The following is a 47,196-nucleotide window of genomic DNA, read 5'->3' on the forward strand; positions in this document are numbered from 1 at the left end:
TGTGCTGCTACGCAACGACCAAGTCTACACGCCGCGGAGGAAGGTGACTAACGCCTAAAGCTTCTCACCTACTTTCTGCGAAGCCCATTGGGAATTCCCAGTAAAATCGAGGTATATCCTGGAAAAATCGCTCGATTTTACTCAGGGTTTATTTCGTGATGCCATTTTTCCTGACTCAAAGCGATTTTCCATCAAAAGAATTTCCAATTACCGCGAATCAGGGACTTGACATCTTACCGCTGGACTTTTTTAAATGATCCAAATTCAATCGGAACCGGGGCCGCTGGCGGCGCGCAGCACAATGAAAAATCCCTGGCTTCGCCGGCTGATTCAAATTCGGAATCTTCTTTGGTGTAGAAAATCTCCCACGCGTTGCCGTCCGGGTCATACACCCAAACTTTATCCTGCACCGCATAGCAGCATGTAGTATTCATCTCGTCAATCAGCAGCAGCCCGCTTTGACGAAGCCGCTCCCCCATCGCCAGCACTTCCTCGGTGTCATTCACTTGGAATCCCAAGTGATTCAGCACGCCTTTTTGCTCGAACGGCCGGACATTGAGCGAAAAATGCAGCGCCGGATCTTCTAATTCAAATTTGGCGTAATTATCTTTGATCTTACTGGGCTCTGCTCCAAAAAAAGCACGATAAAAGTCAAGGGACTTGTTTAGATCCGTACAGTTTAATGCGACATGCATTCGTTTGATCATGGAATCCACCTCATTTCCCTTCTTTGACGAACTGCTCAATCCGGCTCTTAATCGAGTCACGAACGGTGCGGAACTGATTCATGATTTCGTCTTCCGTTCCGGTAGACTTTGCCGGATCATCAAACCCCCAATGCCATTTGGTGACGTTCTTGTTGGAAATCACAGGGCAATGCTCGTCGGCGTGGCCGCACAAGGTAATGACATAATCGGCACGATTCAAAATATCCGGATCGATTACATCGGAAGTGTTTTTGCTAATGTCCACGCCAGCTTCATTCATTACTTGAACCGCACGCGGATTTAGTCCATGCGCTTCAAGACCTGCGCTTTTCACTTCATATTTGTCGCCTCCCAAAGCCTTTAAAAAGCCCTCCGCGATTTGACTTCTGCAAGAATTTCCGGTGCACAAAAAGTAAACTAAAGGTTTTTTCTCCATGGTGAACAATCTCCTTTATGAGTTCGAATGGTGAAACAGTTAAGCGCCTTGATGCCCTCGTTTAGCTTGTTTACTTCCCAAAAAAGTCTTAATAATCATCGCAACCACCACAAGCACACCAACAATCGCTGCGATACATAGCCATACATTCACCTGTAGCGTTTGGAGAACATAAAGCCATGCATAAAGACCGGTGAGGGTAATGAACAACGTGGGAATGGTTAACAGAATGCCGACTTTAAAATAATAGGCCCAGCTGATTTTGACATTTTTGGTGGATAACACATGCAGCCAAAGCAGGGTTGCAAGGGACCCGATTGGCGTAATTTTCGGACCTAAATCCGAACCAATCACATTGGCATAGATGAGCGCCTCTCGAATGAATCCCTCGGTTTGTGTACCTTGAATGGCCAGTGCATCAATCATGACCGTTGGCATGTTATTCATAATGGACGACAGGATCGCTGCGATAAAGCCCATGCCTAGGGTAGCAGCAAACAGTCCTTTGTCTGCGACTGCTTGAATCACGCTGCCTAGTGCATCCGTAAGCCCGGCATTACGCAAACCATAAACGACCACATACATGCCGATGGAGAAAATCACGACTGCCCAGGGCGCGCCTTTTACGAGTTTCCAGGTATGAATCGCAGGACTTTTTCTCGCGGCGAAAAGAAACGCTATTGCGGCTATACCGGCAATAATGGACACGGGAATGGTGAAAAATTCACTAACGAAATAGGCGACGAGCAAAGCCCCTAAAATGACCCAAGATAATTTAAACAGCCTCATATCCTTAATGGCTTCCTTCGGCTTTTTTAACTGAGTGAGATCGTAGCTGTTCGGGATGTTTTTCCGAAAATACAAATACAACACAATCAGGCTCGCAATGATGGAAAAGAAATTCGGCACAATCATACGGCTCGCGTATTCCGCAAAACCGATGTTGAAATAATCGGCAGATACGATGTTGACCAAGTTGCTGACGACAAGCGGCAATGAAGCCGTATCGGCGATAAACCCACTCGCCATAATAAACGGCAGGATCATCTTGTCATCAAATTTAAGCGCCCGAACCATGGCGAGCACAATCGGCGTAATGATCAAGGCCGCTCCATCGTTGGCAAACAGGGCCGCGACCGCAGAACCAAGCAGGATGATAAATACAAACATGAGTAGACCGTTACCACGTGCCAGCCGTGCCATATGTAAGGCTGCCCACTCAAAAAATCCGATTTCATCGAGCACCAGGGAGATTAAAATAATGGCTACAAACGCCAAGGTTGCGTTCCACACGATGCCGGTTACCGTTCCGACATCCGCGAAGCTCACTACGCCGAAAATTAATGCAAGAATCGCCCCGGTACTTGCGGACCAGCCGATATTTAATCCCTTTGGCTGCCAAATGACAAACGTTAGGGTCACTAAAAAAATAAGAAATGCAGTAATAGCCATGTAATCCTCCGCACTAATCGCAATCATTTTTGATTTGATCGATTTTTTCTTTTAACGATGGAAGGTAGCCCATAATCGCCTGAATATAGGGCTTATCTTCAATATTTAACGAATAATAAATCCATTGGCCTTTACGTGTTTCGTTCACAAGCCCCGCGGCTTTTAATTTACGCAAATGCTGGCTGGCGTTGGGCTGTGATGTTTCCAGCAGCTCCACGATATCACATACGCAAAGGGCGCGTTCTTTCAATAAGGCCATCATCGTGAGTCGAGTTTTATCTCCGAGCAGTTTCAAGTTCTCTGCCACTTCATTGATTTGTTCCATGTCATACCTCCCCTCAAGCGGTGTATCCATACTATTGTATTTCACACCAATAAATATATACGAATTCGCTTATATAATCAATGAATTATATTGTAAACAGTTTGTAAATCGAAAATAACGCCTTTAGGAAACGACAAAAAAAGCTCCTGCAGATGCAGGGGCCTTTGTTGTTTGAACGTGACAGGTGTTTTCACTCTCTCTTGGTTCGTAGTAGCCGCAAGCTATTTAACGTTACGATCAGCGTTGCTCCCATATCCGCAAAGATGGCAAGCCATAACGTTAGCCAACCCGGAACAATCAGCAGCAAGGCGATCAGCTTAATGATCAGCGCAAAAGCAATGTTTTGTTTAATGATGTTCAGCGTATTCCGGCTTAATCGGATCGTAAAGGGCAACTTCGTTAGATCATCGGCCATGAGCGCAATATCGGCCGTTTCTAATGCGGTGTCGGTACCGGCTCCCCCCATGGCAATGCCAACCGTTGCACTAGCTAAAGCCGGAGCGTCATTCACACCATCACCAAGCATCGCGACTTTGCCGGTTTCTTTTAGTTGCTTAATCGCTTCAAACTTATGCTGCGGCCTGTCATTGTAACGATATGGTCACCGCCGGAATACCCTTCGTTAACGTCCCGGTTTTATCAAAAGCAATGACCGATAGATGGCCCGTTTCCTCTAGGTGAATCCCGCCTTTAATCAGCACGCCGTTTCTCGCGGCGTTACCTATGGCCGTTACAATCGAAACCGGCCCATTTTTTTCTCGTTTTCAAAGGTTCCACGTTTTATTTTACAGACCCGAATAAAACAAACGGGGGGAGATTTACCCAGCACAACAAGACAATTTAGAAACGTCTTTATCGAACGTCAGAGCTGCCAGTTTTAATCCTTCTGCAATCGTTAAGTACGGCGCAAAGCTTTCACGTAAATCCTCAACGGTTAGACCGAATTTTACTGCTAATGTCGCGGCGTAAATGACTTCCCCAGCGTTTTCAGAGACAATATGGGCACCTAATACTTTCAACGACTTTGAATCAGCGACTAACTTAAAGACACCAGTTGTTTGTCGATTCACAAGCGCTCTCGGAACGGCATCCAAAGGTAGAACGGACGTCTTCACTTCATAACCCTTTGCCTTTGCCTGTGCTTCCGTTAATCCAACAGAAGCAATCGACGGGGAAGTAAATGTAACGCCTGGAACGGATTCAAGGTTGACCTTACGTTCTAATCCCCTGATAGCATTATCTGCCGCGATCCCCCCCTCATAAGCAGCAACATATACAAATTGTGGACCCATGGTGACATCACCAGCCGCATAAATGTTGGGGTTTGCGGTCCTTAAGTATTCATCAACAATGATTTCTCCCCGTGAACCTGTTTTTACTCCAGCCACACTAAGATGGAGTGCTTCCGTATTCGGTTTTCGTCCTGTAGCGATAAGAAGTTTCTCGGCCTCCACTACTTTGTATTCGCCATTTACCAAAAGATAAACCTGTTTCAGGTCGCCAATGGCTTCAACGCGTTCATAGGTTACACCGGTAATAACCTGAATGCCTTGTTCTGTTAATGCTTTGGTCACTGCGTCGGATATTTCCGGGTCATACTCTTTCAAGAGCCGTGGACTTCTTTGCAGTAACGTGACTTGTGAGCCTAATTGGTGAAACAGCTGACCTAATTCCATGGCGATATACCCCGAACCAATAACAGCAAGGGTTTTGGGTAATTGCTTCAGCTCCAACAAGGACGTGCTAGTCAGATAATCCACTTCTTGTAAACCTGGAATGTCCGGAATGGAAGGGGAAGCGCCTGTGGCGATTAAAAATCGTTTAGCCCTAAACTTTTGATCATTAACCTCTATCGTTTTTTCATCAATAAATTTGGCTTCGCCGCGAATGAGTTCAAATCCATATTCTTCAATTAAATCGACATACTTGTGCTGGCGAAGTTCGCCAACAAGTTCATCTTTTTGCTCAACCAATTGTGCCAAATCAACTGACCCAGCCGATGTGGTTAGCCCCAAGAAAGGGTTGCTTTTAGCGAGATGATGGATTTCACCGGCACGAAGCAGTGTCTTGGATGGAACGCAGCCAATATTTACACAAGTTCCGCCTACGGTACTACGTTCAATGATAGCGACTTTTGCGGCATGTTCGACCGCCTTAATTGCGGCCGAAAAAGCGGCTCCACCTGATCCAATAATCAATAAATCATAATCACCCTTACCGTCGAGAACCGGTTTGTCATAAGACTCCATGACTTCCGCATCTCCCGATTGATATTTCGCTTCGTTGATGGCTTGCTTTGCGGTTTCAATATTTACGTCGTCTGGTAATTCAAGTGTGGCTTCTCCCCGCCGAAAACTGGCCTTAATATTTCTGGCCCCAATACCTTCAAGTGCTGTTGCAACGTGTTCTTCGCAGCCCGTACAGGTCATGCCTTTCACTTGGATTCGATATTTTTTCATAATAAACAAACACCTACCTTAACGATAGTTTTTCACAACTTATTGAATACCATATCCTAAATCAATCACCGTTTTTTGAATTGTTTTTAGATCCGTTTTGCTTTTATCAAATTCAACTTGCGCCGTTCCAGAACCGATCTTACTTTTAATTTGTACATTCTGGACACCATCTACACTCTTTATGGCACTTTCTACAACAAAATCACAACTCGCACAGGTTAACCCTGTGACTTCAAACGACGCCTTTTCAATATTTTCTGCGTTTGCGACTGTAACAGCGCTTTTGCTTTCGTTTGGTGTTCCGCAAGCTGAAACGATAAGCGCAAAAGATAACATCAATCCAGTGAACAAGGCGATTTTACTTATTTTCATAAGATTCACCTTCCTTAAACGTATCCCTTAGCCAAAAGGGTATAAGTAAACATGCCCAACACCAAAACAGTCGAAATCCATAACGTGATAATCGTACTTTTCTTTTTGCATTGCCGTCCATAAACATAATAAAAAGAGATCGCTAGAAGAACGACAGTAATAATCATAAGCACCGATTGGAACTTTGTAGCGAAAATCGCGAGTGTTCCTGCAAACCCTGTTAATCCAAGGGGGATTAAAATTAAGGGACCCAGGCAACAACCCGACATCACAAAAGCGCTAAAAACAGTGGCCAAACTCGACATTTTTTCCTTCATCAATACACCTCATTTTTGCTTTGGAATACTGCAACAATCTATCGCTGCGCTAGTTTTCCCGGTTTTCTCTTGTTTCCCTATTCGTTTAAACATCATGAACAAAGAAAAGGAAAAGAGGCTTCCGAAAATTATCCCAGCGGTTGTTTGATGAACGCGCTATAAGTCCCAAATGTTGTACCAGCAAGCAAAGGAATAATCTAACGAATTAATGTTTCGATAATGGGGCATTCATGAATCGCTTTTTCATCAGGACAACGCTTTTTTAAATTAGATAACATCGTTTCGATTCGTTGAAGGTCTTTAATTTTTTGCTGAACGTCCTGCAGTTTTTCGACAACAAAGTCATACATGTCTGCGCATCTAACATCGTCTTTATCCACAATGCCAAGCAATTTATCAATTTCGGAGAGTGTGAAACCAAGCTCCTGCATTCGCTTAATGAACATTAATCTGTCCCTCGTGTTTTCGGGATACAGTCGATAACCTACATCACTTCTTACAGGTTCGGGAATCAATCCTTTTCGTTCATAATAACGCAGTGTTTCCTTATTGACGTTGCATAGTTTGGAAATGTCTCCTGTACGATATTTCATCTTTTCTCACCCCGTAATAAAGTATAAACCCTGTACCATAGTACAGGGTCAAGAACTTTTATTCACTCAAAATGGTGTTAGTTATAAGAACGTAACCAATGGCAACCAATACAATCTGTATGATCGCGTCCATACAAAATTAAATCCGAAAAGATCGCGCACAATGACCTCAGAATACTGCAATTTATACAACATGAACTCGAGTAATAGAGCAGCTGCGTCATACCCTATTAAACGGGTGCAAGAGCTTTTGGTAGCGTGTCGGTTAGGCACTTCTTAATGATGAATCGGAACTTCTTTCAAAGTATAGATCGCTTTGGCTGGGCGCGTGTTCCAAAAGGGCATCCGTTTCAGGAGTCCTTTTTTCAATCGGAGAATGGGCATGAATAAGCGAAAAGGAGACGTTTGATCACAAATAACAACTCCAAACTAACATAGTATGGCCCTAATGTTACTGAAAATCTTTTATGTGGTCATATGATCGATCCACTATTCATACATCCGCATTTCGCCGGGTACGACAACGCGGAAGGGAAAAACGACTTTGCTGCCATCCGCTTTCCAGGCTTCCACTTCCATATTAATCGTGCCTGCAGCGTGCAGATAGTTTCCAGTCAATTTATACATGCCGTCGCCGAGATCAAACGCCGTATTTTCCTTTGTCCAATCCGGAGGCATAAATAATTTCACTTTCACTTGCTTTAAAGCAGGTTTGTCATCAAAACGCAGAAAAATATCATTCGTTGCCAGGCTGAGCGGAGAGATATCGACACTCACTTTCAAATCTTGCTGTACGCTACTGCTTGGGAAAATTCCCTGACTTGCCGCGCTTGGCGAGGATTCAATGAGTACGGTAGCTGCGAAAATAATAAGCATTGCATATAGGAGTTCGATTACTCCCCTGCGCACCAAAGCCTTCATTGCTTTTTCGGACATTCGTTGCAACCCGCGGCGCTGCCAATACGCGAGTGCGACAATGGCTAACACCAGTAGGACCTTGATTAATATGGCTTTGCCCCAATCGCTAACCATCAGGCTGCTCACCGTAAAAGATGGGACGTATTGAAGCGTCATGCCAATGCCCGTCAAAATGAGTAAAATAATAGCCCAAAACGCCCATTTGGCATATTTGCTGCCGGCCTGCTGCAGCCAGGAAAATGAATTATCTTTTGGAATCATCACTAAAAGGGCCAATAATCCACCCATCCAGACCGAGATGGCAAGCAAGTGGACCATATCCATACCCACAGCGAAGTATCCCCCATAACGCGGGTAGGTGGAATGGCCGGTTGAAAATGGCCAGAGTAAAACCGCGGCCACCAAGCCTACAAGCTGTAGTTTATTGCGCAGCAGGAAGGTGCTGATCGACAAGAGGATGATTTGCACAATAGGTATCCAGACAAACTGTAACGACATAAACTCGGACAGCGGTATTTTGCCAAGTTCCAAGCGCCTTACGATAATCAGTAAGAGCAGCCCCAACACACTGGAGCCGTATAACAACCAGGAAACCTTTGTCCATGGCCTGTAATCCCCCATTTTTCCTGCAATGATCGCCTGAAACCAAGTGCCGCCAACGAGTGTCAATAATCCAAGAAATGCGAGTGCATGCGCTACATGCTTAACACCTAATGGATTTTTGAAGGTTGGAGGTAACGTGATGTCCTGGTTCGACACGAGGGAAGTCACTTCACCTACGGAAAAATAAAATACCCCCAAGAATTCACGTTGGTTCGTTGTGCCATCGGGATTGAGCGGAGCTGCATACCAGGTCACTTGATATGTACCCGGAGACGGTGACGTCTCCAAAGGAATAATGATATGCCGGGGGTCTGCGGAATCCGCGCACGGTTCCTTGGTGACAACATTCGTATCCTTACCAAAAATCCCAAACGCACTGACCTTGGCCGGGTGCGAAAACCAAAGATCCATTTGTGCAGGCGCGACAGTAGCTATTTCCCCGTCCATCGGGTTCGATTTAACTAAACGAAACTCATCTTCGGTTTGGGTGGTCGCCTCTGACTCTGTGACCAAAAATTTGAACTGATCGCTAATGACGAAACCATCCAAAGCAATCAGATTGTATTGTACCGTATAAGCGCCCGCTGGAAGATTCTCCTGGACAAATAAGATAATATGCCGCGGATCTTCAGTATCGGTAAATGGTTTCCCCCGTTGCAGTTCATTTCCCTTTTCATCAACCACTTGGATGGATTCGGAGTGGACGATGACGGGATCTTCAAACCAAAGTTCTACCTTTGCAGGAGACTTATCTACGATGGCGCCAGCCGCAGGAAATGTTTTCTCCAAAGTGGAATGTGCTTGCGTCGTCGCAGGAAAGAAATAAGCAAAACAAAAAACGACAACGGATACGATTACTAGCCATTTCCATTGCCATGGCATCGAGTTTAGAATCATGTTTGACACCCCTCTATTTATATGAAGCCCACCTGCAATGTTCCAAAAGAGCTCAAAGATCATTCCCGATTTTAGCGCAAAGATGTGATGAAACTGTGTGGAAAATAAGACTCCTTTGCGTCCATTTGAAGTGAGCAGCCTTACAAACAGCGAACGGAGTAAATACGGAGACGTGGCAACCCTTGAAAATTCAGTAAAGCTGAATAGTAGTACTGAACAATAATAGATGGGGTCCGGCCCAATACATGCTGAAAGCGCCCCGAATCGGGACGCTTATAGCGGTCGTTTCAATTACAGCCATCAATTTCTCGAGTGAATTGATTTATTTTTGCATATCCATGTTCATGTCCATCTGTTGATCCATCTTCATATCCATTTTCATATCCATTTTCATATCCATCTGCGTGTTCATCTTATCGCTCCCCGTTGAGTTACTGAACATACTTGGCTTAAGCGCTCCGAAAGGCATTGCGATCAGACAGAAGACAACGATAGCCGCGCTAATAAGCCCAAAACGAATTTTTATCCGTTTTTCCTCTGTTTTCTGTTTAAAAATGAGTCCTAGTTCCATAAGTGCAAGAGGGAGAAGGAATACCGGAGTAATGATATAAAACCCTACCGCGACGACATCCACCCACGTCAACCATCCACCTGTTTGGCTAAGTGGAATGACTAACGTATTCAAGAGATAAATCGAAATGCCCGTAAAATAGAAACCAATAAAGATAGAAGAAAGTTTATTGATCCGCACTAAGGTACCGCTGGTTTGACGCTTAAAAACAATAAAAAATTCCATAATGGTAATGGCTTCAATCATCAGGATGGGAATGGCGAGAAAGATAATGAGATTCCATGGCTGGTTTGCCATGATCAGTGACATATAATTCGTCATATGAACAGTTTCTCCTTTGTTGAAATTTCACATTTACTTTTAGCGTAACATTGATGATTGAACCTGTAGCTTACATTTCCATGTCCATTTTCATATCCATGTTATCGTTCATCGGCATCGGATTCATGACACCAGGATCAACCATTCCTAGAACCATAGCGACATGGCCGATAATAAGGAAACCGCTGACCAGCATAAAATGAACTTTCAGCTTTTGATCCGCTGATTTCTTCTTATAAATCAATCCTAATTCCAACAAGGCCAGCGGAAGCGTGAACAACATTCCTGTCACATTGATAATGACCGCAGCTGCATCCACCCAACCTAGCCAACCGCCGGTAAGGGTAACCGGAATGACTGCATTGAACATGAGATAAATTGAAATGCCAGTGAAATAAAATCCGAAGAAGATACTGCAAAACTTATTAATTAACTTTACAGTACCGCTAGTTTTACGATTAAAAATAAGGTGAAACTCGGTAACAGCGATCGTTTCAATCATGAGCATCGGAATGGCCATAAAAATAATGAGATTCCAAGGATGATTTGCACCAAGTAGTTGCATAAAATGACTCATTTGCATAAAAGTTACCTCTTCTGTTTTGAATGATTAGTTTTACATATACGTGGTACGATTTCTGTGAATCGAAACATATGAAGTAGCATTCCCCCTGACTATCCCCTCCCTAATGTTGATTGCTGTCTCCATAACCTTGCGACCACCGCTTGATGATCAATAACAATGACTATAAAAAAAGGTTTTGTTCAAAACGTGGGGAATCTGTGTTGAAATGATGAAGTTCCACCAATTGAATCGAAATCCCGTAGCCCCTGCAACAAAAAAGCGACGAGGCTAGACCCCATCGCTGTTATTAAGCATCCTAAAAAATGATTAGGATATTTCCCATTTTGACAATCTTTCATCGGCGAGCTGGACCACGTTGTTTGACTGCTTGGCCTTCAAATCCTCAATTTCCTTCATCTGTTTATGGTTTTGTTCCATGAGATCCGCCATCTTAATTTGCAGTTGCTGAGACTCTTGTTGAGAAACAGAGGTGTTTACCGCACCCGTTTTCTTATTTTTATTTCCACCGAACATGCCCTTCATACAAAAGAGCATCATCAAAGGGCATGCTAAAAAAGCAAGCAACTGTAACCAATTCATCGATCTTCCTCCCTCGCTTTTCAGATAATCCCAATATAACTGAAACGCCAGTATCCGGAAATGCCGGGATCTACTGGCGTTATATATTTTCATTCTTGCAGTAACGCGGCTTTTGTTACCGCATATTCCTCGACGCTTATTCTGCCCTCAATGTGCACTTTGTGTTCAATCTCTCTTCTTATCATCGTAAGAATCCATAAACGTGCTGCATGCGCTTATCATTTCCTGTCCTTCGGGGGAGTTCATGGCACTCATCATCTTCCGCATGTTTTCGTTCCCCATCATCTGCGTCATGCCCGACATGCTGTTTTCGTTCATCATGTTGCTCATATTGCCGTTGGCGATGTTATTGTCATTTGCGGCAAACACCCCTTGCCCCACAACCAAAACCGCTGCAAGAGCAAACGAAACCATCAACAACGTTTTTTTGTTCTTCATGCTAATTCTCCTCCTCCATATTTTGTTCTTACAAGGATAGTCTAATTCATAGATGTGTTGAAAACGTGATGATTCTATGAGGGGGCAATGAAGTTTTATTTGCCGGTTAATGCCGCCTTTTTCCGTTCAAATTCGTCTTGGTCCATTTCTCCCCGGGCAAACCGTTCTTTCAAAATGTTCAGTGCCGGATCTTCTTTTTTCTGAAACGTTTTAGACACCAGCAGCAATACGGTATAAATGACCATTCCAATGATCAGAATCCAGAACACCATCATAAAGAGGCTCCAACCCGGTCCCATCATCCCCATCATGTGCACCACTCCCTTTCCTCATTTTTGTGTGGATGTGCCCTTTCCCTGATCGACAATTTTCGTCCAACTCTCGCCACCGTCTGATGAGGTATATCCATCTTTATTGAACGTCATGACGGCGAGCTCTTGTTCATTAACCGGATTTTGCGCGATGAAGGCGATGGCATCTTCCGTTATAGCTGGGATATGGATATTCCCGGTTTGTTTCGCATCGATGTCCATACGGATTAATGTTGCCGATTTATTTTCTATCCCACCTGCAAACAAGCTGCCCTGTGCATTAAAGAACAAAGCAGTAATTTGCCCGACAGGTCCGATTTGTTCAAATTGCTGTCCGTAATCTCTCGACACAAATACACCTTTTTCCGTGCCCACGGCCACCACCGCCTCATTGGTCGGGTGTACCGCAAGCGCCGCGGGCTGTCCTTCCACGCCCTTCATTGCCGATTTCGTCCAGCTATTTGCTTCATCGGTTGAATAATGGAGCCCGGTCGTTTTCATTTTGGCGTTCGGTTCAGGATTGAAAACATAGATGGTGTGAGATTTGTAGCCGACACTCATGCCATGAAAGTCAATGTCGCCATAAAGGGCAAGCGCTTCAAAACTCTTTCCTTCATCTGTGCTTTTAACAATGCCGAAAGGATTTTTTTTGTTCGAACCTGGTGCTGGATGCCCACTGCTGTAGAACCCGTCATCCACCATGGAAAAACCCATGTAATCATGCTTTTCACCGGCTGGAAGTAGCCATTGATCCTTTTCGTAAACACGAAGACCGTCATGAACGGCAAAGAAAAGCTTGTTCCCGTCAGGAGAGTAGCTCATCCCATGCGCATGCTCCATCGTGACCTCTTTCAACTGCTGGGCTTCTGTTTCTGCAGTGGTTTTGGACCCTCCGCTTAGAACGGCGAACCCGCTGATGAGTACAGCCACGAATGCACCAATCGCCGTCCATTTGAATACCTTAGCCGCTTTGGCGAGCTGCTTCCGTTTTGCCCGGTCTGCTTCATTTTTTGCATTGTTTAGCTGCTTCACCTTTTTGCTGATAAGAATAAAGCTGAGTAGAAGGATGAGGAATAAAATTACGATGCCAAAGAAAACATAATTCCCAAGCAGGCTTTCCCTTTGATGTTCCTCTTCCGTTCCATGTGCAAAAATTTGAGCCGGAAAGACAGTCATTGCCGCGAACATGAGCGGATAAATTTTGCTCATTACTTTTTTCATTTCGGATCCCCTTTTTTTCTCTTGAATATGAGATACAATAATCCCGCGATTAGAGCCGGAATGCCGATCCACATACATATACGCAATAAGTTGTATAGATACGGATTCACTGTAGCAGGATTCATCATGGACGTCGCCGACATTGTTAAACAAGATACACCGATCACCACAAGGGATATGGCAATGACCCACTCGATCCATTTCACTGGCTATCCCCTCCAATCGGAAGTGTAATTTCGAAACGAGTGCCTTTTCCTAACACGCTGGATACTTGAATCGTTCCGCCCTGCATGTCCACCAGCTGCTTGACGATAGCAAGTCCTAACCCGGTACCTCCATGTTCTCGGGAACGCGATTTTTCCACCCGATAAAAGCGCTCAAAAATAGAAGGCAATTCCTCTGGGGGAATGCCGATCCCGCTGTCTTCCACGATCGTAACCACATGGCTAGGCTCTTGCCTGAGCTGCACCTGAATCGTGCCCGTTTCCGTATAACGGATCGCATTGTCTAGCAAATTCATAAACACCTGCCCCATTCGTAGGCCATCGGCGTACACCAGCGGTAGCCGATCCGGTTGTTCCACGCGAATATCCAGTCCCTTACTTTTTGCTTTTGGCTTCACTTTTTGAATGACATGATCCATGACTTCGGTCAAATCGATCCATTCCATGTGAAGGATGATCTTGCCTTCCTCCATCTTCGATAATTCAAATAAATCATGAATCATATGCGTTAACCGAATCGACTCTTGATGGATAATGTCCAAATATTTCTGTTTCTCTTCCTCCGTCTCGTACAACCCGTCTCGTAACACCTTTGCATAGCCTTCCAAATACGTCATGGGGGTCCGAAGTTCGTGGGAAATATTCGCAAAAAATTCCCTTCGCGTATCACGGTACCGCTGCAGATCAACCGCCAAATCATTGATGGCTTTGGCCAAAGAGCCGATTTCATCGTTCGAAGGGATCTGAACCCGGGTGTTCAGGTCCCCTTGGGCAATCCGACGCGTCGCCGTCTCCATGCGAACCAACGGGTCCGAAAGTTTACGGGAAAGGACGAAGGTAAAGCCGAGCGCGAGGAAAAAAGCCCCTATACCTGATAGAATCAGTGATTGCCTTACTTTTTGCAGGGATTGATCAATTCCATTAACAGAGGACAGCACATAGACTGCGCCGTAAAAGTGTTGTCCAACAATGATCGGTTGGCCGGAGGCAAGGAAACGTTCGCCTGATCCAGGGTCGACCATTTCCATTTCAAGTGCCCTTCCTCTTATCAATTCCTGCATTTCTTCTTCCGGAATGGGTGAGCTCTGCGGTTTCCAAGCAACGCCGGAATTTGCCATAACTTTTCCTTCCGCATCGACGACCATCATTTTCACATCCGAAAATGACGACATCATTTCGATCATATTAACGGTCATGGTGCTCCGACTGGTGGCGACCTCATTCGCATACCGCGCAGCCAATCGCTCGATATGCTGCTGCACCTGATTGTAATAAAAACCTGAAAAAATTTGATTAATCACATAGCCCAATGGAAGGAGGACGACCAGAAACAGCAAAATCATCGTGGAGCCCAGTTTGATGACGATCCGGTTCACATTCATTTGGAATCCTCGACCGGATGGAATTTATACCCCACGCCCCATACGGTTTGAATCGGCACATAAGACAGTCCTGTAGCGCGTAACTTTTCCCGTATATTTTTCACGTGAGTATCCACAGTGCGCGTATCCCCGAAATAATCGCTGCCCCAAACCTGGTCTAAACAGATTTCCCGCGTGAACGCCCGGTTCGGATTCTGTGCCAGAAAACGCAGCAGGTCAAATTCTTTGGGGGTAAGCTCAATCATCTGATCCTTGACCATCACTTGTCTAGCATCGGGATCGATTTGCAAGTCCTGATAAACGATGGCTGCAGGACGAATTTCGGTGGCATCGGCCATACTGCTACGCCGCAGCAAGGCAAATGCGCGCGCGATCAATTCTTCCGGTTCAAACGGCTTCACCAAATAATCGTCGGCCCCCATATTAAGTCCCTGTACCTTGTCTTTCGTTTCAGTACGGGCCGTCAGCATTAAAATAGGGGTTTGGCTCGTTTTACGAATTCGTTTGCACACTTCCCACCCGTCCATACCGGACATCATGATGTCCAGCAAAATTAAATCGAATGGTTGTTGTTCAATTAACGCAAGTGCTTCATGGCCGTTACTGGCTTCTGAAACTTGAAAACCACTCTTGGTTAGGTAAATGCGTAAAAGGTTTCGCATATTCCATTCATCATCAACGACTAGCGCATGTATTTTTGGCATTGGCATTCCCTCGATCCCTAATTTACTTCAAAATATGTTGAAAATATGAAGGTCTTATCAAATCTTGATTAGAGCCCCCAATACGTAATCGTATCACTGATACCCAGTAGAATTAAAAATGCCCCGGATACTTTATAAACAATACGTCCCCATTGTCTGGCTTTTTTTAAGATCGTCCGATCCAAACCAAACCCGATCACAATCGCGAAAAATAATAGCAGCGGAAACGCTGTGCCCAAGGCAAAAACGGAAGGTAAGAGGATACCATAAGTCGACTGCACAGCCAGCGGCATCACCATGCCGAAAAACAGCAGAACCATCGTCGGACAGAATCCTAGTGAAAATGCCACCCCAAGCAAAAACGCACCGCTTTTCCTTCCAGCTCGTTCGCCCATATTTTTCACAGCGTCAGAAATTTTAAACCCGAAACCGCCGCGCAACTTTATGATTCCCAGAAAAAACAACCCCATAAAAATTAGCAAAGGGCCGACCAACTTGCGGGCATAAACAAAAACGGGAATCGAATCAATGGAGATGCTATTGCCAAATAGCCAAAACATCATCCCAAAAAGGGAAAAAACCATGATCTTCCCTAGCAAATAAAGAAGAAATTCGAGACCGGCCAACTTTTCTTGCATGTATTTATTGCCGAAATAAGTAATACTGCCTAGGTTTGCGGTCAATTGACAAGGCGCAACGGAGCCGGCAAATCCGAAAAATAATGCTGCCAAGAAGGCAATATTAGAAGTACGGGCAGTATGGGCAAAAGGAGCACTTAACCAAGAACTGATTTCGCTAAAAAAACTGTACATAGGACCTCATGATCTTCGAGTGTTTTGATCTAAATAAAATTATATAAGAAAAATGTGATCGTTTTGTGTGTATGAGTAAAACTGACGCGAATATAGATTAACTCGTGTAATCGATTTAAAAGCTAACTTGTGCATATAGGGAGTGTAAATTATTTTGTGTAAATGGGTTTTACCAAAACCACAGTAGCACAGGAAGGCTTTACATGGAGGGGCGGGCATGATAGGCTAAATTGCCATGGCGATACGAGTTTACGAGGTATCGCAAACCCATCTTGCGATCGGGCTGGGCGTTGAAGCCCTAAAGAAAGGACATAAGGTTAGTTTTATCACAATGGACGGTCTGATCCATCTGCTGAAGACAGAGGCGATCTCAAGAGCCTCCCAGTACAAAATGAGACATATCTACCGCTCAGATCTTGTAATCATAGACGAACTCATGTTTTTGGCGATGGATCGGCACGAAGCCAACCTGTTCTTCCAATCAACAAACTATATAATTAAACACCCATCATTCTGACCTCGAACAAAGGACCCGAAGACTGGGGAGACCTTCTCGGCGACCCGGCAATTACGACAGCTATTCTGGATCGCATACTACATAAAAGTGAGATCATTCATTTGCAAGGGGTTAGTTATCGGCTTAATCATCGGTAAACTATCTTCAGCTAAAAAGTGTTCAATCTGATTTATCGAAAAGTGTTCAAAGGGATTTGACGGTTACAATTTGTATCCAAGGTCATTATGAGGCCGTTGGTAAGAGACTAGAGGGGCTTTGGATTAGGATTGTTTGGCTGCGTCTTGGCAGATATGGACCAGCAGCAAGGGACAATATGTTAACCCTTGTCTCTTGCTTACTACTTTGAGTGTCGTTCCAATAAAAGTGTATATTATGGTTTACCATTTCGCATGACTATTCACTGAATGTAGAAATCGCAACACTTTGCACAACCGTTTGAAATGAACAAACCGCTAGACATGCACAGAAAGCGATACGCAAAAAATATTCTGAATGCGTAACTTATTTTATACTGCTTTCTCTAATACGATCAAATGTTTCCATTGTTTCTTTAGTTATTTTTAGTACCCAATTGATTTCCTCCTCACTCCTACTGGCTAGGTATGATTGTATTTGTTTAATTGTCTGAAACTTATCTCCACTAACAGGCTCAATATTCTGGTACTGAAACAGTTGTGTTGGATGAATCTCCAAAGCATTTGTAAGCCGATTCAAAGTGGCTAGGGAAGTGTTCCTTTTCCCGTTTTCTATCCCTGTTATGTAAGACGTTTTTATACCAGCTTTTTCAGCTAATTGTTCTTGAGTTAAGTTATTCATTTTTCGAATATAACGTATTTGTTGACCAACAGCAAATAATAAATCATTATCATCTTTGTTATAAGCTTTTGTCATTTAATAAACACCTCATAAACAAAGATAGAAGAGAGTTTGCAACATTTTAATCCCCATATATATATATTTTATTTACATTTATAATGTTTATGGGTTATTATTACTGTATTAATAACTCTCAATTAACTATATTTCCCAAACTTTACATTACAAATAAATGAGGTGTGTTAATTGATCCATTCTAAGATTATCAGGATTGCCAAAGTTGTCTTGGAAGATACACAGGGTGAAATGTTTTGGTTTAATTACGAAGGGCTCTACATGCTGACTGATAAACAATACGTAAAACTACGCGATAAAGAAGTAACCTACCTATTTCTTATTATCAATAATCAAGATCATCAATTATTGCGTGCTGTCTATGAGGAAGATGTTATAGTTGAATTAAAGGAACGGCATCCTCTACATTTGAATAAAATCTCCTTGTTTCCAAAAGAAGATTCCGTTTATAAGATGACAGCATATTACTATGATCTGATTAAATCGGATGAACGTTTTCAAACAAGCTTTCGTATTGCAGCAGATGACAAGCCACTAGATGTAATGTTTCATTTTTTAAAAACTGGGTACGACAACGTGCACTTCTTAGAAGAGAATTAACATGGTTGCAGAATATAATCACATGCTTCGAATTCCCAGTGTAATATTCATACCCTCTTATTTCATAGTGCATCCTTTACCGAAAGAATCTCGAAAGCTCTGTTCAATGATTTATTTACAGCAAATGCTGAAGTGGCAGCAGTTTGACTTAAATAGCAAACTTATTGAGGAAAAGGCACCTGCTTTCCTGAAATATGGCACCTTTTTATTTCCTGGAAGGTTAGTTCTCGAAGTTTTTGCCCAAAGACTTAATTGGGAGCAATTCCTTATGCTTCTCGGAATATACTGGATGGCGGATCAGCAAAATGAGCATATGTTCTCCATTGATTATCCCATAATCATTTCTTTGATGGAGAAGGAATTGGGACCCTGTAAGAAATTGATTAAAGAATTAAATCATTTAGGTTACTTTCAGCTAGAATGTAAACAAAAGGAGCATTTAATACGACTTCCACACTTGGTAGAGGAGTTTTTGGATTATGAACCAACAATTTAATATATTGCACCAGATGTTGATCAATCATGAAAATTCCATACAAATTATTTTGACTGTCCTCTTTTTCGGTTTTTCTGTTGGATTCATGATGGCCTTTGAATGGCTGAAAGCATTGGAAAGCGGGGTTCTAGGTATGTTGGTATTCGGTACGTTTCAATTGGGTTTAAAATTAGAAAAATAAACTAACCTAATCTTAGAACTATGGGAACAAAAGTGGATAATATCAATCGGTTAGATAAGTTTTCGCCAACTGCAAAAAGCATATACCTTTTCGGCGGAGAGGTTACAGATGAAACATCTTGGAGGGAAGGTACACGTTTTGAGTGTAAGCGTCTAATAAGTTAGTGTATAGAAACCTCCCTCAGTCTTTGAGACAATTCCCTTAATTGGAGTTTGTAGAGTTTTTCGACTTCGTTCGAAAAACTCCAAAGGGAGGTTTAGAGTTGAATACCAGGGAAGTTACTAACCAGTATCGATTAAACAAATGGACTGAGATTGTCCGAGAATGTCGCAGTAGTGGACAAACGATCTCTGCGTGGTGTGCTGATCATGACATTAATCCTAAAACTTATTATTATTGGTTGAGGCGCGTGCGCGCTGCCGCATGCGAAGCCCTCCCGTCACTTTATTCTCAAAACAACCCCATTGCCAATCCAATCGTACCCGTAAACATTCCAGTCTCTACAGTTGGTACTGATTTCGGTGATCAAGAAGTATTGTCAGATATCGTAATACGTTTTGGCGCTGTAACACTGGAGATTCGCAACAATGCATCAGCAACCTTGATCGAAAACACCTTGAGGGCATTGCAACATGTTCGGTGATATCTCAAAAGCGGAGAAAATCTATGTCGCCTGTGGGTATACCGACATGCGGAAGTCAATTGATGGACTTGCCGCCATCGTCCAGCAGAACTTTCAATTGAACCCTTTCCAGAACAGTCTGTTTCTCTTTTGTGGCCGGCAACGCAATCGAATGAAAGCCCTCTGTTGGGAAGGAGATGGACTTGTCCTCCTTTACAAGCGACTGGAAAACGGAAGTTTTCAATGGCCGATGAATGCCGAAGCCGTTCGCTCCATCACCTACCAGGAATTTCGTTGGCTTCTGGAAGGCCTGTCCATAGATCAACCTAAGGCCGTAAAAAAACTCCATATTACGGCCTGTCTTTAACAGTAAAAAATCCCGAAAATGCGCATTATTACTGGGTTTTTCGGCATTTTTATGCTATAATGGATACAGTAGAAAACGGTAAAGGAACTGTATTCATGAGCGCTGCGGAGCAGGTAAAAGTACTCGAAAAACGCATAGGCGAACTGGAACTGGAGAACAAACGGCTTCACGATACAGTTGAATATCTAACGCGCAAACTCTTCGGCAGAAGTACTGAGAAGACATCGTCCCTTTCTTTGGGGCAGATGTCTCTTTTTGATGAAGCAGAAATCGAAGCGGATCCGACGGCGCCAGAGCCTGACCTTAAGGAGATACAAGGGTACCGGCGAAAGAAATTTCAAGGTCAGCGGATGGAACTCTTGAAGGATATTCCTCACGACAAACGCCTTTGCACCCTTGATAAACAAGACTGCTTTTGCGAAGCATGCAGCACCGCACTTGTATCGGTTGGCGAAGAGTTCGTCCGAACTGAAATCGAGTTCATTCCTGCCAAAGTCAGAGCCATCGATTATTACCGTGAAATCTTTGAGTGCCGTACCTGTCGTAAGAACGGGAAACCCTACATGGAAAAGTCACCCCTGCCTTATCCGGTGATCCAGCACTCCATGGCTTCTCCTTCCACAGTGGCATGGGTCATGCATCAGAAATTCGTCAACGCCCTTCCCCTGTACCGTCAGGAAAAGGAGTGGCGGACACTGGGCGTAAACCTTAGCCGTGCGACCATGGCCAACTGGATTCAAGCTGCGTCCCGCGACTGGCTAGCTCCATTGGTGGGGCTAATGCATCAAAAACTCCTGCAGGATAAGTATATACATGCGGATGAAACCGTCGTTCAAGTCATGAATGAAGAAGGGCGGAAGAATACCACCGATTCCTATATGTGGGTATACAGCAGCGGCCAGCATGGCAAACACCCCATTCGAATCTTCGAGTACCAACCTGGCCGAAGTGGCAAATACCCTCAGAAATTCCTAAAGGGATTCAATGGGTACCTTCACTCGGATGCATACTCCGGGTACACAAAGATTCCGGGTGTCACAAGATGCCTCTGTTGGACACATCTTCGAAGGAAATTCGTAGATTCCCTTCCGAAAGATATACAGAGCCCGAAAGCCACCCTTCCAAGCCAAGGCATTACATTCTGTAACAAACTTTTCGAGATTGAAAAAAAGCTTGAAGACCTTTCGAGCGAACAACGTAAATCTGAGCGTCTGGAACGAGAAAGACCCGTTTTGGAGGCTTTTTGGGTATGGATCGATTCCACCAAAGGTAAGGTGCTGCCCAAATCCAAACTAGGTGAAGCCTTGACCTATGCCCTAAATCATAAGGGAGAGTTTATGAATTATCTTCAGGATGGCAACTGCTCCATATCCAACAACCTTGCCGAAAACAGTATTCGACCCTTTACAATTGGAAGGAAAAACTGGCTCTTTAGCGGAAGTCCGAAAGGAGCTTCGGCGAGTGCCGCCGTTTACAGCATCATCGAAAGTGCTAAGGCAAATGGTCTTAATCCGTTTAAATATCTTCAATTCATCTTCAGCCAATTGCCGGGGGTTCAGTTTGGACAGCATCCGGAGTTTCTTGAAGATTACCTTCCCTGGAGCCCAGAAGTCCAAGAAGCCTGCCAATAGAGCAAAGCTCTGTTCACTCGAGTTTTGCTCTTTTTTCTATCCACCGAGTTATTTGACGCTTACGTTAAATAAACTTCTGGTAAGAGTCATTAGCCGTTCCTGCGTTGTATAGTTAAACTCCATCGCCTATTTAACAATAGCTTCTTTTCCTTACTACACTAGGTTTATCAGGATCGGCCTAAGCTTTCAAATGAAAGGGGGCCATAATCCCGTGTCATCATCAAAAAAGCTACACTACACGTGAGGGAAACCAGCTTGAACAAAGACGCCGCGGGTAATTTTCCAATCACCACTGTCTCATTCTTTAACAATTAAGTAAAAACACGTATTCTCTTTTAATCAAAAGAAAGGATCATTTTGTACACCAGAGGCAAACCCTTCGGATTAGTTCTCAATTAGGAGAAAATATCTCCATATTGCTCCATTAATTTTTCCAAGTCTTTACCGTTAGTCTCATCTAATTGCTGGATGTTATCTGTTTGAATTGTGCTCATTTCCTCATCATTCTCATTAATGACATAAACTAGCTTCGTACTATGCAACGCTTTAAGCAGCTGCTTTTCATCCTTGAGATTTAATGCCTCAATATATACGTCCGTTTTTTCTTTCAATTGATCGAAAAGCTTGGACAATTCTTTATTTTTATTCCTATATTTTTCTTTTTGTTCTGTAAGCTTGCGAACTTGATCCTGAAGCTTCTTGATTTGGAATTCCGCGTCGATAGTTTGGTCATATAATTTCTTTTGATTTTCTTGAAGCTGGGTCAAATAAAATGTCAGCTGCTGCGCGTTGCCTAAATTGTTTTTTACAAACTCTTTGATATTTAAGGTGGTAAATAAGTTATTATTAGCGGTATACATAATATCGCTGCTTTTTAATGTTTGATTATACTCCTCTACCATCTTATTAATCTCTTCATTTCGGGCAAAGTGGTAATACCTAATGTTAGAGATCCCTAAGTCTTGGCTTGCATATGCAGCCAGGTTACTGAAAGTCAGCCGCATTACTTTATGTTTATTATCTTTAAAAAATTTATGAAGGATCTCTTTTAGTTCATTTGTATCAAAAATGGATGTTCGAGCCATCATTCAACTTCCTTACATGACATATTTACTTAATAATAGCGCATTTTGATTCGCGAGACTTTTAATCTTGTTAATGATTACACCATAATCTTCCGAAAAATTTTTCGATCTTTTGAATTGCTTGACTAATTCTTGTAACGCGTCGATTTCAGTCGCTAATTTCTCTTCATTACTGTTAATACGTTGCAAAATGCCTTGATTGTTAGTAGTAGATGAACGCCGGAAGAATCTACATATTGCACAGTCGTTATTATTTTTCAAACACTCCTCAAATCCTTCAGAAGGATTAATACATCTGCCGCCTGTTACTTCACGATACCTCACTTCTTGTTTTTCAATGGCTGTACGATAAGCATATTCGTGATTAAAGGAATTCATATGTATTATAGAAATCCCCATTTTCTCACGATTTTTTAACGCCATTCTTTTGGCCATGCTGTAGGTAAAACATTTCACAAAGCTGCCCACATGGTTGTAGTAATGGTAACTGCTATCAACGGATCCATGCCGGGCAATCTCCTTTATCATAATCGGTTCAATATCATTCAATACTAAATTAATAAACGCGTAATGCCTTGTGTCCATCGGACTGATGAGTTCTATTTGATAAGGCTGCAACTCGTTACCGTTATTTTTCGGTATCACCTGATAATTAAATTTATTTTGTAGCACATTAACATAAAACTGCTGAATAATCTTTCTGAGATGATATTCATTAAATTGCTCTAATATTTTTGTATTCTTGAAAGTAGATTTTTTATCTTCCAGACATTTAAAATAAGATCGATGAGATAACAGAAACTGCCTTTTTCCAATAATCTGATAATCACGGTCATAGAAATTTTCCATTGAATCATAATGGTCTACAATTGCCTTATAATTTTGTATTAAAAGATAAAGCTCCTCGTCAATTCTTATCTCGTGATCTTCATAGTCATCTTTAATTTTATGAGATACCGCAGGCACGTTTCCCTTCAATAAGGTTCTTTTTAAAGTCAGAAAATACATATCATCATCTTTCCTTGTACAATCATAAGGCGTTAGACAGAATTCAGTAGTTCGTAAAGGAATTTTTGTAGTTATTTCCCACCAAATTTTTAATGGATAATACTTTTCTTTTTCATCCTGGTCGCATATATCCCAATACCAGTCTATTGCTTCACCCAAGCGAAAAATACTTTGGAAATCCTCCAGCTTTCTTTGGCGGTCAAACCTATTTTCTTCAGCTGATATGCAATAAGACTCATAATGATAATTTATGATTTCGATACATGTTTCATCTACGTTTAGATTATAAAAATCCAGGAATTCTAATACATTATAGTAATATCTAACGTAAGGTTGATTCTCGCTATTCATGAGTGATTGAAGTTGTGTTAAATTGATGTAGTGCGTTTTCTCTAATATATTTTTAATCGCTATTTGAATTAAATATATGGTTTCCATTGCTGAAGAACCGAGCTTGTATAGAACAAACGTCTTCAGAGAATTCACTAAATCAATATATAGACCAATATCCCGATTCTTTGATTCCTGGGAGAATACAATTTCATTAAGCCCAAAATCCATTTTTCTAATTCTCTTCTCGTTGCTCACTTCCCAGACTAAATCATCGAAATGTTCATTGAGTATGATATTTTTTGACTTATACTCATTAAAGAGTAAATAGACTTCGTTAAAATCAATTTCTGTGAATTCTTTAACTTGAACACTTGAAATATTTGCTCCGTCAAGCTTTTTCTCGATTATTAGCATGACTTCACCTCTGAAATTGCAATCGATTATTAGTCCCTAATTTTAAAATTTTATTTTTAATTTCAACTAAGTTTATAAAAGCAGATACCCTTTCTCGACCAAAGAGATTCACCGCCTCCTGAAGAATGGGTAAATATGCATTCAGCAATGCATATGAAAATCTCTGTCTATCGAACTCAAACACGGCTGTTTCAATGTTTGTTAGAACTTGAGATATTAGCTCCCTAAACTGTAAAAGAAAGTACATCTCGGGAATCAAATATTCGCATCCAACACAATCCGTCCTAGTTGGATAAATGCATTTCGACCTATCAACAGACTTTAATAAGCATTGTGAATGCTCCATTTTAGAGGGTGCTTCACCTAATGATATTTTCCTTAGCATTTCCATCATTGCTTCTTTTGGAGTCACCAATAGTTCTTTAATCACAGCAGCTACTCTTGATTGATTATCAACAACACCTTTAACCAACCACTCAAGCATATACGGTTTGATCGGCAACAATTCTGAAATTTGCTCATTTTGTTCCAGCATATCTTTTTTTACAAATAGTTCCCCGCCGATTAATTTCAACATGAGATACGGAAGAAAACCAAATGTCCCTCGTTCGCAAAGAGCGAAGGTTATCCGATCAACATCATTGCTTTTATTGATATGTTCCAAGTAGACTTGGGTTGTACTCGCAATACCTCTTTTATCGGGTTTATGGCTTCGAATAATTGAGGCAAGATAGTAACCCATTCCCCATCCCTGATCTTGACTTGTGGTTTGCACAATATTTAGGTAGGTTTTCACTGCTCTGCTGTTCATAAAATGACCTTCACCGAAAATTTCACGATATGGTTCACCAAAAAAATTTATATGTGAGTTTTTCCGTCCGGCTCTTTCCGTAAGCAAAGTCTTCTTTTTTTCAATTCTCCGATGAGCCTCACATAAAGCTATGAGCATTCCTATGACTGGCACATAGCTGTCTTCAACTACCACCTTCAATGGCTGATTACTTTTTCTCTTTGTTTTTTGAGGTTTTCTTTGGAAGGCCTTAACAATCCTCATCATTTCATTAATGATTAATTGAGCCATTTCTTTTGAGAATTTCCCTTCTCTAATGCTCTGTATTAGCTCATATTCATTCATGCTCAGCACAGTTTCTAATGATAAGGACGGCAATGCAAGAAGATCACTGTGCCTCCAACCGACAACATAATGCAACGAGCAATAGAGCCAGGTCATAGCGTAGCCTCTTACGTTTAGCGCTTTTTCCAGATAAATAGGGTAATGCTCATGATGTATATTAAAAACAAGAAATCCAAAATCTAGCCACTGTTCAATCGAGTAAGGCTGGACTTCCTCTTCATTGGTACCTTTATGAATTTTGAACTGATTTGTATATCGCGTACTTAAAGTACGGTTACAAAAATTAAGAAAGCGTGACATTTCATCTTTAGCAGTATTCGTATCCACCGTGTCCAAGAGGTTCATCAATTCATTATTATCATAATCAAATATTTCTTTTTTTAGAGTTCCAAAGGTTTCTGTGTAAATGGATACTAAAGCATTTACCAACACAATTCCGTTAGTTACTGCATTAAATCTTTCGACCACGAAATCTTCGTAAGCCTCAATCGTTCTGGGGACATGACTATGTTTAATATTTTGGATAAGGAATTTATATTTTTTGTATGGGCTGCTTGTTTTAAGAGTTAATTCATTTTCAAAATGTTTTTTTATCTTTGGTACATCTTTCTGGAAAATGATATTCGCATGTCCAAAGGGATGTTTTCTTGGAGGAATATACTCAACTCCCAATTTTTCTAAGACTCTGATGATTTTTTTATCCGACCAGTCTCCATGATCTGTTTTCAAATTTAATTGTTCAACTAGCTCATTTAGCGTAATCGTCTCTTTTTCCAGCTTATATATGTAGTCCACTTTGGATTTCTCTAAATATAATAACTTACCAACTCTGATTGCATTAACAAATTTGGCAATGGTATCAACCCTTCTGCCAAACATTTGCGCAACTTCTTTGTTGGTATAATATTCTTCCGGGTTATTCACTCTATCCCAGAGTTCATAGAATTGCAAAAATTTGTTTTCATCAGAACACTTTATGTAAATATCATCGAATTTTTCATTAGTAAACCAATCCACATTTTGATATTCAGCAACGTATATTGTATGCCGCGCAACATCCTGAAAGCTGGAGAAGCCTTTAGCATGATATTTGTTTATATAACAATCTCGTAAAAAATCAAAATTCAAATAACCATTTACATCACTAATAAATTTTATCTCTGCACCGGGTTTAATCCATTGTTTAATCGAGTCATACTTTCTTCTTCTGTAATTTTGATCAATGTAATCAAATAAACCCCTAAGATCAGATCTGAGAATTCTTCTTATATCCCATGAATCAATAGGATTCACAAATTTGGGAATAGGGTATCTATCAATGAAGTTTCTCAGAGTATTAAGGGTGATATCCGAAAACCTGTCATCTTGCTGAGCCAGTTTGAATAATTCTTTTATCCCGTAGGTTTGTTCCAAAAGATTTGATATAGCGTCAATTTCTTCATACGGGAATAATTTTCTCGTTTTCGAACCAAACGGAATTAATATAGGATGTAAAATTTGTTTTTCGACAGCTGCCTCAACAGTTTTGAAAGTAATCTTTAATTTGGCGCATACTTCATCGATGGAGTAATAATTTTCATACATACCTTCACCTATTACCTCTTCTTAGAGTTCAATAAGTTTTAAACTTTAGCTCTAGTGAGAATACAACCAAATCCACTACTCTAAATTAAATGGTTACAAATTTTTACTGTAAGGGCTGATTATGATAATTTCAAAAGTTATATTCTCAAATGAAACAATTTCCTTTTCATACCAGCCACTATACGTCTTGGGCACATTACTAGGTTTGATAGAAATAGCATGTAGCCCTTCCTGTCGCCTGCTTGCTGCTAAGCTAATTTCGTCCGTTGATTGTATTGAATCAACAGAGATCCTTTCGCATTTTGCAGAGACTCCTGCCACATGAGTTTGTCCAACAATTAGAATGCCATCATCAATAATCGAATTTACTCCTAGCTTGTTCGCTAAAACCTGAACCTTGTGACTTTTGCCCGTCCCGCTTTTACCATATAATCCATAGATCTTCATAAAGTTATTTACCTTTCAAAATCTATTTTTTAACCCGGACAAACAATCAATTGACAGGTAAACTTCAATTGATCCGCGATAATACATTCTACTCCGTGGTATTATCTTTATTTCCGATTTTGACTTTGTTTTCTCTCATTATGGAGGACTAGCTTAGAGCTAGTCTATCTCAATACTAACTGGATGGGAATTGTACTTTGATCTTAATAGCATACGATATATAAGAAGCGCTCTCCTTAGCCCATCCATTTTGCCTTTCAAATAGGCATTATCCGGAACATCATTAAGCTCTTTTTCGAGACAAATAATCTCCTTTTCTAGCTGTATTATAAAATCGTCCGAAATTCCAGAATCAGCTTTCTTCATACACTTCTTCCTTCCGAACTTATTTTACGTTATAACTAACAATTACCTTATCTACTAAGATCTTCATAAACCTTCTTTTGAATAAAAGAAATTTTATCGTCAATTAACGGATGGTGGGATAGATATATAATTGCCGTTTCTAACGAGCTATCTCCTCTCCAATAAGCAATCTCGACTGGACTTCGCGTTTGCTCTAACTCTGATATAAACTGTGTGAAAAAATGCCTCAGCACATGCGTATTCATTCTGCCGCTCATCAATAAATTGGCTTCACTAAGTGACAAGAAGTCGCCGTTATTTAGTAATCTCTCAATCAATAATTTAACTAACCTTGTAAATTTATTTTCATAATCTTGAGATGTCATCGCTTCACCATAGCGGTTAAGAAATAAAGCTCCAAACGGATTTTTTACATGTTCAATTAACTTCAAATGCTGGTTGTAAATTTCCTGAAACATGGATAGGAAGACAGGATGTACTGGTTGTATTCTTCGTTTCTTGATTCCACCTGTAATTATGCCATCTGTACGCAATTGAGTGACTTCCTTCAGGTTAATACTAAACCAACCGATATCCAGTCCGTACATACTGTATTGAATTTTGTCTTGTGAAACATTACATACTTCTCCTCGTCTTAAACCCGCAAATGCCTGTAAACATAACGCTAATTTGAGCTGTGGATAATGAATGTCACAAAGAGTAAGAAGCTCTGAGAAAACAAAGCTGGAAATTGACTTTATTCGTTCCGGTGGTGATGCAGTTATGCTAGAATAATCAACTTGAAACAGGGTGTTATATATATCCTGTTCTCGTTTGAATTTCTGTTTCACATTGCCATACTGCTTGGAATAGGATACCTTCACATGAACATCCTCTTTTTGCACAAATTCCATGTCCTTACATTCCTTCAATAAAAACCGATAAAATTTATTAAGCACCTGCTCTACTTTTTCAACCGTTTGCCGAGTCTTTTGGTCGTTCCCAATTCTTCCATCCTTTAAATCCCTAAGATACTCATTCCCATGCTTTATATCTAAGTCCGTTATTTTTCGAATACGGTAAACCTTATACTTTTCAAAAAACACATAGTTCAGAAAAGATACGATAACTTTGGCGTGATAATCCAATGTCTCAATCCTTGTTTTACCTAACCCTTCAAAGTAAAAATATCGAGTATATCCACTTACTTTAAACTTCTTATTTTTGGTGTTTTCCACAGTAATAAACATATAATTTTTTACATTTCCACGTTCATCTATAATCGTTAGCTTGCGTTTACCGAACCTAATGCTTTTAATCTTTTCCGTCCAATCTCTGTGAATAGAAAAGGGAACTACATTATCCACCAGTAATCCTCCGTCTAAGACCAAGTCTCCCGCGCTTTCGCTTGGGCTACACCCTCACCCTTTAATTAAGCATTATGAATCCATTTCGTTTAAGTGACTTAATCATTATGTATAATAAATTATAAGTTCTACGTTTATTCGTATATTCCTCTTAGAAATATAAACAAAATAAAAAACAGTCCTCGATACTATATAAATATAGCATCGAGGACTGTTTTTTATTGTTTGTTTTCGTTTAACTAATTTCGTCTTTATACATAGGGTTATATTGTGAATGAACACCGCGATCATGCCGATGACAAACCAGTTCCAGCCCTTGACCTTCCACACAAGCCTGGCTATCACCGCAAGCAGGGCCGCAAAAACCGGCACCAGAAAGACAGAATGGGTTAATCCCCTATGCCACATCTGATAACGCCCCGCCGTATCCCACCATGCCGAGATCACATCAATATCGGGAATTTGCGAGCCCGTTACGGTTGTGAACAGGAGCGCCTGCTTCTCCCTGCGGGTCATGCGCGTTTTATCTACGGCACCATAAAGCGTTAAACCAAACAGCGTATGTGTAATCGTATCCATCCAATCGTCTCTCTCCCCCCTCTTGATATGACAGTAGCAACTACTTACTTTAGTATAGCTTATGCACAGTTGCCGAGACAAATGGGAGCGCTTCTATCATCCAAGTACACGGTAACCGGCTGAAATCCCCATAAGCACAAAAAAACACCGCCCAGCTTAGAGCTGAACGGCGAATTTGTCTTCACTGCAGTGCGCCTGAATCGTGAAGGTAAAGGCGGTCCCCTGACCCCATTCCGATGTTACGCTTATTGTTCCGCCCATCAATTCCACCAGCTTTTTGCTGATCGAAAGTCCCAAGCCCGTGCCGCCATGCTTTCTTGGGCCGGAATCCAATTGATAAAAAGGCTGAAACAGCTCATCGATATGCGCTTCGTGTATACCTACTCCGGTGTCTTTCACTGTAAACTCAAGCTGTAATTGCTTTTCCCTGCGGTATACCTGACGAATCGATATTTCAATTCCCCCCTGTTCCGTAAATTTGACGGCATTGCCGATCAAATTGATCAATACCTGCTTGAGCCGCCCTTCATCGCCGATCAGCACAGCCGGCACCATCGGGTCAACCTGCAAAGCAAGATTCAATCCTCGCTGCCTTACGTCGGGCATAAATAAACGCAGCGTATCGTTTAAGCAATCCATCAGATGAAAAAATTCTGATTTGAGCGACATTTTTCCCGATTCAATTTTGGAGAAATCGAGCACATCGTTAATGACGGACAGCAAATCTTTGCCGCTTTTATTAATAATTTTCACATATTCTTTCTGTTCCTCGTCCAGTTCCGTTTCTATAAGTATATCGCTCATTCCGATCACACCGTTCAGCGGCGTCCGGACCTCGTGGCTCATCACCGCCAAAAATTCGCTTTTGATTTTAGCGGCCTGCTCGGCTTCCTTCTTGGCATGCAGCAGCTGCTGTTCCGTTCTTTTCTGCTCCGTGATGTCCTTTGAAATCGTATAAATATCCACGATCTTCTCCTCTTCAAACATAGGTACGATCGTCGTGCTCAAATGTATAGGATATCCGGACTTGTGCTTTATCGTACATTCGACCGTTTGAGGCGTTCCCAACACCGCTTTCGCAAAGCAGTAACGGATTTTTATACTGTCTCTTCTGCTGAGGAAGCTGGTAAAAGGGCGGCTCAAGAACATCTCACGATCATAACCGGTAATCAGCTCTGCAGCCGGATTGGTTCTCAGGAGCCGTCCGTTGATATCAAACAGACACACCATATCGGGATTGCGTTCAAAAATAAAGTCATACCTTTTTTTGTTCACATCGGCAAGACGCATAGCAAATTGTTTTTCCATATACTGGATCACGGCGATTAACAGCAAAAAAAGGAGGGCGGCAGCTCCGACCCAGGAGGCAAGCAGCAATTCTCCTCCCTCTCCGGATCTGGCGGCCCCCGTGATCAGATGGTTATGTGCTTTGAAATCGGCCGCCATCATACCCGTGTAATGCATACCGGCAATAGCTATTCCGAGCATAAGCGCCGAACCGACCTTGGTCCACCGGGTAAACTTGTGCCCTTTTCTTCGGTAAACCGACAAATACAAGGCCACGAAAGAAGTGCAAAAGGCAATCAAGATAGACAGACCTACCAGATAAGGATCAAACGTTATGGACCCGGGCATTCTTATTGCCGCCATCCCGGTGTAATGCATGCCTACAATGGAGAGCCCTATGAATAAGCCGCCGAAAAACACATGGTATCCGGACACCGAACGGCTCAAAATCACCGATATCGCAGCCCAAGCAGCAAGCATCGGCAGCACCATGGAAAAAACAAGAAATAGGATATCATATTCAATATCGATGGGCAGCTGAAAAGCAAGCATGCCGACAAAATGCATCGACCAGATCCCCAATCCCATGACAACCGACCCAAACCATATCCACAGCACTTTTGCGCGTCCGTTAAGAGTTAAGACCCGTTCGCAAAGAGAAATCGCGCAATAAGACGAGACCAAAGAAATAATGATCGACAAACTAACGAGAGGGAAGCTATAGGTTCCATGCAATTGTTCCAATGCGCCCACCTCGACTCCCACTTTAATGTTAGTCATATCTAACACCGGTTTATATATTCCTGCATTATACAGCTGATTTGTCTGGTCACTTCATCATCACGTTACCGAACGGAAGCACTTCCTTCAGCAGCCTGCGCAAAAAAGAATCGCCCTGCAGCGGATCGGTCATCCCGCGTTCAGGTTTCGCCGGCTGGAGCAGTATTTTGCCTCTTCCGGTAATCTCCCAATGGTAATTCATCCGCTGGCTGGCAAGCGGATTACCGTATACGCACAGCTGCAGCCTGGCGTCTTCCGGGAAAGCCACAAGACAGCCGGTATCCACATATACAGGCTTCTCCTGATCGATTGTCAATTCACACAACGGACCGCACGACAGCAGCCCGATGGTGCCTCCGCCGGAAAACTTCATCCGGATCCAATCCCGGGTGATCAGCGCCTGTTTGATTTTCTGAAGCCGGCTTTGCAGCTGCATGCCTTGACTATATATGAGAACATGCTTAATATCGAACAGCAGATTGCTTTCTTCCTGCAGCTCCAGAGCTTTGAAACTGTAACCCGCAGGCACGCCGAGCACAAAACGGGCGGGTCCGGACAGACGCGATTCGATCCATTTTTTCTTGCTGTACATGCCCGACAGGCTCAGCAGACGGTCTTCACGGCTTAGCGAAGGACCTTGGAACGCAATGATCTGACGCGGATGAAGCACACATACGGACTCGCCGTCTTCCAGCTCAACAGCCGCAGCTTGTCCTTGCGTGCTCATACCTTCCACGTGAATCTTCATCCCGCACCTCCCGGCTAGCCGTTCCGGTTACGACGCCAAACGGCAACCCGAACCAATCGCGTGAGCACAAAATAAAGCAGCACCAGCCCTGCCGCCGTCATTGCTGTAGCGGCGACCTGCCGCGTTCGTTGTTCCCGAGCGCGCTCTGCCGCTTCCCAACGTCCGATCAACTCCTCCAGACGTTCATTGCGGGAACGAAGCTGCTCATTCTCCTGACGGAAACGTTCCTCGGTTTCTTCATAACGCCGTGCCGCTTCCTCGGACTGCTTCATTGTCTCTTCCAACTGGGCACGGTTGTGCTCCAGCGCTTGCTTTGTATCGTTATATTGCTCCTGCAATTGACTTAACTGCTCCGGCATTCCATAAATATCTTTGATCCGGTCCACAACCCCGGCTTGTACGGTAGAGACAGGCAGCATGAACAGCAGCAACAATCCTGAAATTCCTATTCCTAAATAAACAGTTTTTAGGAGGATCAGCAGCTTTCCGCTTATCATGGATTGTCCCTCCTTTTTAATACATAAAACGGTATTCATTTAATAGTTTACATGTTTTTCCGACAAAAAGAAACAATAGATTCCTAGACAAAAGAGTTTTCCATTCTAAAAAAGGGGGAGAAAAACCGTGCTCTCCATTCGGAAAACACGGTCTGCAGCCGTATTTTTCATTGTTGGCATAACCATCAAAGGAAACGCAGCTTAGACAAAAATGCGACAGCAGATCCTAAAAGCCTGACCCAACCAATCATGGACAGCCACAGCGGAATACTGAGCATGACTCCGACAAGCAAACCCACCGATAATCTTTCCTCCATGGCTTCCTGCCTCCTCCACTTCGGCACCGCTTACATTTTACTTTTATTATATGATGAAAGGATAAGATTTTACATATTTTTTCTGAATTTTCATAAAATTTACAGGGTAAAAGTACAATTTGGCAGATAGGACACTATTTTTCCGCTTTTTGGAGTAAAATAAGTAAAAAGAGCTTTGGATATGCGTTAAGGAGTTGGAAGTCATGATATTCGTCAGCCCGACATGGGGTACCGTTTCTATTGAGACCATGGTAGCACAGCTGCATGCTTACGTTAAGGAAGACCCGGACGCAAATTACAAGCTGGTTATCGGCACCGATTCACATACAACAAAGCGTTCGACCACCCTGGTTACCGCACTGATCATACACCGGTTAGGCAAGGGAGCCCGGTTCTTCTACCGTAAGCTGAACAGCCGGCCGCTTCACGATCTGCGTTCACGTATTTATCGGGAAACCGAGCTTAGCCTGGAGCTGGTAGAGCATCTGAATAAGAACGGCATGAGCGACCTTCTGCTCGCGTGGCCTCTGGAGATTCACATCGACATCGGTCAAAAGGGAGAGACCAAAGTACTGATCCAGGAAATATGCGGCTGGGTCACCTCTGTTGGCTACGAGGCGCGAATTAAGCCGTTATCCTTCGGTGCGAGCTCGGTGGCCGACCGGTTTGCGGAATGAGTCGAATGGTATAAACATAAAAATCGTTGGTTCAGAAAAAGCATGGCGCCGGGCGCTTGATATTCGGTCGAAGAATCGCTATAACTGACTATAGGTTTTATTTTTTCCAACCCTCTGAAGGAGCTTCTTCATGACCAAAAAATTATTCGCCGCGCTGCTGTTCACAGTCGTTTTAATCAGCGCATTCGACACCTGGGGCCCCAAGGTGACAGAAAGCTACAGCGACCAAGTCGCGGTTCTGATGTATCACCATGTACACGATACGGATCAAAGCTCAAGCACCGTGTCCAGCACGCTTTTCCGCGACCAATTAAGCTATCTTCAATCCAAGGGGTATCACTTCATCTCTTTAAGCCAGTTTGAAAAGTTTCATGAGGGAGCCCCGGTTCCCGACAAAGCGGTGCTGGTGACGTTCGACGACGGGTACCGGAGCTTTTACGACTTCGCTTACCCTGTACTTAAAGAGCTTGATATCCCGGCAGTTAATTTCGTGATCACCACGGATTTGGACGAGCCCGACGCTCCCATGATTCCAACGCTCTCGAGGGAGCAAATTCGGGAAATGCTGAGCTATCGTAAGGATATGCTCGACTTTCAATGCCATACTGACAATCTTCATTATAAAAAGGACAACCAGGCCGCTCTAACCAGCAGATTCGGTAATGAGACCGAGGAACAGTACAATGAACGCGTACGAAACGACAGCAAGGCTTGCGTTCAGAAGCTGAGCGAGCTGTATGGCGGCAGCCGTACGGTAGACGCTTATGCATACCCGTTCGGAATCTTCTCCAAGGCGGCACAACAGTGGATTAGCGAAGCCGGAATCCGCTATGCCTTTACGATCGTGAACGAAATGGCGACCCGTACCAGCCACCCGCTGGAAATTCCGAGAATCAATGCGGGCAATCCGAAGATTAAGCCCGAGCTTCTCGACAAGCAGATCATGCTGCGGGTTGAGCGGGTCGAGCACCTGTCTAAGTAGGAAATGACGGGAGAACGCAATAAGCTATAGTCCAAGTGCGCGACGATGAATCAAAAAGGTCGAGTAAGAGAGCCGGTACAGCCCTCTTCTCGACCTTTTTTCTGTGAAATTTCATTCAAAATGATGAATTAATAAAAGCATCGCACTTGCAATTGGCGTAACCACCATGCCATATCGCAAGATAATTCGTGGAAGTCTTTTGGTCAGCTTTGCGCCGAGGTACGAACCGATGATCGTGCCAAGCGCAACCTTCAAAAATAAGGCTGAATCGAAGAATCCATTTTGTATAAATCCTAGAGAAGCCGCTAATGAAATAGGTATTAAAACTAACATTGTTGTACCAGCGGCGGCAAACATGGGATAGCAAAGCCATTTTAAGAGCGAAAGCTGAATAAAAGGAGCTGCCCCTATTCCAAATGTACCCGAAATCATGCCATTCCCCAAACCAATGATTGACGACCTTAATGGATACGATTTCACCTCTTCCATTGAACTATTTTTTAAATTCAGCCTTGTTTTTAACCATATCATGAAACCCGATAGAGCCAATGCCGCCACCGTGAAATACATTAAACCTTCAGGATCAATGATTTTGGTAATCCGTGTACCCATATATGAGCCAATGGAACCGAATAAACCAATAAAAAGACCTTGTTTCAAGATCAAATTCCCTTCCCGAAAATGGCTCCAGCTCCCTGTCAGAACACTAAAAAACATCACAGCAGCTGCAGTTCCTAAAGCATGGTGAATAGGAATGTCAAAGAAGGTTACCAGCACTGCAATGATAAAACCCGATCCCCCTGCTTCAGCCCTTGATTTCATTCGTTTCTCCTGAAAAACCGGTATCGATCCGCACTTTGTAACCGCTCTCTGTCGTTTGCCAACTTGCTTTTCTCAATCCGTCTTGCATGCGGCGGGTTGGAGCATTGTTATATGGACATTAACCATTTCCATTTTGGGTGACGGGATTCCTTTTCATTTTGCTTTAATCAGCTCGATTTTTTCAGTATACACAAAAAAACCGCGATACCCGCTGCGGGTTCACGGTTAATTATCTTACCTGAATACTCCAAGCCATTTCATCCCGGAGACTCATGCCAATCAACGGTTATCTACCTTTTCCGGGTATAGGTCATGGTTCAATAAGCGGTGCTCCGCCATTTGCTCATACTTCGTGCCCGGCCGGCCGTAATTGCAATAAGGGTCGATAGATATTCCGCCGCGAGGTGTGAACTTGCCCCAAACCTCGATATATTTGGGATCCATCAGCTTGATCAGGTCGTTCATAATGATGTTCATGCAGTCCTCGTGGAAGTCGCCGTGATTGCGGAAGCTGAACAAATACAGCTTGAGCGATTTGCTTTCCACCATCTTCTGATCCGGAATATAACTGATATAGATGGTCGCGAAATCCGGCTGTCCTGTAATCGGACAAAGGCTCGTGAATTCGGGACAATTAAATTTAACAAAGTAATCGCGGTACGGATGCTTGTTATCGAATGATTCGAGCATCTCCGGCGAATAGTTCATAGGGTATCGGGTTTGCTGGTTGCCGAGCAGTGTCAGCTCCAGCTCGTCCTCTTTTCTTCCTGCCATAGGGATACGGCTCCTTTCATGCTTGCTAATCAATTATTATAACGGATATGCGGAAAGAAAGTAAGCGGAGCTTCAGAAAGCAAAGTTTGAGCTTTCTTATTCTTTGGAATCGGCAGCCGCCGGGTCGTTATCCCAAAACCGCTTCGAGCTTATGAATTCCTTCATATGCATCCGGGAAGGGCTGCCCAGTCTGGCCTGCATGGCCTGCGTCCAATCCGTATCTCTTTTGCCGCCGGTTCTGTCCAGCATATATTGCTTCATTGTGGCATCGTAAGCTTGTATATGCGCTTTGTATTCCTCTGCCGAATAAACATCTTCATGCAAAACCGCCTCATAAGGCAGCCTCGGTCTGATCGAAGGGGATTGGTCCGGATAGCCGAGACACATCCCATACATCGGGATCACATATTCCGGCAGCTGCAGCAAAGCGGAGACCGCCTTGATATCGTTGCGGATTCCTCCGATGTAGACGGCTCCAAGGCCCATGGATTCCGCGGCAACGACGGCATTCTGTGCGGCCAAGGCCGTATCCGTTACAGCGACAACCAGATTTTCCGTAGTGCCGATATACCCTTCTCCCTCATCAAACCCGCCAGCGGTTTTAAGCCGGTATAAATCTGCGCACCAAACCAAAAAAACGGGACATTCCTCGACGTAGGCTTGATTACCCGCAAGTGCAGCCAGCCGGCTTTTTTTATCGCGGTCGGAAACATGAATCACGCTAAACGCCTGCATATTGCTGGATGTGGATGCCATTTGAGCCGCACGGACAATCGCGACCAACTGCTCCTTGGAAACTGGCTCCTGTTTAAATTTGCGGATGGACCGGTGATTCATCAGCATAGTAATGGTTTCATTCATAAACAGCTCACTCCTTTGTTACAATCGTTCTATGGTGCGATGACGGACGCGTTGCATGCAAGGTTGTTAACCGCGTGCAGCAGCGATCAAAAGATCTGTAATTTCAAAGGATATCATACCTTTTCGTTACAGCAATATCCTACATTCCCACTTTACGATACTGAATAGCATACCGCAAATTTTTAAGTTGGCATTTGAAGAACAGCAGCGATACAATGGACATTAGTGCATGGAATAGGAGTCCATCATATCGGACTAGGGTATGTTGTATATTTTCATGAATAACGAGGAGGAGTACTATGGAGCAACAAAACTACAGCAATCATCGCAAAATAGATCCGCTTTATCATTACGTTTTGTCCCTGCTGACCTTGCTTGTCCTGATCGCCTCTATCGTCGGTCTGGTCCGTGCGGCATCCTCCGGGGAGGATACAGGAGCATCTTTGCTGGCCTTGGGGACCGCCGCCATTCTGATCGTACTGTTCCTCAGGATCAGAACATACGCCTTGAAAGCGCAGGACCGCGCTATTCGGGCCGAAGAGCAGCTCCGCCACTATATTTTGACCGGAAAGCCTTTGGACTCGAGGCTGTCTGTTGAGCAGATCGTTGCCCTCCGCTTCGCGGGCGATGAAGAATATCCGGAGCTGTGCCGTAAAGCGGCAGAAAAAGGAATGAAGCCCGACGAAATTAAAAAGACCGTCCGTGATTGGCGTGCAGATTACGATCGTTTATAGCTCCCATAAGCGGTCTTTCCCGCGATGATGCAACTTCTCATGGCTTTTTATCGTCCAACAACGTAGAACTTGCCATTCAACCATCGAAGATAAGCGAATTGGAGAAAGGATTTGTTTCTAGTGAATTTACGTCTTACCGCTGCAGCGGCCCTGCTGCTGACTTGCATTGCTCTTACCTCAACAGGCTGTGGAAATCCTTCTTCGGCCGAGCAGGGAGGAAACAACGGTGCTCCCGCCGCCCAGACCCCGGTCGACAAGCAGGCGGATTCATCCGTTGCGACACCTTCCCAACCGACAACCCAACCGCCGGCAAGCCAAGGAGAACCTTCGGGCTCCAATAGCTCAACGAAGGAGCAAACGAAACCGCCGGCCGCCCCTCCCTCCGGTTCAGCTGATCAAAACTCTGCAATCCGGGTCGCTGCCAATCCTGAAGACGTTGAGGTTCTCGTGAATAAAACGAACAAGCTGCCTGAAGATTATAATCCGCAGGATCTGGTCGAGCCGGACGTTCCTTTCATTTTTAAGGAAAAGTCCGAGAAGCGCATGCTCCGCAAAGAAGCCGCCTCGGCTCTTGAGGACTTATTCGACGCCGCCCGGAAGGACGGCCTTCCGCTGGCAGGGGTTTCGGGCTATCGTTCCCATGCCACACAAAGGTCTCTATATAATAACTACGTCAAGCGTGATGGAGAAGCGGCTGCTAGTATGTACAGTGCCAAGCCGGGACACAGCGAGCACGAGACCGGACTGGCGATCGATGTCACCGGAAGCAACGGCAAATGTCCTGCGCAGGACTGCTTTGGAGATACGAAGGAAGCCAAATGGCTGGCCGAGCATGCATCGGATTTCGGTTTTATCATTCGCTATCCGAAAGGTAAAGAATCGGTTACCGGCTATCAGTATGAGCCGTGGCACCTGCGATATGTCGGGAAGAATGCCGCCCAAGAGATCGCCAAACAGGGCATCACGCTGGAGGAGTACGCCAATGGCGCGATCCAGGCGTCCAAACCGAAATAAGCTTCGGCAGCCCTGCAAACCATTACAAAGAAGCCCCGCTCTCCTACATGGAGGTCGGGGCTTCGCTTATGCTTCCACGCGGGAAGTTTCTGTTTTGGACTTGTGTTGGTGATTTGAGGCCGGGGGCTTAGGTCCTCTGCTCTGCTTATGCGCCGGCTTTGAGCCGGGCTCCCCTTGCTGCTGCGTTTGCTGGGCCGGGTTGGCTGCAGCCTGTCCGCGAGAAGCGCCGTTTGTTTTGCCTTCATGGTGACGTGAAGGCGCTCCGGCTCTAGATCCCTTAGATGGCTGTCCTTTGCCATAAGGCTGCTGGTTATGCCTTCGGTTTGGCTCCCACTGCTGAACCTCTGCCGGGGCTTTGATTGGTGATGCAGCTTGTCCGATCGGCTGCTGCTCCTGATCCTGCTGCATACTTTCATCCGGATCCGATTCTTTGGATTTGTCCGGCTCGCCGTCCTGCCAAATTCCGCTTTCCGGAATGGCTTCGCCAGACTTGCCCTGAGGCTGCTTGCTCGCCACTTTTTCAAGGATAAAATAAGCGCAGCCGAAATTGCAGTATTCATTCAAATAGTCAGGCAGCGTCGAGATGATCGTATCTTTGCCGGCCTTGGGATGATTGTCCTTAAAAAAACCGCGGAGTCGAAGCTGACTGTAGCCCCAATCGCCGACAATATAATCATACCGGTCCAGCACTTCGCTGTACCGGTCCCGAAACGCTTCAAAATTCCAGCCATTCTTGTGATCGACAATCACTTCATACGTTTTGCCCGATATATGGATCACGTTCTCTGCCTCCTCACGATCGTACGACTGCCGCATCATGATCTTACTATTGCTGCGCCGATTTCACTTGGTCATGCGCATGATATGAGCTGCGCACGAGCGGTCCGGATTCCACATGGCTGAAGCCGCGCTTCATCCCTTCTTCCTTCAACTCGGCAAACTGCTCAGGCGTATAATATCGCAGGACCGGCAAATGGTTCATACTCGGCTGCAGATACTGGCCAATCGTCATAATGCTGCAGTCCACCGCACGCAAATCATCCATGGTTTGCAGAATTTCATCCCATTCTTCACCAACACCCAGCATAATGCTTGATTTGGTAGGAATGCTTGGAACTATGGCCTTGGAGCGCTTCAGAAGCTCAATCGAACGGCGATATTTCGCCTTCGCCCGTACCTTATCCGAAAGACGTTCCACCGTTTCCACATTGTGGTTCAAAATATTCGGTCCGGCATCGAGCACCGTACGAAGCGCTTCTTCGTTCCCTTCAAAATCGGGAATCAGCACCTCCACGCTGGCAAGCGGCAAACGTTGGCGCAAGGCGCGGATCGTAGCGGCAAAAATCGATGCCCCGCCATCCTTCAAGTCGTCCCGTGCAACGGATGTGACAACCACATGACGCAGCCCCATCTGTTCGGCAGCCTCAGCCACGCGCTCCGGCTCCTGAAGATCAAGCTCCGTCGGCAGCCCTGTCGTTACCGCACAAAACCGGCATGCCCGAGTACAAATATCCCCAAGGATCATGAAGGTAGCGGTCCGGTTCGCCCAGCATTCGTGAATGTTCGGACACTTGGCCTCTTCGCACACCGTATGCAAAGTCTTGCCGCGCATCATATTTTTTAATTCCTTGTAATTGTCACCGGTAACCAGCTTAATCTTAAGCCAATCAGGTTTACGTTCTATATGTCGAGTAGCCATGATGCTTCTCCCTGCTTTCTGCTGTAAATAAGAATCATCAAGAAAAGTATACCATAAACCGAGCATTATCGCAGAAAAAGAAAAATGGTCAAGGGCATCGGAACTTTCTGAACTTTCTGGGAAACATTCGCACATCCGTATTACTTTCGAGGGGAAATATGGTACACTAGGAAAAGGGTTTAAATTGGGAGGATAGTCTTTTCCGATATGATGAATACAGATCAGATTTTAAAACTTGTTGCGTCAGGAGATCTTGATATTTCCGATGCCAAACGTCTATTGCATGAAGCCGGGCAAAACCATGGGACAGGCAGCGAAGCCCAGACTGTGGACGACTCCCTCGGATATGCACAGCTTGACGTGAAGAGAGAAGCAAGAACCGGTTTTCCCGAGGTTATATTTGGAGAGGGAAAATCCGCGGAGCAAATTACCGCGATCTTTGAACGGCTTATGTCGCACACGGGACGGGTGCTTGCGACGCGTGTCAGCAGTGAGAAAGCCCCTTACATCCTGGAGCGTATACCCGCTGTGACTTATCATGCGGATGCCCGGGCCATTTCTTGGCGGTCCGACCGTTCTCCGGCAAATGAGGAGGACGGATACATCGCCGTCGTGTGTGCGGGGACATCGGATGTTCCTGTCGCCGAGGAAGCCGCCGTCACCGCCGAGTGCATGGGCTGCCGCGTAGAGCGTGTATACGATGTCGGCGTAGCCGGTATACACCGATTGTTCCGCAGGCTTCCGCTGATCCGCGGCGCCAGCGCCGTCGTGGTCGTCGCCGGCATGGAAGGCGCTCTTGCCAGCGTGTTAGGCGGTCTTGTTGCGGTTCCGATCATTGCGGTTCCGACAAGCATCGGCTACGGCGCAAACTTCCAGGGCATGGCCGCCCTACTGTCCATGCTCAACGCCTGTGCACCAGGCATCTCCGTCGTCAACATCGATAATGGCTTCGGCGGAGGTTATAATGCTTCACTAATCCATCACAACCGGGCGAAGAGGGATAAAGGATGAAACTTTTATATTTGGACTGTTTCTCCGGGATAAGCGGGGACATGACTCTTGGAGCGCTAGTTGATGCCGGTGCCGACCGTCATTATATTGAAGAAGAACTCCGCAAAATCAAGATCGAGCCCTTCACGCTGGAATGGAAGCGCGTCAATAAACGCGGTATCTCCGCGCTGAAGCTCGATGTGCTTTTGGATCCAAATACGCCTCCGAAGCATCATCGCCATTATTCGGAGATAGTGGACCTGATCCACCAAGCAGGCTTCAATGAACGCGTCGTCAAGCTAAGTCTTTCCATCTTTGAAAAAATCGGCATCGCCGAAGCCAAGATTCACAATATCCCCATTGAAAAAGTACATTTTCATGAAGTCGGCGCGATGGATTCCATCGTTGACGTCATTGGAGTTGCGCTGGCTGTCGATTCGTTAAATATTGAAAAAATCGTTTCCTCAGCCGTTCCGCTTGGTTCGGGAACGGTTCACTGCGACCACGGGATTTATCCTGTACCCGCTCCGGCGACGCTCGAAATGATGAGGGGACTGCCTATTGCCCATACTACGTTTTCACTGGAAATGACAACGCCAACCGGAGCAGGCATTATTTCCGGCCTGGTGGAAGAGTTCGCCAAAGGGCTTCCTCCTATGATTGTCGAGTCCATCGGTTATGGTGCAGGTACCCGGGATTTGCCGAACCAGCCCAATGTCCTGCGCGCTATCGTAGGAGAAGCTGATCCGTACGCAAACAAATGGCATGTTCATCACGAAGTCATTCATCATGAGCATCACCATCCTCACAGCCATCATGAGGAGAATCATCATCACCACATCGGACAAGGTCATGGCGATGAGCATCATCATGGACATCATCACCATGACCACGGACACGAACACCCTGATGCCCATGGACACGGACATCAGGATCATACACATCACCACGAGCATCACACCCATGAAGATGCCCCGTGTCAAGACCAGCGGCACGACTCCGCTTGTACACACGGCTAAAAGAAAAAAATGTCTTGCCGCTTCCCCTGCCTCTGTTACTTACTGCATCTGTAACAGAGGCTTTTTTATGCTTTTCCCTCTTCCTTTACTTTTTCCATAAACCTTCTGCGCACCTCGTCGTACACCATTTTCAACGGCACGCCGTACATTTTCGCAGCGCGCTCACACTCCTTGAATTCCGGTGCGAATTGTACAAGCTCTCCCTGATGAAACCCTGCTTTGACGTGAATGGTGCCCCATGGCGTATCCATCGCATGAAAGGTCCTTCCCAGCCGGTGAACCGATGCTCTCAAGTAACGAAGCCCGAGCGTCGTCGTTTCGCGAAAAATAATGGTCTCCATCCGTTCCGCTTCCGACTCGTCAATCAGCACATTAAGCATCACGCCGGGACGGCCCTTTTTCATAATGATCGGAATCCAGTAAACATCGTTCGCTCCTTGTTCAAGCAGCAAATCCGTAATGTATGAGCAGTATTCGGGGTTCATGTCATCGATATTCGCCTGCAAAATCAGCATCCGGTCATCCATATGCTCCTCACGGTGTTCAAACGCCATACCGCATCCCTCCAAAAAGCATCATATCAAACTTGGCATAGGATAAAAAGCCGTTATTCGGCGTAACCTATCGGTACACAAAAAGTAAAGCTATGAACATTTTACCGGAATGGAGTACACGTAAACCGGATCGAGTATCAATTTAAGGAGGTACTACCTATGGTCGCATGGTGTGCCCGGGCTTTAACTGCGATGCTTGTCTGTACAACCCTGACAAGCGCTGCGTTCTGGCCTGTGGAGAAGCAAGCGTCCGCAGCCGCCCCCGCTGTTTCCTCAAAGCCTGGCCCCAAACCTGACAAAGAGGCAGCCGGGATGAAGGCGGTATTTGCAGAACGAAAGGATCTGTTCGACAAAGTAAGCGCGTTAACCGGTATTCCCTGGAATTACTTGGCTGCCATTGATCAATATGAACGTTCGCTGAATTTAGCCAAAAAAAGGCCGCTCAAAGACGGTATGGTTGCCATCTATTTTACGGATCTGCAATGGGGCGGCATGTTTAACCCGGATCATGAGGATATGAACGAGCAAAGCATTAAGCTTTTCGGAGGCATGGGTCGTGACGGTTCAGGCGACGGCTTCGCGGATCGGATGAACGATCTTGACCGACTGTATTCAATGGCCTCTTATCTGCTTAACAAAGGCTCCGCGGAAGAAGACCTTCGGATCGGACTCTGGGAATACTATCAAAATAACCGCAGCGTGGAAAGAATCCAGCAATTCGCCCGTATTTACGGGACATTCGACACACTGGACCTGCATGAGCACAGCTTTGTGATGCCGCTTGGCTCCAATTATGCGTATCACAGCACGTGGGGCGCCAGCCGCGGCTGGGGAGGGTTCCGGATCCATGAAGGAACGGACCTGTTCGCGGATTACGGAGTACCGGTACGCAGCGCAACCTACGGCATTGTCGAGGAAATGGGCTGGAATCCGTATGGAGGCTGGCGGATCGGCATCCGGGACTTGAACAATGTGTACCACTACTATGCCCATTTGTCCGGTTTTAACAAAAAAGAAGTGAAGCAGGGCGACATTGTAAAACCAGGCCAAGTGCTCGGCTGGGTAGGCAGCTCCGGCTACGGGAAGCCCGGAACGTCAGGGAAATTCCCCCCGCACCTGCACTACGGGCTTTACCGCGACAACGGACTGACAGACTGGTCGTTCGATCCGTATCCGCATCTGCGCAAGTGGGAGCGCGAGGAGCGGATGCGGCGCAAGAGGTAGCCTTGTTCATGTCAAACACCCCTGTGATGGACGGCTGCCGCCCGTGATCACAGGGGTGTATTTTATTGCTCTGAAAGCCATGGGGATTAACCATGCTTCACATGCTGCAGCATCTGAACGAAAATTTGCTCGATATGTTCATCATCAAGCGAGTAGAATACGGTTTTGCCGGATTTACGCCGCTTTACAATGCGAAGATTCCGCAGATAACGGAGTTGATGAGAAACCGCTGACTGCCCCATATCCAGCACAACTGTCAGGTCATGCACACAAAGCTCTTTTTCAAGCAACGTATATATAATTTTCACCCGGGTCGGGTCTGCCAGCACCTTGAACACATCGGCCAGCGCCGCTGCCGTCGGCTCCGGGATCAAATTCCTCTTTAATTCGGCAATCAGACCGGTGCCCATACAGGGATCATCGCATTGTTCGTTAAGCAATTTGTCCACGTCCCCACCGCCCCTCTTTGGTAAAATCAACTGTTCATCCCAACCATTATAGCAGAAAATAGATCGGTACGCCGCCGCAACGGCCCGACCCTACAAGGCCAAAGGCTTGCGGGCTAAAGAACAACAGGACGTGCGGCAGCCCCGCACGCCCTTTGAATACTGCGATAAATTCATTTTACCCGTTGTATTTGTGAATGAGCTTCATCTTAAGCTCCCATGCAGCAGGGCTTAAATTTACCCGGTATAATTCGGGATTCAAAATTCGAAGGTATTCCGGCCAAAAAAGCTGAAGCTGTTCTTGATGAAAGCGACGGATCTCTTCCAGCTTCGGCAGCGAGTAAACGAGCTCGCCATCGATAAATATGGGCTGTAAAAGAGGAATTCCCTCATAATACTTGACGTTTTTATTTTTATAGGGGTGCATAGGATCAAACAATTTCAGCGGCTTTCCCTGCTGCACATCGGTTTCTTCACATAGGGCAATGTAATCCGCATCCGCTTTACCCGATTCCTTATTAATAATCCGATAGATTTCTTTGATACCCGGGTTGGATACTTTTTCCGGATTGCCTGAAATCTTAATCACCGGCTCGTATGCACCGTTTTTTTCCCGTGCCACGAGTTTATAGATCCCGCCTAATGATGGCTGGTCAGCCGCAGTAATTAACTGTGTGCCTACACCCCACACATCGATTTTCGCCTGCTGCGCCTTCAGGTTAATAATAATGTTTTCATCGATGTCGTTGGAGGCAATGATTTTGACATAAGAAAGTCCCGCATGGTCCAGCATTTCTCTGGCTTGCTTGGAAATGTAGGCCAGATCCCCGCTGTCTATGCGAATGGAGTTCATTCTTTTGCCCTGCCGCTCTAAAAGCTTTGCCGTTTTTATCGCATTCGGAATTCCGCTTTTCACCGAATCATAAGTGTCCACAAGCAAAGAAACTTGATCGGGGAGTGCTTCCGCATATTTTCGGAAGGCTTCTTCCTCCGTGTCATGATCCTGTATCCAGGCATGGGCATGCGTACCTTTGGCAGGAATGCCAAACAGCATGCCGGCACGTAAGTTAGAGGTCGCATCAAACCCTGCGATATAAGCCGCTCTGGCCCCCCACACAGCCGCATCGGCTTCCTGTGCTCTTCTTGTCCCAAACTCCAGCAGAGTCTCATTGGCCGCCACTTGCTTGATTCGGGACGCTTTTGTGGCAATCAGCGTTTGGTAGTTCATAAAGTTCAGTAAGGCTGTTTCAATCAACTGCGCTTCAAATATACGGGCCTCGACCCGAATTAACGGTTCGTTCGGAAAGACCAACGTCCCCTCCGGTACGGCATGGATGTTACCCGTAAAACGAAAGTTTTTGAGTTCATCCAAAAATCCTTCCTTATATTGCTCCTCCTGCTGCCGCAGATAGTGAATATCCTCATCGCTGAAAGTTAATTGCCGGATATAATCTACAATCCGCTCCAAGCCTGCAAACACGGCATAACCGTTTCCAAACGGGAGTTTTCTAAAATAGGCTTCAAACACGGCTTTGTTATTTAATGATCCTTGCACCCAATGGGCATACATCATATTGATTTGATATTTATCCGTATGTAGAGTTAAATGCGAATAACTCAAGACGATCACTCCCTACTAAAACTATGGTCAATGAAACTATGATTGATACATCTGAACAACAATATATGCCGATCATGAAATGAATTGGGAATGACGCGTTCATAAGCCTCCCCGAGGCACCTTCATTCTTTCGGGATTGAAGCTGCTATATATAAAGTACAGCAATTTGGATGAATCAACAAGAATCCCTATTATAGGGCTTGCTGAACGGGTCACATTTTACGGCATCACGGGCAAGCGGAATGCAAGGGTCGACCAGAGCCATTGCAAAAAAGGCAAAAAGAGAACCCGGAGTCTCTTTTCGAGGTTCATGACCAGCA

The 47,196-nt window shown here is 44.5% G+C and carries 51 protein-coding genes and 3 pseudogenes; 14 read left to right on the forward strand and 40 right to left on the reverse strand.

Going from position 1 to position 47,196, the window contains the following annotated elements; genetic code table 11:
* Positions 1–233 precede the first annotated feature (233 nt).
* The 20 genes and pseudogenes from ACZYR9_RS21805 to ACZYR9_RS21900 all read right to left on the reverse strand — a co-directional run bounded on the left by ACZYR9_RS21805 (position 234) and on the right by ACZYR9_RS21900 (position 16,228).
* Positions 234–704 (reverse strand): ArsI/CadI family heavy metal resistance metalloenzyme, encoded by a 471-nt coding sequence (locus ACZYR9_RS21805; RefSeq protein WP_488980596.1) that lies wholly within the window; start codon positions 702–704, stop codon positions 234–236.
* Positions 705–717: 13 nt separating this feature from the next.
* Complete coding sequence (arsC, locus tag ACZYR9_RS21810) at positions 718–1,143, reverse strand: arsenate reductase (thioredoxin) (RefSeq protein ID WP_141336090.1); 426 nt, start codon at positions 1,141–1,143, stop codon at positions 718–720.
* A 39-nt stretch (positions 1,144–1,182) separates the two neighbouring features.
* Positions 1,183–2,595 carry an arsenic transporter gene (locus ACZYR9_RS21815; protein ID WP_488980563.1) on the reverse strand — a complete coding sequence of 471 codons (1,413 nt, stop codon included), beginning with the start codon at positions 2,593–2,595 and terminating at the stop codon, positions 1,183–1,185.
* A 13-nt stretch (positions 2,596–2,608) separates the two neighbouring features.
* Complete coding sequence (locus ACZYR9_RS21820) at positions 2,609–2,920, reverse strand: ArsR/SmtB family transcription factor (protein WP_141336092.1); 312 nt, start codon at positions 2,918–2,920, stop codon at positions 2,609–2,611.
* Between the two features lie 190 nt (positions 2,921–3,110).
* Positions 3,111–3,666, reverse strand: a pseudogene (locus tag ACZYR9_RS21825) (HAD-IC family P-type ATPase); the annotation flags it as partial.
* A 72-nt stretch (positions 3,667–3,738) separates the two neighbouring features.
* The gene (merA, locus tag ACZYR9_RS21830) at positions 3,739–5,379 is read right to left on the reverse strand and encodes a mercury(II) reductase (RefSeq protein WP_488980564.1); all 1,641 of its coding nucleotides are present in this window, start codon (positions 5,377–5,379) and stop codon (positions 3,739–3,741) included.
* Between the two features lie 39 nt (positions 5,380–5,418).
* Positions 5,419–5,751 carry a heavy-metal-associated domain-containing protein gene (locus ACZYR9_RS21835; protein WP_155615817.1) on the reverse strand — a complete coding sequence of 111 codons (333 nt, stop codon included), beginning with the start codon at positions 5,749–5,751 and terminating at the stop codon, positions 5,419–5,421.
* A 14-nt stretch (positions 5,752–5,765) separates the two neighbouring features.
* Entirely contained in the window at positions 5,766–6,068 is a 303-nt protein-coding gene (gene merT / locus ACZYR9_RS21840) for a mercuric transport protein MerT (protein ID WP_155615816.1), read from the reverse strand.
* Positions 6,069–6,265: 197 nt separating this feature from the next.
* Entirely contained in the window at positions 6,266–6,661 is a 396-nt protein-coding gene (gene merR / locus ACZYR9_RS21845) for a mercury resistance transcriptional regulator MerR (RefSeq protein WP_488980565.1), read from the reverse strand.
* A gap of 489 nt (positions 6,662–7,150) precedes the next feature.
* The gene (locus tag ACZYR9_RS21850) at positions 7,151–9,142 is read right to left on the reverse strand and encodes a copper resistance CopC/CopD family protein (RefSeq protein ID WP_488980566.1); all 1,992 of its coding nucleotides are present in this window, start codon (positions 9,140–9,142) and stop codon (positions 7,151–7,153) included.
* A gap of 259 nt (positions 9,143–9,401) precedes the next feature.
* The gene (locus ACZYR9_RS21855) at positions 9,402–9,971 is read right to left on the reverse strand and encodes a DUF6803 family protein (protein WP_488980567.1); all 570 of its coding nucleotides are present in this window, start codon (positions 9,969–9,971) and stop codon (positions 9,402–9,404) included.
* Positions 9,972–10,041: 70 nt separating this feature from the next.
* Positions 10,042–10,554 carry a DUF6803 family protein gene (locus ACZYR9_RS21860; protein WP_141336096.1) on the reverse strand — a complete coding sequence of 171 codons (513 nt, stop codon included), beginning with the start codon at positions 10,552–10,554 and terminating at the stop codon, positions 10,042–10,044.
* A 309-nt stretch (positions 10,555–10,863) separates the two neighbouring features.
* Positions 10,864–11,136 (reverse strand): DUF2933 domain-containing protein, encoded by a 273-nt coding sequence (locus tag ACZYR9_RS21865; RefSeq protein ID WP_141336097.1) that lies wholly within the window; start codon positions 11,134–11,136, stop codon positions 10,864–10,866.
* Positions 11,137–11,301: 165 nt separating this feature from the next.
* Positions 11,302–11,574, reverse strand: coding sequence for a hypothetical protein (locus tag ACZYR9_RS21870; protein WP_141336098.1), 273 nt, complete (start codon positions 11,572–11,574; stop codon positions 11,302–11,304).
* A gap of 95 nt (positions 11,575–11,669) precedes the next feature.
* Positions 11,670–11,885, reverse strand: a complete 216-nt coding sequence (locus tag ACZYR9_RS21875; RefSeq protein WP_488980568.1) for an SHOCT domain-containing protein — start codon at positions 11,883–11,885, stop codon at positions 11,670–11,672.
* A gap of 18 nt (positions 11,886–11,903) precedes the next feature.
* Entirely contained in the window at positions 11,904–13,106 is a 1,203-nt protein-coding gene (locus ACZYR9_RS21880) for a F510_1955 family glycosylhydrolase (RefSeq protein ID WP_488980569.1), read from the reverse strand.
* Complete coding sequence (locus tag ACZYR9_RS21885; protein WP_141336101.1) at positions 13,103–13,312, reverse strand: LPXTG cell wall anchor domain-containing protein; 210 nt, start codon at positions 13,310–13,312, stop codon at positions 13,103–13,105. The genes ACZYR9_RS21880 and ACZYR9_RS21885 overlap by 4 nt, the downstream gene beginning before the upstream one ends.
* The gene (locus tag ACZYR9_RS21890) at positions 13,309–14,712 is read right to left on the reverse strand and encodes a sensor histidine kinase (RefSeq protein ID WP_141336102.1); all 1,404 of its coding nucleotides are present in this window, start codon (positions 14,710–14,712) and stop codon (positions 13,309–13,311) included. Before ACZYR9_RS21890 ends, ACZYR9_RS21885 begins: the two co-directional genes overlap by 4 nt.
* Positions 14,709–15,416, reverse strand: coding sequence for a response regulator transcription factor (locus ACZYR9_RS21895; protein WP_174351125.1), 708 nt, complete (start codon positions 15,414–15,416; stop codon positions 14,709–14,711). Before ACZYR9_RS21895 ends, ACZYR9_RS21890 begins: the two co-directional genes overlap by 4 nt.
* Before the next feature lie 68 nt (positions 15,417–15,484).
* Positions 15,485–16,228, reverse strand: a complete 744-nt coding sequence (locus tag ACZYR9_RS21900) for an urease accessory protein UreH domain-containing protein (protein ID WP_488980570.1) — start codon at positions 16,226–16,228, stop codon at positions 15,485–15,487.
* A 256-nt stretch (positions 16,229–16,484) separates the two neighbouring features.
* Here ACZYR9_RS21900 and ACZYR9_RS21905 point away from each other — a divergent pair.
* Positions 16,485–16,882, forward strand: a pseudogene (locus ACZYR9_RS21905) (ATP-binding protein); the annotation flags it as partial.
* 364 nt (positions 16,883–17,246) lie between these two features.
* Here the strand turns inward: ACZYR9_RS21905 and ACZYR9_RS21910 are convergent.
* Positions 17,247–17,636 (reverse strand): helix-turn-helix domain-containing protein, encoded by a 390-nt coding sequence (locus ACZYR9_RS21910; protein ID WP_141336104.1) that lies wholly within the window; start codon positions 17,634–17,636, stop codon positions 17,247–17,249.
* Positions 17,637–17,807: 171 nt separating this feature from the next.
* On the opposite strand from ACZYR9_RS21910, the gene ACZYR9_RS21915 reads away from it, so the two are divergent.
* From ACZYR9_RS21915 to tnpC, 6 genes are all read left to right on the forward strand, one after another.
* Positions 17,808–18,236, forward strand: coding sequence for a hypothetical protein (locus ACZYR9_RS21915; RefSeq protein ID WP_141336105.1), 429 nt, complete (start codon positions 17,808–17,810; stop codon positions 18,234–18,236).
* Position 18,237: 1 nt separating this feature from the next.
* Positions 18,238–18,732, forward strand: coding sequence for a hypothetical protein (locus tag ACZYR9_RS21920; protein WP_181410216.1), 495 nt, complete (start codon positions 18,238–18,240; stop codon positions 18,730–18,732).
* On the forward strand, positions 18,716–18,913 hold the full coding sequence (locus tag ACZYR9_RS21925; RefSeq protein ID WP_141336107.1) for a hypothetical protein: 198 nt from the start codon (positions 18,716–18,718) through the stop codon (positions 18,911–18,913). The genes ACZYR9_RS21920 and ACZYR9_RS21925 overlap by 17 nt, the downstream gene beginning before the upstream one ends.
* Positions 18,914–19,175: 262 nt before the next feature.
* The gene (gene tnpA, locus ACZYR9_RS21930) at positions 19,176–19,556 is read left to right on the forward strand and encodes an IS66 family insertion sequence element accessory protein TnpA (protein WP_155615813.1); all 381 of its coding nucleotides are present in this window, start codon (positions 19,176–19,178) and stop codon (positions 19,554–19,556) included.
* Positions 19,546–19,902: an IS66 family insertion sequence element accessory protein TnpB gene (gene tnpB, locus ACZYR9_RS21935; RefSeq protein WP_488980571.1), complete on the forward strand. Its 357-nt coding sequence runs from the start codon at positions 19,546–19,548 to the stop codon at positions 19,900–19,902. Before tnpA ends, tnpB begins: the two co-directional genes overlap by 11 nt.
* Positions 19,903–19,997: 95 nt before the next feature.
* Positions 19,998–21,533: an IS66 family transposase gene (tnpC, locus tag ACZYR9_RS21940; protein ID WP_488980572.1), complete on the forward strand. Its 1,536-nt coding sequence runs from the start codon at positions 19,998–20,000 to the stop codon at positions 21,531–21,533.
* 395 nt (positions 21,534–21,928) lie between these two features.
* Here the strand turns inward: tnpC and ACZYR9_RS21945 are convergent, their stop codons facing one another.
* The 11 genes and pseudogenes from ACZYR9_RS21945 to ACZYR9_RS21995 form a co-directional block, all read right to left on the reverse strand.
* The gene (locus ACZYR9_RS21945) at positions 21,929–22,618 is read right to left on the reverse strand and encodes a hypothetical protein (RefSeq protein ID WP_181410131.1); all 690 of its coding nucleotides are present in this window, start codon (positions 22,616–22,618) and stop codon (positions 21,929–21,931) included.
* A 12-nt stretch (positions 22,619–22,630) separates the two neighbouring features.
* Positions 22,631–24,373, reverse strand: coding sequence for a hypothetical protein (locus ACZYR9_RS21950; RefSeq protein WP_488980573.1), 1,743 nt, complete (start codon positions 24,371–24,373; stop codon positions 22,631–22,633).
* Between the two features lie 4 nt (positions 24,374–24,377).
* Positions 24,378–27,092, reverse strand: a complete 2,715-nt coding sequence (locus tag ACZYR9_RS21955) for a hypothetical protein (RefSeq protein WP_488980574.1) — start codon at positions 27,090–27,092, stop codon at positions 24,378–24,380.
* Between the two features lie 93 nt (positions 27,093–27,185).
* On the reverse strand, positions 27,186–27,539 hold the full coding sequence (locus ACZYR9_RS21960; protein WP_488980575.1) for a P-loop NTPase family protein: 354 nt from the start codon (positions 27,537–27,539) through the stop codon (positions 27,186–27,188).
* Positions 27,540–27,698: 159 nt separating this feature from the next.
* Positions 27,699–27,905, reverse strand: coding sequence for a hypothetical protein (locus tag ACZYR9_RS21965; protein WP_141335246.1), 207 nt, complete (start codon positions 27,903–27,905; stop codon positions 27,699–27,701).
* A 47-nt stretch (positions 27,906–27,952) separates the two neighbouring features.
* Positions 27,953–29,251, reverse strand: coding sequence for a hypothetical protein (locus ACZYR9_RS21970; RefSeq protein ID WP_488980576.1), 1,299 nt, complete (start codon positions 29,249–29,251; stop codon positions 27,953–27,955).
* Positions 29,252–29,518: 267 nt separating this feature from the next.
* Positions 29,519–29,830: pseudogene (locus ACZYR9_RS21975) on the reverse strand (metal-dependent hydrolase); the annotation flags it as partial.
* A gap of 156 nt (positions 29,831–29,986) precedes the next feature.
* A complete protein-coding gene (locus ACZYR9_RS21980; protein ID WP_488980577.1) occupies positions 29,987–31,897 on the reverse strand; it encodes an MHYT domain-containing protein in 1,911 nt (636 codons plus the stop codon).
* A 49-nt stretch (positions 31,898–31,946) separates the two neighbouring features.
* Positions 31,947–32,645 carry an AIM24 family protein gene (locus ACZYR9_RS21985; protein ID WP_488980578.1) on the reverse strand — a complete coding sequence of 233 codons (699 nt, stop codon included), beginning with the start codon at positions 32,643–32,645 and terminating at the stop codon, positions 31,947–31,949.
* Positions 32,646–32,659: 14 nt separating this feature from the next.
* Positions 32,660–33,142 carry a hypothetical protein gene (locus ACZYR9_RS21990; protein WP_488980579.1) on the reverse strand — a complete coding sequence of 161 codons (483 nt, stop codon included), beginning with the start codon at positions 33,140–33,142 and terminating at the stop codon, positions 32,660–32,662.
* A 185-nt stretch (positions 33,143–33,327) separates the two neighbouring features.
* Entirely contained in the window at positions 33,328–33,459 is a 132-nt protein-coding gene (locus tag ACZYR9_RS21995; RefSeq protein ID WP_488980580.1) for a hypothetical protein, read from the reverse strand.
* Positions 33,460–33,662: 203 nt separating this feature from the next.
* Here ACZYR9_RS21995 and ACZYR9_RS22000 point away from each other — a divergent pair, with 203 nt between their 5' ends.
* Together ACZYR9_RS22000 and ACZYR9_RS22005 are read left to right on the forward strand one after the other, a co-directional pair.
* Positions 33,663–34,136: a ribonuclease H-like YkuK family protein gene (locus ACZYR9_RS22000; protein WP_488980581.1), complete on the forward strand. Its 474-nt coding sequence runs from the start codon at positions 33,663–33,665 to the stop codon at positions 34,134–34,136.
* A 130-nt stretch (positions 34,137–34,266) separates the two neighbouring features.
* Positions 34,267–35,118, forward strand: a complete 852-nt coding sequence (locus ACZYR9_RS22005) for a polysaccharide deacetylase family protein (RefSeq protein WP_488980582.1) — start codon at positions 34,267–34,269, stop codon at positions 35,116–35,118.
* 111 nt (positions 35,119–35,229) lie between these two features.
* On the opposite strand, the gene ACZYR9_RS22010 is transcribed toward ACZYR9_RS22005, so the two are convergent.
* The 3 genes from ACZYR9_RS22010 to nfsA form a co-directional block, all read right to left on the reverse strand.
* Positions 35,230–35,940 (reverse strand): sulfite exporter TauE/SafE family protein, encoded by a 711-nt coding sequence (locus ACZYR9_RS22010; RefSeq protein WP_488980583.1) that lies wholly within the window; start codon positions 35,938–35,940, stop codon positions 35,230–35,232.
* A gap of 279 nt (positions 35,941–36,219) precedes the next feature.
* Positions 36,220–36,714, reverse strand: a complete 495-nt coding sequence (gene queF, locus ACZYR9_RS22015) for a preQ(1) synthase (RefSeq protein ID WP_488980584.1) — start codon at positions 36,712–36,714, stop codon at positions 36,220–36,222.
* 96 nt (positions 36,715–36,810) lie between these two features.
* Complete coding sequence (nfsA, locus tag ACZYR9_RS22020; RefSeq protein ID WP_488980585.1) at positions 36,811–37,575, reverse strand: oxygen-insensitive NADPH nitroreductase; 765 nt, start codon at positions 37,573–37,575, stop codon at positions 36,811–36,813.
* Positions 37,576–37,874: 299 nt separating this feature from the next.
* On the opposite strand from nfsA, the gene ACZYR9_RS22025 reads away from it, so the two are divergent.
* Positions 37,875–38,309, forward strand: a complete 435-nt coding sequence (locus ACZYR9_RS22025) for a DUF6526 family protein (RefSeq protein ID WP_488980586.1) — start codon at positions 37,875–37,877, stop codon at positions 38,307–38,309.
* Positions 38,310–38,429: 120 nt separating this feature from the next.
* A complete protein-coding gene (locus ACZYR9_RS22030) occupies positions 38,430–39,323 on the forward strand; it encodes a M15 family metallopeptidase (protein WP_488980587.1) in 894 nt (297 codons plus the stop codon).
* A 66-nt stretch (positions 39,324–39,389) separates the two neighbouring features.
* Here ACZYR9_RS22030 and ACZYR9_RS22035 read toward each other — a convergent pair whose 3' ends face one another.
* The gene (locus ACZYR9_RS22035; protein WP_488980588.1) at positions 39,390–40,103 is read right to left on the reverse strand and encodes a YutD family protein; all 714 of its coding nucleotides are present in this window, start codon (positions 40,101–40,103) and stop codon (positions 39,390–39,392) included.
* A 46-nt stretch (positions 40,104–40,149) separates the two neighbouring features.
* Positions 40,150–41,022, reverse strand: coding sequence for a lipoyl synthase (gene lipA / locus ACZYR9_RS22040; RefSeq protein ID WP_488980589.1), 873 nt, complete (start codon positions 41,020–41,022; stop codon positions 40,150–40,152).
* A 207-nt stretch (positions 41,023–41,229) separates the two neighbouring features.
* Here lipA and larB point away from each other — a divergent pair, with 207 nt between their 5' ends.
* Together larB and larC are read left to right on the forward strand one after the other, a co-directional pair.
* Positions 41,230–42,033 carry a nickel pincer cofactor biosynthesis protein LarB gene (larB, locus tag ACZYR9_RS22045; RefSeq protein ID WP_488980590.1) on the forward strand — a complete coding sequence of 268 codons (804 nt, stop codon included), beginning with the start codon at positions 41,230–41,232 and terminating at the stop codon, positions 42,031–42,033.
* Entirely contained in the window at positions 42,030–43,031 is a 1,002-nt protein-coding gene (gene larC, locus ACZYR9_RS22050) for a nickel pincer cofactor biosynthesis protein LarC (RefSeq protein ID WP_488980591.1), read from the forward strand. The genes larB and larC overlap by 4 nt, the downstream gene beginning before the upstream one ends.
* 65 nt (positions 43,032–43,096) lie before the next feature.
* Here the strand turns inward: larC and larC2 are convergent, their stop codons facing one another.
* Positions 43,097–43,585: a nickel pincer cofactor biosynthesis protein LarC2 gene (gene larC2 / locus ACZYR9_RS22055; RefSeq protein WP_488980592.1), complete on the reverse strand. Its 489-nt coding sequence runs from the start codon at positions 43,583–43,585 to the stop codon at positions 43,097–43,099.
* Between the two features lie 159 nt (positions 43,586–43,744).
* Between larC2 and ACZYR9_RS22060 the strand changes: the two genes are divergently transcribed.
* A complete protein-coding gene (locus tag ACZYR9_RS22060) occupies positions 43,745–44,809 on the forward strand; it encodes a M23 family metallopeptidase (RefSeq protein WP_488980593.1) in 1,065 nt (354 codons plus the stop codon).
* Between the two features lie 86 nt (positions 44,810–44,895).
* Here ACZYR9_RS22060 and ACZYR9_RS22065 read toward each other — a convergent pair whose 3' ends face one another.
* The gene (locus tag ACZYR9_RS22065; protein ID WP_488980594.1) at positions 44,896–45,258 is read right to left on the reverse strand and encodes an ArsR/SmtB family transcription factor; all 363 of its coding nucleotides are present in this window, start codon (positions 45,256–45,258) and stop codon (positions 44,896–44,898) included.
* A 175-nt stretch (positions 45,259–45,433) separates the two neighbouring features.
* Positions 45,434–46,876 (reverse strand): nicotinate phosphoribosyltransferase, encoded by a 1,443-nt coding sequence (locus ACZYR9_RS22070; RefSeq protein ID WP_488980595.1) that lies wholly within the window; start codon positions 46,874–46,876, stop codon positions 45,434–45,436.
* Positions 46,877–47,196 lie beyond the last annotated feature (320 nt).

Source organism: Paenibacillus sp. F024 (assembly GCF_057814255.1).

Excerpts from the sequence above, each read along its gene's own strand:
- arsC (WP_141336090.1), bottom strand. The coding sequence starts at position 1,143 with ATGGAGAAAAAACCTTTAGTTTACTTTTTGTGCACCGGAAATTCTTGC.
- ACZYR9_RS21815 (WP_488980563.1), bottom strand. The coding sequence starts at position 2,595 with ATGGCTATTACTGCATTTCTTATTTTTTTAGTGACCCTAACGTTTGTC.
- ACZYR9_RS21820 (WP_141336092.1), bottom strand. The coding sequence starts at position 2,920 with ATGGAACAAATCAATGAAGTGGCAGAGAACTTGAAACTGCTCGGAGAT.
- merA (WP_488980564.1), bottom strand. The coding sequence starts at position 5,379 with ATGAAAAAATATCGAATCCAAGTGAAAGGCATGACCTGTACGGGCTGC.
- ACZYR9_RS21835 (WP_155615817.1), bottom strand. The coding sequence starts at position 5,751 with ATGAAAATAAGTAAAATCGCCTTGTTCACTGGATTGATGTTATCTTTT.
- merT (WP_155615816.1), bottom strand. The coding sequence starts at position 6,068 with ATGAAGGAAAAAATGTCGAGTTTGGCCACTGTTTTTAGCGCTTTTGTG.
- merR (WP_488980565.1), bottom strand. The coding sequence starts at position 6,661 with ATGAAATATCGTACAGGAGACATTTCCAAACTATGCAACGTCAATAAG.
- ACZYR9_RS21850 (WP_488980566.1), bottom strand. The coding sequence starts at position 9,142 with ATGATCTTTGAGCTCTTTTGGAACATTGCAGGTGGGCTTCATATAAAT.
- ACZYR9_RS21855 (WP_488980567.1), bottom strand. The coding sequence starts at position 9,971 with ATGACGAATTATATGTCACTGATCATGGCAAACCAGCCATGGAATCTC.
- ACZYR9_RS21860 (WP_141336096.1), bottom strand. The coding sequence starts at position 10,554 with ATGCAAATGAGTCATTTTATGCAACTACTTGGTGCAAATCATCCTTGG.
- ACZYR9_RS21865 (WP_141336097.1), bottom strand. The coding sequence starts at position 11,136 with ATGAATTGGTTACAGTTGCTTGCTTTTTTAGCATGCCCTTTGATGATG.
- ACZYR9_RS21870 (WP_141336098.1), bottom strand. The coding sequence starts at position 11,574 with ATGAAGAACAAAAAAACGTTGTTGATGGTTTCGTTTGCTCTTGCAGCG.
- ACZYR9_RS21875 (WP_488980568.1), bottom strand. The coding sequence starts at position 11,885 with ATGATGGGGATGATGGGACCGGGTTGGAGCCTCTTTATGATGGTGTTC.
- ACZYR9_RS21880 (WP_488980569.1), bottom strand. The coding sequence starts at position 13,106 with ATGAAAAAAGTAATGAGCAAAATTTATCCGCTCATGTTCGCGGCAATG.
- ACZYR9_RS21890 (WP_141336102.1), bottom strand. The coding sequence starts at position 14,712 with ATGAATGTGAACCGGATCGTCATCAAACTGGGCTCCACGATGATTTTG.
- ACZYR9_RS21895 (WP_174351125.1), bottom strand. The coding sequence starts at position 15,416 with ATGCCAAAAATACATGCGCTAGTCGTTGATGATGAATGGAATATGCGA.
- ACZYR9_RS21900 (WP_488980570.1), bottom strand. The coding sequence starts at position 16,228 with ATGTACAGTTTTTTTAGCGAAATCAGTTCTTGGTTAAGTGCTCCTTTT.
- ACZYR9_RS21910 (WP_141336104.1), bottom strand. The coding sequence starts at position 17,636 with ATGACAAAAGCTTATAACAAAGATGATAATGATTTATTATTTGCTGTT.
- ACZYR9_RS21920 (WP_181410216.1), top strand. The coding sequence starts at position 18,238 with ATGGTTGCAGAATATAATCACATGCTTCGAATTCCCAGTGTAATATTC.
- ACZYR9_RS21925 (WP_141336107.1), top strand. The coding sequence starts at position 18,716 with ATGAACCAACAATTTAATATATTGCACCAGATGTTGATCAATCATGAA.
- tnpB (WP_488980571.1), top strand. The coding sequence starts at position 19,546 with ATGTTCGGTGATATCTCAAAAGCGGAGAAAATCTATGTCGCCTGTGGG.
- tnpC (WP_488980572.1), top strand. The coding sequence starts at position 19,998 with ATGAGCGCTGCGGAGCAGGTAAAAGTACTCGAAAAACGCATAGGCGAA.
- ACZYR9_RS21945 (WP_181410131.1), bottom strand. The coding sequence starts at position 22,618 with ATGGCTCGAACATCCATTTTTGATACAAATGAACTAAAAGAGATCCTT.
- ACZYR9_RS21950 (WP_488980573.1), bottom strand. The coding sequence starts at position 24,373 with ATGCTAATAATCGAGAAAAAGCTTGACGGAGCAAATATTTCAAGTGTT.
- ACZYR9_RS21955 (WP_488980574.1), bottom strand. The coding sequence starts at position 27,092 with ATGTATGAAAATTATTACTCCATCGATGAAGTATGCGCCAAATTAAAG.
- ACZYR9_RS21960 (WP_488980575.1), bottom strand. The coding sequence starts at position 27,539 with ATGAAGATCTATGGATTATATGGTAAAAGCGGGACGGGCAAAAGTCAC.
- ACZYR9_RS21965 (WP_141335246.1), bottom strand. The coding sequence starts at position 27,905 with ATGAAGAAAGCTGATTCTGGAATTTCGGACGATTTTATAATACAGCTA.
- ACZYR9_RS21980 (WP_488980577.1), bottom strand. The coding sequence starts at position 31,897 with ATGACTAACATTAAAGTGGGAGTCGAGGTGGGCGCATTGGAACAATTG.
- ACZYR9_RS21985 (WP_488980578.1), bottom strand. The coding sequence starts at position 32,645 with ATGAAGATTCACGTGGAAGGTATGAGCACGCAAGGACAAGCTGCGGCT.
- ACZYR9_RS21990 (WP_488980579.1), bottom strand. The coding sequence starts at position 33,142 with ATGATAAGCGGAAAGCTGCTGATCCTCCTAAAAACTGTTTATTTAGGA.
- ACZYR9_RS21995 (WP_488980580.1), bottom strand. The coding sequence starts at position 33,459 with ATGGAGGAAAGATTATCGGTGGGTTTGCTTGTCGGAGTCATGCTCAGT.
- ACZYR9_RS22000 (WP_488980581.1), top strand. The coding sequence starts at position 33,663 with ATGATATTCGTCAGCCCGACATGGGGTACCGTTTCTATTGAGACCATG.
- ACZYR9_RS22005 (WP_488980582.1), top strand. The coding sequence starts at position 34,267 with ATGACCAAAAAATTATTCGCCGCGCTGCTGTTCACAGTCGTTTTAATC.
- ACZYR9_RS22010 (WP_488980583.1), bottom strand. The coding sequence starts at position 35,940 with ATGAAATCAAGGGCTGAAGCAGGGGGATCGGGTTTTATCATTGCAGTG.
- queF (WP_488980584.1), bottom strand. The coding sequence starts at position 36,714 with ATGGCAGGAAGAAAAGAGGACGAGCTGGAGCTGACACTGCTCGGCAAC.
- nfsA (WP_488980585.1), bottom strand. The coding sequence starts at position 37,575 with ATGAATGAAACCATTACTATGCTGATGAATCACCGGTCCATCCGCAAA.
- ACZYR9_RS22025 (WP_488980586.1), top strand. The coding sequence starts at position 37,875 with ATGGAGCAACAAAACTACAGCAATCATCGCAAAATAGATCCGCTTTAT.
- lipA (WP_488980589.1), bottom strand. The coding sequence starts at position 41,022 with ATGGCTACTCGACATATAGAACGTAAACCTGATTGGCTTAAGATTAAG.
- larB (WP_488980590.1), top strand. The coding sequence starts at position 41,230 with ATGATGAATACAGATCAGATTTTAAAACTTGTTGCGTCAGGAGATCTT.
- larC (WP_488980591.1), top strand. The coding sequence starts at position 42,030 with ATGAAACTTTTATATTTGGACTGTTTCTCCGGGATAAGCGGGGACATG.
- larC2 (WP_488980592.1), bottom strand. The coding sequence starts at position 43,585 with ATGGCGTTTGAACACCGTGAGGAGCATATGGATGACCGGATGCTGATT.
- ACZYR9_RS22060 (WP_488980593.1), top strand. The coding sequence starts at position 43,745 with ATGGTCGCATGGTGTGCCCGGGCTTTAACTGCGATGCTTGTCTGTACA.